The following is a 53268-nucleotide window of genomic DNA, read 5'->3' on the forward strand; positions in this document are numbered from 1 at the left end:
CGATCGCGGAGATCAGATCGGGCAGAGAGACCTGCACCGGGCGGGGCTCCATCCGCACCCAGTCGAGACCTGCGGCCGCTGTCAGCCCGGTGGGCGGGCTCGGCTGGACGGTCGCCTCAGCAGGCAGTTGCGCCATGTGCTGGTCGAAAGCCGCACGGGCACTGTCGCGGCCAAACGTCAGGTCGGCGAGGCTTTGGCTATTCTCATCGCCGACGGTGACGGTCCACATGGTCAACGTGATGTCCATCGATGCTCCTCAGACGGTGTGTCGGGTGGCGTGGATGTGACGGATGTACAGATCCCGCATCCGCTGGTCCGCGGCGGCCGTCATCCGCCAGGCGCTGGTATCGGCTGCGAGGAGGTGCCGGACCCGTGCGCGATGGGGCCAGGCGTAGCGGGTGAAGCAGAGGGCGCCGTGCCTGGTGCACACGCCGCGTGTAGCGCCGGGGTGGGGATGCGGGGCGTGTGCCACCAGGTCGTTGTGGCCGCCGGCGCCGTACTGCTGCTCGATGCATCCGTCAGGGCCGGTGAGTACGAACTGGCCGCCGTTGACGGAGTCGTCCGTGCTCATGGTGATGACGAGGTCGGTGGCCGGAGCCTGGGGTGCTTGGCGGACAGCCCACGCTGTGATGCGGGTGCTGGTGTGGTCAGGGTCGCTGTCGACTGCGTAGCCGGCGTCGATGAGGACGGTGCGCATGGCGTTTGCTGCCCATGGACTGTCGGTGACGAGGGCCATGGCGGTGTCGCTGACGCTGTCGATGGTCAGCTGCCCGGTGGTGAATGCGGTGTAGCCGGGGGATCGGTCGAGGCTGATGGCAGTCCGGGCGGTGTGGAGGGCGCGTTCCTGCCAGGGATCTGCTGTGGTGGCAGGGTCCCAGGATGGGAGCGCGAGTTGTTCGGGGACAGTCTCGATCACTTGCTGCTCCTGGTGGTTGGTGTGGGTGTGGTCACGGCCGGGCGGCTCAGCGGCAGCAGCCGTCGTCCTTGCGCTGGCCCGTGGTCGGCCGGGCGGCGGTGGGCACGGCGGCGGGGTCCTTGAAGCCGCCGCGGGTGACGGCTCGGCGGACGGCGCGGGCGTGGTGCTCCCAGTAGGCGCGGTCGTCGTCGCTGAGCTGCTCCCAGTCGGGGCCGCGGGGGTCGAACCGCTGGGACAGCCAGGCCGGCAGGGTGTCGGGGTTGTCGCTGTCGTCGGCGACGACGTGCGCCACCACGGCGGCGGACTGCGCGGCGGCGTCCTCGCGTGCCCATTGCTGCTGCCGGTCTTCGAGGCGCTGGAGGACGGTTGCCTCGCCCTCGTAGTCCCGGTCCTCGCGGCACTGGGCGGCCAACTCGCGGAACGACTGAACGACCTCCCCGCGCTGCTTCTCGACGGCCGGCCGCTCCATTCCGGCGACGCGGGCGCGGAGGGCGATGAGTTCGGACTCGCGGCGGGCGGCCAGTTCGCCGAGCGTCCGCTTTTCGGCGCGGAGGCGCTCGATCGCGCCGCGCATCTTCTTCATCGCGGTCTCGTCCTCGCCGTGCCAGCGGATCAGTTTCGCGATCTCGGCTTGCTGCTCGCTCGCGTCGGCGCGGAGGCGGCGGATTTCGTCGGCCATGGCCTTGACCGTCTCCGGGCTCATCGCGGCGATGAACCTGGCGTCGGCCTTTCCTCCGTCGCCCTCGTCGGCGCGGCAGGTCTCGCCGATCCAGGCGGACAGGCCGGGAAGGTATTCGCTGCCCTGGTAGATCTCTGCACCGTCGGTGCACCACGGTCCGGGCGTAGCGGCGGCAGCACGGGCTTCGATGGCGTCGAGGTCGAGGGGCTGGGTGGGCTCGGGCATGACGATCTCCTTCATCGTGATCAGGCGGACGGGCGGGTGTGGGTGCGGCGGTCGCTGTGCTGGCTGCCCCAGCGCATGCACTCGTGGGCGTGCAGTCCGTCGTGGTCGACGTCCAGTTCGCAGCGGAGCGGGCCCTCGCCGGGGACGGTGATGTGGTGGGGGCAGACCTTCGCGGAGTCGCGCAGGTGTCGCCGGGGCTGCGGGTCGTGTGGCATCAGGTCTCCAGGGGTGCGAGGCGGGCGGTCAGGCGGAGGGCTCGATCAGTGCTCGGGCGACGGCCAGGGCCCGCTGCGTGCGGCCCCGGAGTTCGGCGCCCGGCACCTGCTTGATGAGGTCGGCTTCGAAGTCGAGCCACTGGGCGAGCGGCTCCCTGGCCTTCAGCAGGGCGGCCACGGCCGGCGTGGCGGTCATCGCGGCGGGGAAGCGGGCCTGGCGCAGGGCGGAGGCGGCTGCGTGCAGTTCGTCGGGGGTGCTGTTCACGGTGCTCCTTGGTGGTTGGGGTTGCGGTGTGCGGTGGGTGCGGTGGCCGGGTGGTGCGCGGGGTTAGGCGGCGGGGTGGTGGGTGCAGGGCGGCGGTGTCGGCCCGGACGGGGCGGTACCGCACGGCCAGGCGCCCTTGCGGGGGATGTGGTAGAGCGGGGGCTCCGGCTCTGCAGCGGCCGGCTTCGGCTTGGCCGGGCGGCCCGTGAGCGCCCTGAGGTACGCCTCAAGGTCGCCTTGCTCTCGCATGGCGCCGATGTCCGCGGGCGTCGGATCGGCGTTCACGTCTGCGCCATGTCGACAAAACGGGAATAGTGGCCCTGGAAGGCGCACGTGATCGTGCCGGTCGGTCCGCCGCGATGCTTACCTACGATCAGGTCTGCCTCGCCGGCCCGCGGCGACTCCTTCTCGTAGGCGTCCTCCCGGTGCAGGAGGATCACGATGTCGGCGTCCTGCTCGATTGCACCCGACTCGCGCAGGTCCGACACCAGCGGCTTCTTCTCCGTGCGCTGCTCAGGCCCACGGTTGAGCTGGCAGAGGATCACCACGGTGATGCCGAACTCCTTGGCCAGCAGCTTTAAGCCGCGCGACAGTTCGGCAACGGCCTGCTGCCGGTTCTCCGCCTTCGGCGCCTGCATCAGCTGCAGGTAGTCGACCACCACGAGTCGAAGCCCTGCCGTGCGCACCAGGTGGCGGACCCGGCCACGCAGCACCGGCATCGACAGGATCGGCGAGTCACTGATGTACAGCGGGGCCGCGGCGATGGCCGGTGCCCGGCGCGCGGCCCGCGCCATGTCGTCGTCGGTAGCGATGCCCGCCTTCAAGTGGTGGTGGGCAATGCGCGCCTCGGCGGACAGGATCCGGTCCGACAGCTCGGGCTTGCCCATCTCCAGCGACTCGATAAGCGTCGGGATGCCGTGCTCGATAGCGGCAGCACGGACAAAGTCCTGCCCGATCGTGGTCTTGCCCATCGCCGGCCGGGCCCCGACGACGACAAGCTGACCGGGAGACCAGCCACCGCACAGCAACGAGTCGAGATCGAGGAAACCCGTCGGAATGCGGTCTTCCTTGGTCGGCTTGGTAACGGCGCGGACCAGGGAGTCGCCGAGCAGGTCGCCGATCGTGGACAGTTCGGCCTGCTCGCCGGAGCGGACGACGCCGTCGAGCTCGGCCTGGGCGGCGGGGATGTCTTCGTCGCGGTCGAAGGCAGCGGACCGGCCGCGGGCGACACAGTTGTGGCCGTGGGCGATGAGCCGGCTGGCCTCGGCCGCCTTGGTGACCTTGTCGGCGTGCCATCCGGTGGTTCCCGGTGTGGCGCACCGGTACAGATCGGCAAGCTGCGCCTCACTGGGGCACGGGATGGGCAGGTATCCGGACGCTTTCCAGGCGGCGAGCTGGCGGTGGACGGACTGCCAGCGGATGTCGCCGGTCGTGAGGGTCTGACGAATCTCGTCGACGGCGTGCCACACCCACCGGTACCAGTCGGTGGTGATGTCGGCCGGATCGAACTCAGCGGCGATCTCGTCGATGAGTTCGGGCCGGTCCATGACGTTGGCGGCGATGACGCGCTCGGAGTCGAGTTCGGCGGGTCGATCGGCCAGCGGCTGCGGCTCGTCGATGGGGGCGTCCCACAGGTCGCTGCTCACGCGGCGGCTCCCCGGCGGCGGTCGGCGCCCTGGAGGAGGACGACACCGCCGCGGCACATCTCGGCGAGGCGGGACCGGACGCGGTCACCGACGACCTCGGCAAGCTCGGCCGGCAGCACATCACAGGTGATGATCACTGGGCGGCGGTTGACGTACCGCTCGTCGAAAATCTCGTACAGCCGCTCCTGCGTCCACGCGGAGGGGCGGGCTGCGGCAAGGTCGTCGATGAACAGCAGGTCGACCCTCTGCAGTTGCTTGACAAGCGCGCGGCCCGAGCCGTGGTGGGCGTCCGGGCGAAGCGCGTCGAACAGTGCGGTGGAGCGGAAGATCTCGACGACGGGGGTGCCGCGGTAGTCGGCGCCGAACTGGGTGTGCACCCACTGGCGGGTGGCCTGCCAGGCGGAGTGCGTCTTACCGACCCCGATGGGCCCGGTCAGGAACAGGCTGGGGCAGTCGGCGTGGCCGGTGGCCCACTTGGCGACGGCCGGGTCGAGTTCGATGCGCGGCTGGTAGATGCCGGGGATCTTGGCGGTGAAGGTGGCAACGGCGGCGTCGCGGCGTTCGGCGATCCAGGACTGCCGGGCGGTCGGGTCAGAACTTGAGGGCATCGGGGATCTCCTCCTCGGGGATCTCGCGGGGTGCGGTGGTCGGGCCGGCCGGGCGGTTCTTGCGCTGCTGCACCAGGGCCTGCCGGCGGAGGGTTTCGTACTTGGCGCGGAGCTTTCCGGGGCTGAGGATGTGCGCCTGCCAGAAGTCGTCGGCGTGGGCCCAGTCGATGGCGGCGATGGCCTGGTCGGGGGTTACGCCGTCAACGTCGAGCAGCAGCCGGATGTCGTTGCGCCACGTCTTGGTGATGCGCGGCTTCTTGCCGCCGCCTTTCTCGATGACGGCGGCCAGGTGCTGGCAGACGCGTTCGACGTCGAGGCGGGGTGAGGTTTCGTCGGATGCCGGAGGCTCCGGATTTCCCTCTATTCCTTTTCCCTGCTCCCTGCTCCCTGCTCCCTGCTCAGGGGCGTCATCCTCCGGAGGACTCTGGAGGGTTTCCGGAGTCCTCCGGTAATCCTCCGGAGAGTCGGAAGTGTGCAGGTCAGAGGCTTGCCGTACCTCGCATGGCGTGGGGAATCGAGGCTTCCGCGGGTGGCTGACTTTTTGGTGCTCGGTCCAGCTGTTGACGTACACGAGAGGCCGTCCTGAAGCCTCGTACAGAGTGATGAGGCGGCCTTCCTGAAGGCTCTGGAGATCCTCGCGAGTCCTCTGGAGGATGTCCGGAGCCTCTTCGAGGGGCCAGATGGCGGCCCGGATGAGACGCGGGTCCGCCTGGCCGACGCCGTTGTCGTCGACGTAGGTCCACAGGCCGATGAAGGTGAGGCGCGCGGACAGCGGCTGCTCGGCGATCGTGAGGGAGGTGAAGAACTCCGGCTTGATCGAGCGGATCCGTGCCATGGGGTGGTCTTCTTTCAAACGCTCGGATGGCGGCTGGGGTGGGGTGTGCTGCTGGTTAGGGCCGGTCGCGTGGCCGGCGGCCCGCGGTCACGCGGCGGCCCGGAGGTCCCGCTCGCCGACGCCGGCAGCCGCGCGGATGACGGCGTCGGCGAGCGGGACCGGGACTGCGTTGCCGACGATCAAGTGCTGCTGGCCCTGGCGGCCGTGGAACTTCAGGCCGGGCCGGAAGCCTTGGAGCTTCGCGCACTCGGCGATTGTGGGGCGGAGGTGCGGCAGCTCCCGGTCCTTCCACAGCGGGCTGCCGATCGTCTTCCGCATCGCCTGCCGGGTGCCGTTGCCGAAGGGCTCCGCGCCGCCGGTTGCGGTGCCGCCGCCTGTGACGGTGGGCGCCGGCCGCTGGGTGTAGCCCCAGCCGATGACGTCCGTCATCGCGGTGAGCGGCGGCTGGCCAGGCCCGCCGTGCGTCGGCGCCGGCAGCGCCACCTCACGAACCCGGGACGCGATCAGCACGGCACGGGGGCGGCGCTGGCCGAGCCCGTAGTCGGCGGCGTCCAGCACGCCGGTGGCGGTGCTGTACCCCCACCGGGTGAGGATCTCCGCGTACTGCTCCCACACCGGGAGGACGGACGGCACCTGCTCCATCGCGATCCACTCGGGCCGCAGGTCGTAGTGCCAGCGCATCGGCTCCGCAGTGAGGATGGACCGGTCGTCGAGGCAGGCGGCGCCGATCCGGGCCCGGGTGTCGCGGCCGTGGGCGAGGTCGTCGATGGCCTGGTGGACGAGGGGCAGGTCGCGGAGGCCGAGCTTCTTCCCGGACTTGCCGAAGCCGGGGCAGGGCGGGCTGTCGATCTTCCCGGTGGTGCGGCCCTTGAACGGCGCCGTCGGGTACTGGGTGACGTCGCAGTGGATGGTGGTGTGCCCGGCGGCGATGCGGGTGAGGCAGGCAGCCCAGTCGAGCTCGAGGCCAATGTCGTGGAGGCCGAGATGGGCGAGGGCCTCCGTCCAGCCGATGCCGGCGAAGCCGTGGACGATCACGCTGCCACCGCCTCGTCTGCCGAGTGGCGGAGCATGGCCTGCTGCAGGTGGTTGCGGGTCACCCCGAGGCGTTCGGCGACCCGCTCGATGTCGACGCCGTGCCGCAGGAGTTCGCGCCCGTCGTGGGCCAGGTCGACTTCCCGGCTGCGGGCCTCGCCGCGGGCCTGTGCCAGCTCGCGCCACCGTTCGCTGTGCGTCAGGTGGGCGCGTTCGGCCTTCCACTGCCCGTGTGCCGCCTCGCACGGCTGGCAGACGGGGATACCTTCCAGGCGGTGCAGCCACCAGCCGCGGTCGGTGCCGCAGTGCCCGGTCCAGTCCGGCTTGGCGTCGGGGTCGTCGATGGTGTCGGGGTCCCACGCTTCGGGACCGGCCCAGCCGTACCGGGTGGCGTAGGTACGGCTGCGCGAGGCGATGGAGGGGTGTACGCCGTGTTCCTCCGCGGCCTTGGCGGAGAGGTCGTTGTAGACGTCGCGGATGGCGCGGGCGAGCTTGGCGGTGACCTTGGTCCGGTAGCGGAGCCGCTCGAGAGTCTGCACGCTTGAGCAGTCGATGCGCTGGTGGATGGCCTTGGAGGACCAACCCATCTTGGCGAGCGCCTGGAGCCGCCGACGGGTGCCGGTGGCGTCGATGTTGGCGCCGTCTTCGTAGTCGTCCAGGGCCGGCCAGTAGGCCAGCAGGGCTTGTGCGCTCTCGGTGCGGATGGCCGCGGCGGGCCCGTACTGGTCCTTGCGGTAGAGCAGGTACTCGAGGGTGCCGATGCCGACACTGGTGTGCTTGGCGATGCCGGCCAGGCCCATGCCGGTGGCCTGGATGGCGAGGACGTGCTCGCGGACGCGTGCGGCGTCGGTGAAGGGCTGCCACTGGCCGTAGCCGATGAGCCGACGGCGGCGCCGGGCCCAGCGGTTCTTGGCCTCCCGGATGGCCTGCTCGGTCGGCATCACGCGGCCTCCTTCCGGTATGCGGTGGTGCCGATCCACTGGCGGCACAGGGAGCGGTGGACGGTGGCGCGGCGGGAGGGGACGACGCCGGCGTGCTCGATGACGCCGGCCTTCGCGGCGGCCATGAAGGCGGCGCCCCAGCGGGCGGTGTGGTCGGGTTCGTCGACGAGGCCTTCGGCGATGAGGTCGGCGGCCTGGAACGGGGTGCCGCGGCGGGCCATGAGCTCTATGGCGGCCCGGCAGGCGGTCGCCCAGTCCGGCGGGGTGTTCGCGGCGACCCGGGCGATGCCGTCGGCTTTCGCGGTCTCGCCGGCGGCGGCGGAGACGGCGCCTTGCGGTGTGATCGGCAGCTGGAGCTGTGTCATCGTGGTCTCCTAGTTCTGAGGAGACCGGCCGCGATTCGGGCGCGGCCGGCGCCTCGGCGGTTACTCGGTGGGCTGCGGCTCGGCGAGCCAGGCGAGCAGCGGGCCGGCGATGTCGCGGGCCCCGTTGGGCCGCTTGATGACCTGCCGGTTGAGGGCGGGGCAGCGGGACTTGAGAACTTCAAGCGTGTTCTCCAAGTCCATCGCCACGGCGACGTCGAACTCGTACTCGATGCCCTTGCGCTGCTCGGGCCGCATGCCGACCCGCTCGGGCTTGCCGTTCACCAGCACCCACTCGGTGTAGGAGCGCATTGAGCAGACGACGTGGCCGGGGTAGTCGAGGATGGCGGCGACCATGTCGTTCTGGAGCGGGGTGCCGTCCTTCCAGCCGGCGAACTTGTTTCCGCCGTACTTGGCCTTGGCCTTCTCGACCTGTTCGAGGGTGCCGTCGGTGCCCTTCCAGAAATGGGAGAGGCTGTCGACGAAGACGGTCGGGTAGCCGGCCTGGGCGGCGGCGTCGAGGGCGCGGCCGAGGTCGCGGGGGTCGTAGCGCTCCATCGGCAAGGTGTCGAACTGGAGACCGCGGTGTCCGGCGTACAGGCTGGCGGCTCCCCGCTCGGTGTCGATGACGCCGAACTTCTGACCTTCGGACAGGCCGTGTGCGATGGACAGGCCGGTCCAGGTTTTGCCGGAGCCGGACATGCCCTGGATGGACAGGCGGGCCTTGCGGCCGGCCTTGCTCGCGGGCCGAAAGGTGAACTGCTGCGAGGAGCCGTTCTGTTCGGCGTCCGAGCGGCCGGTGCGGATGGGCGGCGGGAGCTGGGACATGCGGGTTACTCCTAGGCGTACTGGCGCTCGACCCAGGCGGGGAGCGAGATCATCGGGTTCGGCAAGTAGCCGGGCCATTCGTCGCGTTCGCGGCAGATGGCGTAGGTGTTGAGGGCGACCTCGTTGAGGTGGCGGCCGATGCCGCGGGCCATCGGGTCGCAGGTCGTGACGACCACCAGGTAGGGCGGGTCTTTCTCCTGCACCACGAACTGCATGGGCTGCTCGGGGTCGGCCAGGTCGAGGACTGCGCCGGCCTCCTCGTACCAGTCCTGCTGCTGGTGGTAGCCGTGCTCGGAGAACGCCTTCTCCAGGTCCTCCCGGCGGCAGGACCGGGCGGTCTTGTAGTCGACGATCTGGCCGTCGTTGCGGAGGAAGTCGAAGCGGGCCCGACGCCAGATGCCGTTGTCCTCCCAGAAGGCGGACATCTCGGCGAGCCCGGAGCCGGGCTCCAGCAGCTCGGCCGCTTCCTCGTTGGCGCGTAGCGCGGCGGCCATCGAGTGGACCTGCTCCAGCTCGTGGCGCTTGAGGGGGATGTCACCGGCGGCGCGTATGGCGGCGACCTCGGCCTTGATGCTGTCGGTGTCCCACCGTGGGGCGTCGACGAGGACGAGCTCGGGGCCGTCGTCGAGTACGAGCTTGTGGGCGGCGGTGCCGAGGTCGAGTGCCTTGGTGTGGGGCTGGGGGTGGTCGAGCTGCCACTTGAAGACGGCGGGACAGTGCTTCACGAGGGTGCGGGCGCCGGTTGAGGAGAGGCTGCCGCCGGAGATGGGGTCGGAGTGGTACTGCTCGGCGGGGATGTCGTACAGGCCGGGCTCGATGTCGACCGGCGCAGTTCCGGGCCCGCCCTCGCAGTCCTCGCAGAGGCCGGTGGCCGGCACGAACGGCCCGTCGGTGGAGCCGCACTGGCGGCAGGCGAGCGGGCTCACGCGGCGACCTGCCCGCCGGCGATGGCCTGGAGGACCGCGATGCCGTTCTCGTCGTACTTGGCGAGGAGGATGGCGTCGCCGTAGGCGGGGAACGTCGAGCAAAGCTTGGCTCGGTTCACGGCGTCGGCGCGGTCGATCAGGGTGATCAGGGCTTCGGTCCAGTCGCCGGCCGGGTAGCCGCCGCGACCGAAATGGGAGAGGACGTGGCAGGCGACCTCGCGCGGGATCCTGGGGCGCTTGGCGTTCATGGAGGCTCCTGTGGGTGTGCTGGGGGTGGCGGCTGGCCCCGGACTGGGGGTGTGGGGCCAGCCGCCTCGGAGGCCGCGGAGCGCGAGGGGGGCGCTCGACACGGCGGGCTGGGGGGGCTGCCGGTCAGGCGGTGGTCTCGGCAGGCTGCGGCTTGACGGCCTTCCACTCGTCGGACTCGGCGTCGTAGGTGACGAACGGGTTGTCTTCGACACGGAAGCCGATCCCGGCGCTCTTTGCGTGGTTCAAGGCGAGCGCCAGCTGGACGGCCCACTTGCGGGGCTCCTCAGCCGTCTGCTTTGCGAGGCGCTTCTCGTGCTCGTCGCTCCACTTCTGCGGGTCGAAGCCAGCCTTTTCGGCCATGTCCCATGCCCACTCGCCCAGTTCGCCAGAGTCCAGCTCCTCGGCGGTGTCGTTGACGACCTGCTGGGCGGCCCGCGGGTCGACCTGGTGCAGTGCGTCGAGGAACCGGTAGGCCATCCAGTCCGAGACGCCCCGGCTGATGTGCGCGAACCACGCGTCGCGGTCGCCGTCGAAGTCGCAGTTGTAGGCGTTCGTCGTGGAGTCCAGGACGCCGCGGAGCAGGTTGGCGGCGGTCTCACGGATGTCTCGGGTGGCTTCGTAGCGGGACGGTTCCGGCTGCGGCAGGCTCTCCATGTCGACGTCCGCTGCGCCCGCGGCGAGGGTCCACAGCCACAGGTCGTGTGCGGACTTGAAGGTCTGTCCCTTGGCCGGGCCGATGCTGCCACCGTTGGTGGGCATCTGGGCGCCGATGAAGTTTTCACCGAAGAACAGGACGGCCTTGCGGTCGGCGGTGACGCGGACACGGAGGCTCTGCTGGATGGCAGCCCACCGCGGCAGATAGCCGGTGTTGAGAGCCGGGAACGGCTCGCCTTCGACGGTCTGTGCGGCGATGGTACGGAGCAGGCCCCGCCAGTCGGGGAACTCCAGCGCGGTGTTGGTGGCCACGGTGAGGTCGGCGAGCGGCCCGTCGAAGACGACCCGGTCCTTGACGGTGTTGATGGTGATGTAGGCGGCGCCCTTCAGCGAGTCGATCCACTGGCGGAGAGAGGGGACGAAGTCGCCGGGGATGGTGCGCGCCCACGGCTCCTCGTTCTGGTCGCCGTCGGCGAGCCGGTAGCGGGCCGCGGCGAGGGTGAACCGGTCGGAGGCGACGGCATACAGGTACTGACTGTCGACGTCGAGCCGGATGCCGTGCAGCGGTTCGACGTCCTCGTGGCCCATGTGGTCGGCCGTCTGGTCGAGGAGCAGCTTCAGTTGGTGGGCGTTGATGGTGACGGACAAGGTGATCCCTCCGTGGGATGCTGGTGGTGGATCCCCGGGCGTCTGCCGCGCTCGGGGCTTCTGCTTGGGCGCCGGCCTGGCGGGGCGGGTGGTCACCGCCGGGCCGGCGGGTCAGTGGCCGGACGGCGGTTCGTCGCCGTAGAGGTCGGCGGGGATGTCGGCGTGGCCGGAGAGGATGTCGTCGATCAGACCCGGGTCGGTGATCCATGCGGGTGCCCGGCGCGGGGTGATGCCGAGGCCGGACAGCAGGCCGGGCAGTATCACCGGGTCCGCGTCGGCCGGCATCGACGGCAGATCCAGCGGCGCCGTCACCGGACAGGCTCCGAGTCAAGGACGTAGGTGACGGCGCGGGCCTGCCATCGGTGCATCGGCTCCCGGTAGTTGTCGCCGCGCGGGGTGATGGCGCCGGGGTCGTAGATGGCGAAGGCGATACGGCGCTGCAACGGCAGCTCCATCAGCGTCCTCGCCCCCATGCTGAGCTTGCGAGCGGCCTCCCGGCCTCGAAGCTCTCGCAGCCGCTCGGCGCGCTCGTCGGCGGTCAGCACTCGGTCGCTCACTTCGCCTCCTTCGGCATGCATGTGCAGCGGTCGGGATGGGCGCAGGCCATGGCGTCGAACACGGCCTCGTACCAGTCATCGGGCTGCGGGGTGGCGGTGTGGCCGGCGGGCGGCTCGGCGAGCAGGGCCTGCAGACGGGCAGCGGCGTCTCCGCTCGTAGCGGCAGCGATCCACTCCCGCATGGCGTCACGGAGGTCGGCGTTGAGGCGGGACAGGTCCGTGGTCATCGGGTCACGGCCTGTCCGGCTGCGGCGAGGCACGCGGCCACGATCACGGCGGCGGGGACGTCGCTGTCGAAGTGCACCGACCAGGACCAGGCGCCACCGGGCCCGTCCAAGCCTGAGTCGTACAGGTCGTCGACCTCGGACCACACCGTGCCGTTCGCCGCGGCCAGCCGGCCCCGGGAGTCCTCCCGCCAGCCCGCCCGGGCCAGGGCCTGGCGCACGTCGGTGCGGGGGTTGCCGAACTCGCTCATGCCAGGCTCCTCAGGTGGGAGCCCATGCGCTCCGGGTTGGACGAGACGGTCTTGTCGGCGCGGCGGTGCATCGCGAGGACGTCCTCGCGGTCGGCCACGTCCTCCACCGACAGCGGGTTGCAGGGGCGGTTCAGCTCCCGGTCGGCGGAGCGCATCTGCAGCTCGGCCGCGACCACGTGGGCCGGCATGTGGCGCTCGGCGAACGCGCGCACCCCGGACGGCAGCGGCTCGTACACGTGCGGCGACGTCTTCGGCATCAGGCTGTTCACGACGCCTCCCCGAGACCGAGCTGGGTGGGGAACGCCGCAGCGTAATAGCGGTCCCAGGTCTCCTCGAACACGGGCCGGTGCCGCACCGTCCACGCCTTCGTCTCGCGGACCGTGCCGTTCGGCAGCTCCGACTGGCGCTTCCCGATCTCCTCGCCAGTCCGCTCCTTGTGGATGGCGGCGGCCCGGCGGCCGAACCAGGACTGGACCGAGTCGATCTCGCGGCGCCGCAGGCCCTTGCCCTTCAGGAAGTCGGGGACGTACAGGGGCACGTCGAGCGGGTCGACCTCCGGCTCCTCGCCCAGCGCCCGGGCGGCGACCAGCCGGGCCTTCGTCTCCAGCCAGTCCGGCGCGACGATGCCGGAGAGGATGGACAGCACCTCGGCCTGCTGCTTCGCCCGGGAGATCAGCGAATCGAGCTGGTCCTCGGTGGCCCGCGGGTTGATCGCGCCGCCCTCGGTCCAGTACCCCTCGATCGCGTCGGCGGTCTCGTTCTGGAAGGCGACCAGCGTCGGGCGGAGTCCCTCGGCGACGCGGTTCTCGTTGACCGTGGCGAGCAGCATCAGGAAGGTGCGCACCGGCACGACGGCCATGGAGCGAGTCTTGCCGTCCTCCGCAACCATGGGGCTCTGCCCCACGGTTGCCCAGGAGCGTTGGCGCAGCTTGGCCAGCTGAGTCGAGTAGTCCAGCCCGAGTGCTTCGACGGCTGGCTTGAGGATGACGTGCGGCTGGCCGTCGACCAGCGTGGTGTGGATGGAGCCGGCCGACAGGTCGAGTTTCACGACCTTGGTCGACTCGTGAGGCAGAATGGACACAGGCGGTCCCTTTCGCTTCGTGCGTTCTGGTTGGGGATCGCGAGGTCGTCCCGGGGTCGCATTCGGGGCGGCCTCTTTGCGTGCCGCGTCAGGCGGCGGCGCGGGCCGGCTCAGGCGGCGGGCTGGAGGCGGGGCTCCGCCGGGCGAGACTCGTGCAGTCGGTCGGCGTCGGGCATGCGCGCCGCCTGGTACTGGCCTTCGAGGTAGGCGTCCAGCTCGGCGACCCGGTAGGCGATGTAGCCACCGATCTTGAAGCTGTGCATGCCGTTGTCGACGTCCTTGCCGATGAGGCGCCACTTGCGGAGCGTTCCGATGGTGAGGCCGAGGTGGATGGCTGCCTGTTCGATCCAGAGGCAGCCGGCGGGGGGACTGGGCTTGGGTCCCTTCCTGTACACGCTGGTTACTCCTTTGCGGTGGGGGTGCTTTCGGTAGACGTGTCGTCCAGTTCTGGAGACGCTGGGGGCATGAAGAGGACGAGTATGCCGACGCCGAGGGCCTCCACGAGGGAGTGGGCGTCGTTGATGTCGGCGGACTTCTGGGTCCCCTTGGCCAGCTTCTCGATGGTGTTGCGGTTCACGCCGCTGGTGTCGGCCAGGGCGCGTATCGAGTAGGGCTTTCCGCGACCGGGGTTCTCCATGATCCATTTGAAGATCTGGGCGTTGCGGAGCATGTAGCGACGACTCAATGGATCCCCCGAGGTGCGGAGTGCCTTGATGGGATGAGTTAAGCATGACAGAGACGAATCGTCTACTCATCTGGACGTTCGACTGGCGGGAACCGATAGAGATCATGGCGCGATAGAGTGCTTCTGTAGACGATCCGTCTCCAACGCGAGATGGTTGTACGGACTGAGCTGGTAATTTGCGCGCGCCCATCCGTATCCCCAGAGACAGCCGGTGTGACAGTGACGCGAGAGGACGAGGACATGACGGCAGCGGCCACCGCCCCTGACCAAGGCGCGGCCCAGCAGCCTGCGCCCATTGGTGCACTCTCTCAGCTCATCCAGGACGCACTCGACAAGGGCGACTCCTACGGGAAGCTCGCGGAACGCGCCATCGACCCAGAGACCGGCGAAACCGTCTCCAAGCCGTACCTGCAGCGCGTGGTGAAGAACCCGCCGGCCAACCCGCCCACCGTGCCGATGATGCGGGCTATTGCCGCCGCCCTGCGCAAACCGTTCCGGCACGTACAAGAGGCCACCGCCAGGCAGTGGCTGATGTACGAGTCGACCGATCTGGCCGGCTATGGCGACACGGTCCGCATCATCGTGAGCCACCTGGCGGGCATGCCTGACTCGGAGAAGCGCAAGTGGCAGGCGATGATTGAGGCGGCGGAGCGAACCCGGCGCGAGTCAGGCGAGTAGCGACAGCCGGGAGCCCGACACCAAGCGGATTGTCTGATCACTTCAGGCGACGTACCCTTCACCAACCGTGCATATTTGGCCGTTGTGGCTCCATGTGCACTGTTGCACCGCGGGGAGGGTTCATGCTGCACGTCACCTACGAAGCCACCAGTGACCTCGAACCAGGACGCATCGCCCGGATCGACGAGGAGCGGGGAGCCATCCACGTCACGGTGGACAGACGCGAACCGCTCAAAAACGTCATCGAGCAGCTCAACACCGAGATGGCACAGTTCCTGTCGCGCGCCGACTGGTATCAGCTGTGGGGCCACGAGATCGTATCCCGTCATACCCCCGACCGCCCGCTCCGGCTGGAGTTCACGCTGGTCCCCGGGTTCTCCGACGACATCGGCATAGCCGAGGACCGGGGAGTCGTGCGCATCTACGTGGCCGCCGCCATGACGACCGAACAGTTCGCCGCCGCCATGAACCCGGCGGTACGGGACTTCCTCGACCGAGGCTGCTGGTTCCAGATGTTCGCTGGTGAGATCATCGACCACAGCGCAGGGCCGATGAGCCAGGTCTGAACGAACGGGGGCAGCGGTGCCGGGATACATCGAAGACCGCTGGTACACCAGGAAGCCCGACCCGGCCACCGGCAGGAAACGCAAGACCGCGCGGTACGGCAAGGGCAAACGCTGGCGCGTCGCCGGCATCCCCGGTGTCCGGGACCGGTCATTCGAGCGCGAGGCCGACGCCAAGAAGTGGCTGGCCGGCTCCCAGACCGATTCCACCCGCGGCACGTTCTACGACCCACGCGACGGCGACATCACGCTGCGCGAGTACGTCGAGAAGCACTGGTGGCCGACCCTGCGCAAGGCGCCCGGCACCAAGCAGTCCATGCAGCCCCGGGTGTTCAAGCACATCCTGCCGCATGTCGGGCACCTCCCGCTGAACCGCATCGGCCACGACGAGGTGCTGGCCTGGCAGGCCGCGGCCGAGAAGAACATCGACGTGTCCACGCTGTCCACGACGTGGCGGCACTTCTCGTCCATCATGCAGGCCGCACACAAGGCGCGCCGCATCCCGGTGAACCCCTTCCGGGATGAGGACTTGAAGGCGCCGACAGTGCCCAAGTCGAAGGCGAAGGCCTGGAGACCGGAGACCGTCATCGCGGTCCGCAAGGCGCTGCCAGCCCGCTACCGGATCCTGTTGGACCTTGGGATCGCGGCAGGGTTGCGGCAGGGTGAGGCGTTCGGCTTCTCACCGGACGACATCGACGGCGACGAGATCAATGTGGTGCGGCAGGTGGTCCGCATCCACTCGCGGCTCGGGTTCGCCCCGCCGAAGGGCAACAAGGAGCGGACCGCGCCGTGCCCGCCCGCGTTGGCCCGGGCGGTGAAGGAGTACACGGACCTCTTTCCGACGGTCGAGGTGACGCTGCCGTGGGTGGACCCCGACCGCCCCAACCTGGCGTGGGAGGACCGGCCGACGCGAACGGTGCGGCTGCTGGTGACGACGATCCGCACGGCCGGCAAGAGCGGCGGGGCGATGAACCGCACGTACTTCGATGACCGGATCTGGAAGCCTGCGCTGCTGGAGGCCGGGCTGATCCCGCCGCCGGAGGTCGAGATCGTGGAACGTCCGGGCCGGGAGTCGCTGAAGCGGGTGCGGTGGGGTATGCCGCGCGAGGAGGGCTTCCACGTCACTCGGCACACGTTCGCGTCGATCGTGCTGCAGGCCGGCGAGACGGTCACGCAGCTGGCGGCGTGGCTGGGGCACTCGGATCCGGCGTTCACGCTGCGGACCTACGTGCACTTCATGCCGAGGTCCGGGAGCAAGGGGATGGAGGCGCTCGGCGAGTGGGTGACGCCGGGGGCTGTCGAAGTCTCTGCGGCTAGTGGATCTCCCCAGATTCTCCCCAGCGCAAGATCATCCGAGGATTCTGAGAGCGCCCACGCAGGTCAGTGACCTAAGCGACAGACGAGTCGGGCTGTACGCCGGGTTCTGTTCCCCGGTTGCCTCGCGGCGGCCGGGGCGACGGCCATCCATCTAGGGCCGGCGTTGCCGCCGGCCTCGTGCGGTCTACCCGCGGACTCGGGCGGGCAGCCCTCGATCGTCCGCGCAGGGACACCGGGGTGTCCCCTCTTGACCTTGCTCCGGGTGGGGTTTACCTAGCTGCCCAGGTCACCCTGGGCACTGGTGGTCTCTTACACCACCGTTTCACCCTTACCAGGGACCGGAGTCCTTGGCGGTTTGCTTTCTGTGGCACTGTCCCGCGGGTCACCCCGGGTGGCCGTTAGCCACCACCCTGCCCTGTGGAGCCCGGACGTTCCTCGGGAAGCCCCCTAGGGGACTCCACGCGGCCGTCCGCCCGGCTCGTCTGCCGTGAGGACCATGGTACCGGGCGGCCGCCCCGGCACGGACCGCGCCCGCTCCCCCTACGTTCCCAACGCCCCGAGCCCCCGCTTCCACGCCGCCTCCAGGTCCGCGTCGGCCGGGAAGCGGCCGTGGATCTCCAGGATGACCATGCCGTGGGCGAAGGCCCAGAAGGCGCGGGCCAGGTCCAGGTCGCCGGCGCAGGCGCGCAGCAGGGGCAGGGCGGCCCGGTCCTCCAGGCCGGCGGGCAGCTCGGCGCGTGGCAGGGGCCGCTCGGTGCCCAGGCGGTACAGGTGGGGGTGGGCGAGGGCGTAAGCGCGGTACGCCCCGGCGAGCGCGTCCAGCGAGCCGGGGGCGCGGGCCCCGGCGGCCTCCAGGACCTCCGCCGTCTCGGTCAGCAGCTGTGCCACCAGTTCGACCTCCACGGCGTGCTTGTCGGGGAAGTGCTTGTACAGCGACGGGGCCTTGATGCCGAGGCGGTCGGCGAGGGTGCGCATGGTCAGCTGCGCGGGTCCGGACTCCTCCAGGAGGTCCCGGGCCGCCGTCACGATCTCCCGTGCCCGGGGGGTGAGCCGGTCAGCCACGCTGGAAGCCCTCCTTGGTGCGCAGTCCGTAGCCGAAGACGCGATCGTACGAGATGTGGGCGAGCCAGCCGGACAGTGCCGCGAAGACGGGCGGCCAGTGCAGCGGGAGCGCGGCGCAGGCGACGGCGAGCGCGAGCGGGACCGACGCGCGGTGCATGGCGTTGTAGTACGGCACCGCGCGCGGCGGCAGCTGGCCCCTGGCCATGCGGGGTGCCTCGTCGAGCGCGACCAGGAAGGTCAGATCCGGCAGCACGAGGAAGGCCAGCGCGAGCACCGTGGCCGGCCAGCCGTGCCGCACGCATTCCACCACCGCGAAGGCCGACCAGAACAGGGCGAACGCCAGCCACGCCCCGCGTCGTAGGGCTGAGTCCCCGATGCGCCGGGTGACGGTCGTCGTCATATCGGCTGTCGTGGTCATGGCTGCCTTTCGGTCGTCGTCACGGCGCGCCGGGACAATGGCTAACACCGTTAGCCACGACCATAAGGCTAACAGCGTTAGCCGTCAAGAGCCGTTCGCTCCAGCGCGTCGAACGCCGACTCCAGCCGGTCCCTGTGCTCCCGGGCCACCTCCGCCACCGGGTCTCCGGCGAGCAGCCGGCGCACGGAGGCGACGAACACCGTCCGGTACGCGGCCATGATCAGCGCGGCCGACAGCTCCGGGTCCGCCACGCCCGCCTCGCCGAACGCGCCGGCCAGCGCCGCCTCTACTTCCTCCACGCCCTCCCGGGCCCGGGCGCGCAGCGCGGGCGAATCGGCGACGATCCGCCAGAAGTCGGCGAAGGTGTCCCCGACCCCGCCCAGCGGATGCCGCTCTTCGAGGAGCCGGAGCGCGAGGCGGCGCAGGGCGGCGAGCGGGGACTCGCCGGGGGTGCGGTCGCGTACGGCCGACGCGAAGAGGCCGGCCGCCTCCGGGATGCGGTCCAGGAAGAGGTCTTCCTTGCGCGGGAAGTAGTTGAAGACCGTCATCGGGGAGACGCCCGCCGCGCGGGCGATCTCGGCGACCGTCACCGCGTCGAAGCCGCGCTTCCCGATCAGGTCCGTCGCGATGTCCGAGATCCGCTGCCGGGTCTCGCGCTTCTTCCGCTCCCGCAAGGGGAGTTCCCGGTCCTGCCTGGAATCCATGGGGAGACCCTATCCCATGAATCTATAGCCACTCAAAAATTTTAGTGACTATAGTCAGCGTCCATGACGACGACCGAGTACGACTACGACGTGGTGGTGGCCGGTGCCGGCCCCGTGGGCCTCTTCCTCGCCTGTGAGCTGCGGCTGGGCGGGGCGAGGGCGCTGGTCGTGGAGCGGCGCACCGAGGTGGACGAGACGGTCAGGGCGGGCTCCGTCAACATCGCGACCGCGATCGCCCTGTACCGGCGGGGCCTGCTGCCCGAGCTGGCGGTGGCCGGGGAGGCGTCCCGGGCCCGACTGCGCGCCTTCCCCGGGACCGGCCGGCCCCGGCCCAAGTTCCTCGGGCACTTCGCGGGGATCATGCTGGACCCGGACCTGTTCGACGGCTCCGATCCCGCCTGGGCGGACGCGGGCCCCGCCGCCGGTGTCGGTCTCGCCGTGCCCCAGGCCGAGCTGGAGCGGATCCTCGGCCGGTGGGCCGCGCGGCTGGGCGTCGAGATACGCCGGGGCGTCGAACTGACCGGCTTCGACGCCGACGCCGACGGGGTGACCGTGCACATCGACGCCGGCACCGGCGGAGTGAACGCGCACACCGGCGCGGGGCGTCTCCGGGCCGGCCGGCTGGTCGGGTGCGACGGCGGGCGCAGCACGGTCCGCAAACTAGCCGGGTTCGACTTCCCGGGCACGGCACCGGAGATCACCGGCTACCAGGCGGTCGTACGGCTGGCCGGGGCCGAACGGCTGGGCACGGGCTGGCAGACCACCGACGCGGGGACGTACGTCCACGGGCCGTTCCCGGGTCGCGTGCTCACCGTGGAGTTCGACGGTCCGCCGGCCGACCGGTCCGCGCCGGTCACCGCCGGAGAACTGGAGGCGAGTCTGCGCCGGGTCTCGGGCGTGCCCGAGGTGAGCGTCACGGAGGTGATCACGGCGACCCGGTTCACGGACAACGCCCGCCAGGTGACCGACTACCGCAAGGGCCGGGTGCTGCTCGCGGGCGACGCGGCGCACGTGCACGCGCCGTTCGGCGGCCAGGGCCTCAACCTCGGCCTCGGGGACGCGCTGAACCTGGGCTGGAAACTGGCCGCCGTCGCACGCGGCCGGGCCCCCGAGTCGCTGCTGGACACCTACACCGCCGAACGGCATCCGGACGGCGCCCGGGTGCTGGACTGGACCCGCGCCCAGATCGCGCTGATGCGCCCCGACCGGCATGCCCGCGCCCTGCGCCGGGTGGTCACCGACCTGGCGCTGACCACCGCCGGTACGACCTACCTGGCCACGCAGATCTCCGGCGTCCGGCAGCGCTACGACCTGCCCGGCGACCACCCGCTGACCGGCGTCTGCGCGCCCGACCTGCGGCTTGCCGACGGCACCCGGCTCGGCGAGCGGCTGTACACCGGCCGCGCCCTGCTCCTGGACCCGGCCGGCGACGCCGCGCTGCGGGCGCGGACCGGGGGCTACGGCGACCGGCTGGACGTGGTCACGGCCGCCTGCCCGGACCGGCCCGGCCTGCGGGGGCTGTTCGTGCGGCCGGACGGGTTCGTGGCGTGGGCCTCCGACCGGGCGGGCGGCGAGGGGCTGACCGAGGCGCTGGAACGCTGGCTCGGCTCGCCCCTGGCCGCCGCATGACCGACGTCGACACCGCCGCCCCCGAACCGCCGCTTGACCCCGCCGCGACGTCAACGTCTGTACTGATCGCATGCGGATCGGAGAACTCGCCGCCGCCGTCGGCGTCACGACGCGCACCGTGCGGCACTACCACCATCTGGGCCTGCTGCCCGAGCCGGCGCGGCGCGCCAACGGCTACCGGCACTACGCCCTCCGCCACGCCGTCGCCCTCGCCCGGATCCGGCGGCTGACCGAACTGGGGCTGGGCCTGACCGAGGTACGGGACGTGCTCGCCGACGACGCGGGTAAGGACCTCGCCGAGGTGCTGACCGAACTCGACGAGGACCTGGCCCGGCAGGAGGGGGCGATCCGGGAGCGCCGGCGGCGGCTGCGGGCGCTGCTCGACGCCGGGGAGCCTTCCGCCGAGGGGCCCGTCTCACCCGAACTGGCCGCCGTACTGCATGCGTTGCCCGCCGACGGCTCCCCCATGGCCGCCAAGGACCGGGAGATGCTGGTCCTGGTCGACACGGGGGCGGCGGCGGAGGACCGGGAGCGGATGTCGGCGGTGCTGCGCGGCTTCCTGGACGACCCGGACACGGTGGCCCGCACCCGAGAGGCGTACGCGCTGCTCGACGCGCTGGCCGACGCGGATCCGGACGACCCGCGCGTGGAGCGGACGGCACGCGCGCTCGCCGCCTGCGTACCGGACGGACTGCTGACGGAGGATCAACCCGACTGGGACAACGCGGTGTTGCGGGCTCTGTACGCCGACTTCGCGCCCGCCCAGGCGGAGGCCGTGCGCCGTATGCTGGAGATCGTTCTGGGGGTGGAGCGATGACGACGGTGTACCGGGTGGCCCGGCACGAGCTGCGGCTTTTCGTCAGCCTGGCGCTGTGGCTGGCCCGGCGGACGCAGGGAACGGCCGGCGGGCGGGCGTTCGGGTACGCGCGCGGACAGGGCTCGACGCTGCTGGGGCTGGCCTTCGTCTGCGTCGTCGAGACGGTCGGCGTGTCCTTCATGCTGCGGGACATGCGGCCGGCGCACGACGTAATGCTCGTGGTGGACGTCTACACCGTGCTGCTGGTGATCGGCCTGCACGCGGCCGGGGTGGTCCGCCCGCACGTGCTGACCTCCGACGCGCTGCGGGTACGCCACGGCGCCCATGCCGACCTGCGGATCCCGCTGGCCTCGATCGCCGCCGTACGCCGGGAGACCCGGACCACGCACCGGCCCGAGCCGGATGCCCTGGACCTGATCGTCGGCTCGCAGACCACGGTGACCGTCGAGCTCGCGGAGCCTGTCGTGCACACGACCCTGCTGGGCCGGCGCAGGCGGGTGCGGGTGGTGCGGCTGTACGCCGACGACCCGGGAGCCCTGGTCCAGGCCCTCACCGCGCGCTGAACCCCGCGGTCGGAACCGGCCCCGGGACCGCCGTACCCTGGCGCGGAGGTCTACGTAAGGAGTACGTGTTGCTGGTCCTGCTGCCGCCCTCCGAAGGCAAGGCGCCGTCGGGCGAGGGCGCCCCGCTGGAGCTCGGGTCGCTGTCCCTGCCGGGACTGACGGCCGCGCGGGAGGCCGTGCTCGGCGAGCTGGCCGAGCTGTGCTCCGGTGACCCTGAGAAGGCCCGTGAGGTGCTCGGGCTGAGCGAGGGGCTGCGCGGCGAGGTCGCGAAGAACGCCGGGCTGCGCACGGCCGGCGCCCGCCCCGCCGGGGAGATCTACACCGGTGTCCTCTACGACGCCCTCGGCCTGGCCACGCTGGACGCGGACGCCCGGCGGCGCGCCGCCGGCTCGCTGCTGGTGTTCTCCGGGCTGTGGGGCGCGGTGCGGGTGACGGACCGGATCCCCTCCTACCGCTGCTCGATGGGCGTGAAGCTGCCGGGACTCGGCGCGCTGGCCGGACACTGGCGGGCCCCGATGGCCGAGGTGCTGCCGGAGGCGGCCGGCGAGGGGCTGGTGCTGGACCTGCGCTCCTCCGCCTACGCGACCGCCTGGAAGCCGAAGGGCGAGGTGGCCGGGCGCACGGCGACGGTGCGGGTGCTGCACGCGCCCACCCGGAAGGTCGTCAGCCACTTCAACAAGGCGACGAAGGGCCGGATCGTGCGCGCCCTCATGACGTCCGGCGCCGCGCCGGAGCACCCCGCCGAGCTGGTGGAGGCGCTGCGGGAGCTGGGCTACACCGTGGAGGCGGAGGCGCCCGGCAAGGCGGGCAAGGCGTGGGCGCTGGACGTACTGGTGGACGAGATCCACTGACGCATTGCAGCATGCGCAACGCTCATTGCGTGCCATGCAGTCCCTGGGCACGATAAGGGCATGACCTCGCCGCTGCCCTCCTCCGCCGACCCCTCCGTCCTGGATCTCGCGCCCGTCCTGCCCGTGGTGGTGCTCGGCGACGCCGCCGACGCCGTACCGCTGGCGCGGGCGCTGGTGGCCGGCGGGCTGCCCGCCATCGAGGTGACCCTCAGGACCCCGGCGGCGCTGGAAGCCCTCCGCGCCATCGCCGTCGAGGTGCCCGAGGCGGTGGTCGGCGCGGGCACGGTGGTCACCCCGGACCAGGTGGACGCGGTGACGGCGGCGGGGGCGCGGTTCCTGGTCAGCCCCGGCTGGACGGAGTCGCTGCTGACGGCGATGCGCGCGTCCGGGGTGCCGTTCCTGCCCGGGGTGTCGACCGCCTCGGAGGTGGTCGCGCTGCTGGAGCGCGGGGTGCGGGAGATGAAGTTCTTCCCGGCGCAGGCGGCCGGCGGTACGGCGTATCTGCGCTCGCTGGCCGGTCCGTTGCCGCAGGCCCGGTTCTGTCCGACCGGCGGCATCGGACCGACGACCGCGCCGGAGTACCTGTCCCTGCCCAACGTCGGCTGCGTCGGCGGCAGCTGGATGGTCCCGGCCCAGGCGGTGGCCGCCCGCGACTGGGGCCGGATCGAGGAGCTGGCGCGGACCGCGGCCGGGCTCAGGGACGCAGGTGGGACGTGTCGTTGAACAGCCGTACGCTCGCGTTGCCGTCCGCGTAGTACGCCACCGCCGACAGCGACGCCGCCGACAGCTCCATCCGGAACAGGGACTCGGGCGGGGCGCCGAGGGCCAGGCGGATCAGCGTCTTGATCGGGGTGACGTGGGTGACCAGCAGGACCGTACGGCCCTGGTGGGCGGCGACCAGCCGCTCCCGGGCGGCGGCGATCCGGGTGGCCGTCTCGGCGAAGCTCTCGCCGCCGCCGGTGGGATGGGCCTCCGGGTCGGCGAGCCAGGCGTTCAGGTCGTCCGGGTAGCGCTCGCGGACCTCGCCGAAGGTCAGGCCCTCCCAGGCGCCGAAGTCCGTCTCGCGCAGCCCGTCCTCGACCGCGACGTCCAGGTTCAGCCGGGCGGCGACGATGCCGGCGGTCTCGCGGGTACGGGCCAGTGGCGAGGCCACGACGGCCTGGACGGTGCCGCGCCTGGCCAGCGCCTCGGCGACGCGGTACGCCTGCTCACGGCCGGCCGCGGAGAGGGAGGGGTCGGAGCCGCCACTGCCGGAGAACCGTTTCTGGGGCGTCAGCGGGGTCTCGCCGTGGCGCAGCAGCACGAGGGTGGCCGGGGCGCCGAGGTCGGGGGCGGCGCTCCAGCCGGGCGCCGAGGGCTGCGCCTGACCGCCGGCCACCGGAGACCGCCCACCGGTCCCCGCCGCAGCCGCAGCCGCAGCCGCCGGGTCGGCTCCTGCCCCGGTCGTACGACCGCCCTCGGCCACGGCGGATTCCGACCCCGCCCCGGCCGTGCCACCGCGTGCGGCCACGGCGGATCCGGGGGCCGTCCCGGCCGTACCACTGCCCGCGGCCACGACCGATTCGACACCCGCCCCGGCCGTCCCACTGCCCGCAGCGGATGCGGACGCCGTCTCGGCCGTGGGGCCGACCGTCGGTTCGCAGGACGGCTGCCCGTCGGCAGGTGCCGCCTTGGCCGTGCGGTCAGCCCCGGCTCCGGCGGCGGTCGGTGCCGGTTCGGCGGTCGGTGCCGGTTCGGCGGTGGTCGCCCCGGCCTTCGTCGCCAGGTCGGCGCGGGAGCGGGACGGGGACCACTGCTCGCCCTTCGCCCCCGCGTCCATCGCCTCGTTGGCCAGGCGGTCCGCCTGCTTGTTCCGCTCGCGCGGGATCCACTCGTACGTCACCCGGTCCGGCGGGAAGACCGAGCGCGCCTCCATGGCCAGGGGCTTCATGTCAGGGTGCTTGATCTTCCAGCGGCCCGACATCTGCTCGACGACGAGCTTGGAGTCCATGCGGACGTGCACCCGCGCGGCGGGGTCGAGGGCGTACGCGGCGCGCAGGCCGGCCAGGAGGCCGCGGTACTCGGCGACGTTGTTCGTGACGGTGCCGAGGTACTCCGCCGCCTCGGTCAGCGTCTCCCCCGTCACCGCGTCGCGCACCACGGCCCCGTAGCCCGCGGGCCCGGGGTTGCCCCGTGACCCGCCGTCGGCCTCCACGATCAACTCCCGCACGCCGGCGCTCCCGGGTTCCTCAGAGACCCGACTCGGCCGTGCGCACCAGGATGCGCCGGCAGTTCTCGCAGCGGACCACCGTGTCCGGGGCCGCCGAGCGGATCTCGTTCAGCTCGGTGATGGCCAGCTCCTGCCGGCAGCCCTGGCAGGTCCGGGCGTACAGCTTGGCCGCTCCGATGCCGCCCTGCTGCGTGCGCAGCTTGTCGTACAGCTTCAGCAGGTCGGCGGGGACGGACGCGGCGACGACCTCCCGCTCCTTCGTCACCGAGGCGGCCTCGCCGTCGATCTCCTCGAACGCGGCGTCCCGGCGCCCGGTGGCGTCGTCGATCTTCGCCTGCACCGAGGCGACCCGCTCGGTCAGCTCGCCCACCCGCTGCTGGGCGGCCTCGCGGCGCTCCATGACCTCCAGGACGACGTCCTCCAGGTCGCCCTGGCGCTTGGCGAGGGAGGCGATCTCGTGCTGGAGGTTGGAGAGGTCCTTCGGCGAGGAGACCGCGCCGGAGTCCAGCCGCTGCTGGTCGCGGGCGGCGCGCCGGCGCACCTGGTCGACGTCCTGCTCGGCCTTGGTCTGCTCGCGGGCGCAGTCGCTCTCCTCGGTCTGCGCGGCCACGAGCAGGTCGCGCAGCTGCGTGAGGTCCTTCGTCAGCGAGTCGATCTCGCCGTGCTCGGGCAGCGACTTCCGCTTGTGGGCGAGCTGCTGGAGTCGGACGTCGAGTGCCTGGACGTCGAGGAGTCGGATCTGGTCGGCGGGCGCGGCGTTCAGTTGGGGGCTCCCGTGGGCTAGAGGGTTGTCGTGGACGCCGCGTGGGCGGTCCAGGGGTCGGTGACCGTCCTGGAGACATGGACCCGCAGGTCCCAGCCGTTGCGGTCGGAGATCTCGTCGAGCTGGCTCGCGGCCAGCTCGCACCAGGGCCACTCGGTGGCCCAGTGCGCCGCGTCGAGCAGCGCGAGGGGGCTCGTGGCCACCGCCTCGGAGGCCGGGTGGTGGCGCAGGTCGGCGGTCAGGAAGGCGTCGACGCCGGCCGCGCGGACCTGGTCGAAGAGGCTGTCGCCGGAGCCGCCGCTGACGGCGACCGTGCGGACGACGGCCTCGGGGTCGCCGGCCACCCGGATGCCCTGCGCGGTGGCGGGCAGCCGCCCGGCGGCGCGGGCGGCCAGTTCCCGGACGGTGAGCGGGTGGTCCAGCTCGCACACCCGGCCGAGGCCCCGGCGCCCGTGCGGGTCGGTGGGGTCCGGCACGAGGGGGCGTACGACCCTCAGGTCCAGGGCGCCGGCGAGGGCGTCGGAGACACCCGGGTCGGCGGTGTCCGCGTTGGTGTGGGCGACGTGCAGCGCGATGTCGTTCTTGATCAGCGTGTGCACGACCCGGCCCTTGAAGTGCGTGGCCGCGACCGTGGTCGTACCGCGCAGATAGAGCGGGTGGTGGGTGACCAGCAGGTCGGCGCCGAGCTGCACCGCCTCGTCGACGATCTCCTGTACGGGGTCGACGGCGAACAGCACCCGGGTGACCTCCTGGCCGGGGTCGCCCACCACCGTGCCGACCGCGTCCCAGGACTCGGCCCGCTCGGCGGGCCACAGGTTCTCCAGCGCGGCGATGACTTCAGACAGACGGGGCACGGGCCAAGGCTACCTGGCTGTTCGGCGGGGGTGTACCGCATGCGTCCGGTCTGACCCGGCTCAGCACACCCGTCCCGGTTTCCTCGGGTGAATCGCTTCTGCGCCACCCGTATGTGTGAAGCGGTCCTGGGCGCCTCGCCCGCCTGTGCGTGCCAAAACTAGCGTCGTCGCCGGAGGTGACCGAACGATGACGGCCTGTGCTATCGAACCCCCGTCCACGAGCGGGGCCGACGGCGTGCCGGAGGCGGGGTGCGTGATCACGGCGGACGGCGCGTACGCGGCCCGGCTCGCACCCGCCGGTGACTGCTGGTTCCCCGAGCGGTGGACCCTGGACGGCCCGGAGCCCTACGCGGTGCCGCTGCCCGGCAACCAGCCCGAGGAGCCCGGCACCGGGGTGCAGCCGATGGGCGACGGCCGGGTGCTGATCCACCGGCTCGCGGCCGGGCGGCACACGTTCTCGCTGCTGTACCCGACCGGGCCCGGCACCGGCGAGCTGCCGCTGGGCGCGGTGGACTGCCCCGAGCCCGGCACCCGGCTCACCCTGCTGCCGCCGGCGCCGGGGGGCGCCCGGGCGTACGCCCTGGCCAGCGGTGTGCGCTCCAGCGTGGTCTGGCTGGTGACGGGCGGGGCGTCCGGCCCCGAGCGGCTGGCGGAAGTGCCGGGGCGCTGCTCGGGCGGGGTCTGGCTGGACGGCACCGGACGGCTGCTGGCGCTCGACCGGGAGCTGGGCGGGCGCACCAAGACGGTCGTGGTGGACCTGGAGCGGGCCGCTGTCTCGCCGCTGCTGCAGATCGCGGACGGCAGCAATGACCGGCTGCTGCTCGCCGACCCCGACAGCGGGCTGCTGCTGATCTCCTCCGACGCGCCCTCACCCGGGCAGGAACGATTGGGCTGGGGCGTGCTGGGCAGCACCCTGCCGGTGCGGTTCCCCCGGTGCCTGCTGCTGCCGGACTGCGTGGTGACGCCGTTCGCGATCCAGCCCGGGCAGGTGCTGATGCCGGAGAACTGCGCGGTGGGCCTGCGCATCGACGGCGCGTTCGGCACGTGGGTGGGCACCTGGCGGCCCGCCGAACGCCGGGTCCGGCACCTCCCGGCACCCGAGGGCTGGCTGGCCGGGACCGGCGTGTGGACGGCAGAAGGGGTGCTACGACTGCCGTACGCGACCCCGGCAACGCCCTGCGGCCTGACGGAACTGGCGGCCCCACGGGAGAACGCGGGCGCGGCGGAGCAGGGCCGGACAGACGCCGGCCCACGGCCGTCGACGGAGTCCACGGAACCGGGGCCCCCCACCCGGCCCGGCACACGGCCGGAGGCGAGCCCCGGGGCACAGCCGGAGGCGAGACCCGGGGCAGGTCTGGGGGCACGGTCGGGGGCAGAGCTGGGGGCACGGTCGGGGGCAGGTCTGGGGGCGGGGCCGGGGGCAGAGCTGGGGGCGCGGCCCGAGCCGCCCATGGCCGGGACCGCCGCCGCGCCGGAAACGGGGGCCCCCGCCGCGCCGGAAACCCGAGGCCCCGCCGCGCCGGAAACCAGGGGGCCCGCGCCCTCGGTGACCCGTACCGCCGTTCCCGTTCCGGCGCGGCCGGTGCCCCTGCAACAGGCCCCTCTGGGACGTCTTGTAACGAACTAGTCCCGGTCGGCGTGTGCGCCTGGATTCGGCCCGTGGTGTGCCGGTTACACTCCCCGGCTGTACCGAAGATCATGTTGACGGGGTGAATACGTCCGATGAGCGACACCAGCACGACCGAGCAGCTGTCTGCCGGCTCTTCCCAGACCACGGGCCACGGCCGGCACCGGGGCCCGGTGGCGGCCCAGGAGCGGGAGACCGCTCCGCACGGCCGGCACCGCAAGCCGGTCCAGGAAACGGCCGAGGCGGCTGCTGCCTGACGGCAGTGAAGAGGAGGGGGCGTCCGACCGGGCGCCCCCTTTTTCTCCGCCCGGCCGCAGGGATTTCCTCGCCCGCCCGCACGGACCACGGTTTCCGACGGCGCCCCGGGAGCGGCGCTGTTCAGGAGTGCTCCACGACGGTGTCGGCGAGCACCGGCGCGTCGCCCCGGTCCACGGCACCGGCCTCCACCCGCACCCGTCCCTCCTCCCGCCACATCCGGATGCGCAGCGTCTCGCCCGGGAACACGACCCCGGCGAACCGAGCGCTGTAGCCGCGCACGCGGGTCACGTCCCCGTCGAGCAGCGTGTCCACGACCGCCTTGAGCGTCATGCCGTAAGTGCACAGCCCGTGCAGGACGGGGCGGTCGAAGCCGGCGCGCCTGGCGAAGCCGGGGTCGGCGTGCAGCGGGTTCCAGTCGCCGCTGAGGCGGTAGAGCAGGGCCTGGTCCTCGCGGATCGGGCACTCGACGGTCCGGTGGGGGTCGCCGGCGGGCGGGTCGAGCCGGCCGGCGGGACCCCGGTCGCCGCCCCAGCCGCCCTCCCCCCGGACGAAGATCCGGGCTTCGCTGGTCCACAGCGGGCCGTCGGCGTCGACGGCCTCGGTGCGCATGACCAGGACGGCCGCGGTGCCCTTGTCGTACACGGCGACGATCCGGCCGGCGACGGTGGCGGTGCCCCTGACCGGGAGGGGGCGGTGGAGCTCGATGCTCTGCCCGCCGTGCAGTACGCGGGCCAGGTCGACGTCGATCCCCTGCATGGACAGCCCGCCTATCACCTCGGGGGCGCCGTCGCCCGCGACGGTGGCGAAGCTCGGCAGCACGTGCAGCCGGGACTCCAGCGTGTAGCGAAGCTCGTCGGGGTCGGTGGCGGGACGCCCGGCGCCGATGCCGAGGTGGTAGAGCTGTACGTCCTTGTGGTCCCAGGTGATCACACCGGTCCGGGGTGCGGCCGCGAGGGCCTGCGCTGCGTCGATGGGCATGGGGCTCCTGCGGCAGTGGGGCGGCGGCACGTGCCGGCACCGGGTGGGGACGGTGTCGGCAGGGGCGGTGACCGTGGTGGCGAAAGACCCCGGCGCGGACGTCCGCACCGTCGGCCGCACCGGGGTCGCCGCGAGCCGATCTAGAACGCGTTCCAGTCCGGCGCCCCCTGTATAGCCGAGCACCCCGCGCTTGTGAAGGCTCCTGGCACCACGCCAGGAACGCGGAGCGGACCGTGACATCTGTACTGCCCTTCTCCGTACATCCGCATCTGCCGCGGACGGTGTCCGGTTCCTTACGTTCGCTACGTACGCTGTGCGTCCTCACGCCGTACGGCGAGGACCATTCGACCGGGGGGACATGGAGATGACGGGGTGGCGCGGGCCGTGGGACCGGCGGGCGGAGCGGCAGGAGGCGAGGGCGCGGTGGCGGGCGCGGCGCGCGCGCTTCCGCACCGCGCGTCGGGCCCGGCACGAGGGCGGGAAGTCCGGTGCCGGTCATCCGGGCCCGGCGCCCACCGGCTTCACCCTGCTGCCCTGGCTGCTGCTGGGCATGGGCTCCTTCTCCAATGTGATCCACGGCGACACGCCGAACCCGTGGATCGGCGCCCTGGGTCTGCTGGCCTTCAACTCCCTCTACATCCATGTCACGTTCCGCGCCTTCGACCGGACCGCGCGGGAGTCGGTGTCCACCCGGGTGGCCCTGGGCCTGCTCGGCCTGGTCACCACGGGGCTCGCCCTCGGCTACGGCGGCAACTGGCTGATGTTCTTCCCGCTGCTGGGCCTGGCCACGGGCGCCGTCCTGCGCGGACCGTGGCTGGGCCGGGCCGGGCTGCTGCTCACCCTGTACGCGGGGGCGGTCTCCTGGCTGCGGGCCGACTGGAACGAGGCCACCGGCATCGCCTACGGCACGTTCCTGTCCAGCATGGTGACCGCCGCGATCCTCGGCCTGTCCGAGGCGGTACGTGAACTGCGGGCCGCCCGCGAGGAGCTGGCCCGGCGCGCGGTGGAGAAGGAGCGGCTGCGTTTCTCCCGTGATCTGCATGATCTGCTCGGGCACACCCTTTCCGTGGTCGTGGTGAAGTCGGAGGCGGCCCGCCGGCTGGCCGCCCGCGATCTGGACGCGGCGCTGGCGCAGATCTCCGACATCGAGTCGGTGGGCCGGCAGGCGCTCACCGAGATCCGGGAGGCGGTGACCGGCTACCGGGAGGGCAGCCTGGCCACCGAGCTGACCCGGGCCCGCTCCGCGCTGTCGGCGGCGAGCGTACGGCCGGTGGTCCGCCAGTCCGGCACGCCGCTCGCCCCGCAGACCGAGGCACTGCTCGGCTGGGTGGTCCGCGAGGCGGTCACCAACGTCGTCCGCCACAGTGACGCCACCCGCTGCGAGATCACCGTGGAGTCGGCCGCCGAGCGGGTACGGCTGACGGTGACGGACAACGGCACGGGCGCCTCCGGCGGTGCGTTCGGGGGCGCGTTCGGGGGCGCGTTCGGAAGAGGGAGCGCGGGCACCCCGGGCGGGGAAGGCGAGGGCGCGGGCAGCGCCGGGGGTGAGAGCGCGGGCACCCCCGGAAGCAAGGGCGCGGACACCCCCGGCGTTGAGAGGACGGCTGTGTTCGGCAGCGAGGGCATGGGCTCCTTCACAGGGGAGAGTGGGGACTCCTTCGAAGGCATGGACACCTTCCAGGGCGTGAACAGGGGCACCACCGGAGGCAGGGACACGGCCTCAACCGGAGGCAGAGTGACGACCCCCACCGGAGACAGAGAGTCGGCCCCCACCGGTGGCAGGGCGACGGGCGCCGTCGGCGGCAAGGGCACGGACCTCACCCGCGGTCGGGGTCCTCTCGGCCCCCGGGGCGTGGGGGGTACCGGGCTGAAGGGGCTGACCGAGCGCCTCGCGGCGGCGGGCGGTTCGCTGACGGCCGGCCCCTCGCCCCGCGGCGGCTTCACGGTCACGGCCGTCCTTCCCGTCGGCGCCGACGAGTTGGCGCTGACGAAGTGACGCGGTGGGCCGGGGCCAGGCGTGCCGGGGCCAGGCGGCCGGCACCCCCATCGGCACCCCGCGCCCCCGTACCCTGACCCCATGACTGACACGCCCGGGAAGCAGCGTTCGGCCGCCCGTGTCCGGGTGCTGCTCGCCGAGGACCAGGGGATGATGCGCGGCGCCCTGGCCCTGCTGCTCGGGCTGGAGGAGGACATCGAGGTCGTGGCCCAGCTGGGCTCGGGGGACGGGATCGTGGACGCCGTGCTCGCGCGGCGCGCGGACGTGGCCCTGCTGGACATCGAGCTGCCGGGGACGAGCGGGCTGGACGCGGCGGCCGAGCTGCGCGTCCGGGCGCCCGGATGCCGGGTGCTGATCCTGACCACCTTCGGCTGGCCCGGCTATCTGCGCCGGGCCATGGAGGCGGGTGCGGCCGGCTTCCTCGTCAAGGACGGGCCGGTGGAGGAGCTGGCCGCGGCGATCCGACGGGTGCTCGCCGGAGAGACCGTGGTCGATCCCGCACTGGCCGCCGCCGCGCTCAGCGCCGGGCCCAACCCGCTGACCCCGCGTGAGTGCGAGGTGCTGAAGGCGTCGGTGGACGGGGCGACCGTCGCCGACATCGCCGCCCGGCTGCGTCTGTCGGAGTCCACCGTCCGCAACTACCTCTCCGCCGCGATCGGCAAGACCGGCACCCGCAACCGGGCCGAGGCGGTGCGCGAGGCCCGGCAGCAGGGGTGGCTGTGAGCCCTGGGCGCGCTCCTGGCCGTACCGGCAGTCCCTACTGGATCACCTCCGCCGCCTTGATGCTCTCCCCCTCCGGGGCCAGGCACAGAAACCACTTGTCCGGAGACCCTGCTGCCTTGTCCGGCAGGGCCACGGTGCTCTCGTCCTTTCTCCACGTGCACTTGACCTGCTGTGCGGTCCCGGCCACCCGGCCCACCGCGAGACGCTCGGAGTCCGTGGAGTCCTCCCTCCCCAGCGGCACCGCGCCGAACGCGACGTCCCGGTCCGACAAGCGGTCCCACTTCTCGAAGGTGTCGAAGAGCATCACCCTGGGGCGGCGGTCGTCGCCGAGGTACAGGCTCGTGTAGTACGAGGTGCGATGGACGAGGCCGTCGGGTCCGGGCGGCAGCACCGTCTCGGTGAAGCCGAACTTCCGCATCGCCGTCAGCTGTCCGGCCGCCTCCGCCCGGTCGCGCGGCGCTCCCCATACGGTCAGCTCCACGCGCCAGTCCCTGCCCCGGTCCGTGCCGCTTCCCAGGAGGGTGTGCTGGGGGCGGTACACATGGCGCGCCTGCGGTGTGGACGGTCCGGCGGCCACGCTCGTGTGCCGGTCGCCGCCTCCGGGCAGCCCGGTCAGGGCCAGCGTCGCTCCCGTCGAGCCCGCCAGCACCGCGGCCGTGGCCGCCGCCACGGCCCACCGCCGTGCCGTGCGGCGTCGCCGGCCGCCGCGGATGACCGCCTGGACCGGGGCTATACCGATCTCCACCTCGTCCGCCGCGTCGGCGAGCAGGAGGGCGATGTCCGTCTGCGTCATGTCGTGCTTCTCCCGCTTCCCGCTCATCACTTCCGCTTCCCGTGCGTCACCGTCTCGGCCAGTGCCGGTATGGCGCGGAGTTTCGCGATCCCCTTGGCCGCGTTGCTCTTCACCGTGCCGACGGAACAGCCCATGGCCTCCGCCGCCTGGGTCTCCGTCAGGTCCTCCCAGTAGCGCAGGACCACCGCCTCCCGCTGTCGCGGGGGCAGTTGGGCGAGCGCCGTGAGCAGGGCGCTCCGGTCGTCGGCCTGGGCGATCCGGTCCCCCGTGTCGGCCACCTCGCGCACCAGGCCGGTGTCGTCCTTCGGCGCCAGGAACTCCCTGAGCCTTCTGCGGTGCTTGCGCGCGTGTGCGTTGATCATCACGCGCCGTACATACGCCTCCGGGTCGTCGGCCGCGCCGACCCGGCGCCACGCCGTATAGACCTGCTCGAGAGTCGACTGGACCAGGTCCTCGGCGGCGTGCTGCTCCCCCGTGAGGAGAAATGCCGTACGCATCAACCGCGGCCAGCGGCCGATCATGAAGCTCTGGAACTCCTCGTCCCGAGCCTGCTTCCCGTCCCCCATGGGCACCTCCTAGATGTCTAAAGGAGTCCATGGGCCGTCCGGACCGTTGCCCCGGTCCGCGGAACTCGCAGAATTTTCCCGGACCCGCCGCACCCGCCGCACCCGCTTCACCGGCCGCACCCGCCGCACCCGCTTCACCGTCCAGGCCAAACATGACGGACGGTCAGTAACCCATGAAACGGTCAAGATTTCATTAGGGGCTCGAAGCAACGGAATAGTTGCCTGTGCATACGAGGTTTACCCGGCACTTATGACACGTGGAAGGCCTCACTCCATGACAGACACGACGACCGACCAGCCCACCCGGAGAGCGGGTGGCGCGGTGGTCCCGGTGCTCGCGTTCGCGGGCATCGTCGTCGCGGTGATGCAGACGCTGCTCGTGCCGGTCATCAAGGACCTGCCGCAGCTGCTGGACACCGCGCCCAGCAACGCGACCTGGGTCCTCACCTCCACCCTGCTGTCCGGCGCCGTGGCCACCCCGATCATGGGCCGGCTCGGCGACCTGTACGGCAAGCGCCGGATGCTCGTCCTCAGCCTCGCCGTGATGGTGGTCGGCGCCCTGGTCAGCGCGTTCACCAGCGAGCTGATCACCATGATCGTCGGCCGGACCCTCCAGGGCTTCGCCATGGGCGCGATACCGCTGGGCATCGGCCTGATGCGGGACATGCTGCCGCGCGAGCGGCTGGGCTCGGCGATGGCGCTGATGAGTTCCTCGATCGGCGTCGGCGGCGGCCTCGCGCTGCCCGCCGCGGCCCTGGTCGCCCAGCACACGAACTGGCACGCGCTGTTCTACGGCGCCGCCGGCCTCGGCGCGCTCGCCATTCTTCTCACCCTCCTGGTCGTCCCCGAGTCCCCGATGCGCGCGGAGGGCTCCTTCGACCTGGCCGGCGCGCTGGGTCTGTCCACCGGTCTGGTGCTGCTCCTGCTGCCCATCACCAAGGGCAGCGACTGGGGCTGGTCCTCGGGCACCACGCTGGGCCTGTTCGCCGCGGCCGTCGTCGTCCTCGTCCTGTGGGGCGTGTACGAGCTGCGCGTCCAGGCGCCGCTGGTCGACCTGCGCACCACCGCCCGTCCGGCCGTCCTGTTCACCAACCTCGCGTCGATCATGGTCGGCGTGGCGTTCTACGTCGTCTCGCTCGTCCTGCCCCAGCTCCTCCAGCTGCCCACCGCGACCGGGTACGGGCTCGGCCAGTCGATGGTCGTCGCGGGTCTGTGCGTGGCCCCGCTGGGCCTGACCATGATGTTCACCGCGCCGGTGTACGCGCGGCTGTCCGCCCGCTACGGCCCCAAGGTCACCCTGATCATCGGACTGCTGATCATCGCGATCGGCTACGGCGGCGGGCTCGGCCTGATGGACGCGGCCTGGCAGACGGTCGTCACCTCCGTGATCCTCGGCGCGGGCATCGGCCTCGCCTACTCCTCGCTGCCCGCGCTGATCGTGGGCGCGGTCCCGGCGTCCGAGACCGGTGCGGCCAACGGGCTGAACACGCTGATGCGGTCCATCGGTACGTCGGTGTCGAGCGCCGTCGTCGGAATGGTGCTGGCCAACACCGCGAACAATGTGGGCGGGGTCGCGATCCCGACCATGCACGGTTTCCGGGTGTCGTTCCTGATCGCCACGGCGGCGGTGGCCGTCGGTCTGCTGCTGGCCCTCTTCCTGCCGAGGAGCCCCCGGCCGGCGCAGCGGCACACGCAGCTGCGGGCCAGCAGCGAGGAGGACGCTTCGCTGGAGCGGGCCGGGGAGGTGCTGCGGGGCTTCCGGGGGCGGGTGCTGGGCGCCGACGGCACGCCGGTGGCCCGGGCGAAGGTCACGCTGATCGACCGGCGGGGACGGCAGGCGGGGGCGACCGTCTCCGACGTGGACGGGCGGTACGCGCTGGCCGTGCCGGCGCAGGGGGCGTACGTCCTCGCCGCGAAGGCCTCCGGCCACGGGCCGCTCGCCTCTTCCGCGACGCATTCCGGGGAGGAGCGGGCTGTCGACCTGGATCTCTCGCTGCCGGGGGAGGCCGTGAGCGCCTGAGGCCCCGGGGGGCGGGGGCGCACGGCCGGTGGTGGCCGCGGGTGCGTGCTGACCGGTCGAGCGGTCCCCGCGTTCCCCTGCGGGGGTGCGCGCATGACGCCCAGGAGCGCGACGGGTCCGGCCGATCCCCGGCCACCGGCCACCGGTCCCTGGCCACCGGCCACCGGCCATCACGGCTCGTCGCGAGTTCCCCGCGCCCCTGCGAACGTGAGCACGCGCTTCCCCGCGCCCCTCACGGGGCGTCCGTCGCACCCCCTGTCACTCATGTGGCCGGGGGTGCGGCAGCATAAGGGGGGTTCGGACTGCCGCACGGTCGAGAGGAACCCATGGCCACCGCCACCCCCAAGCCCGAGATCCTGGCCGCGTTCGAGGCGGCCAGGGGGTTCATGCCCGTGGACGAGGGACTGGCCCTGTACGCGGCGGCGGCGGAGGCGGGACGGCTCGGGCTGCCGTTGCTGGAGGTCGGGACCTACTGCGGGCGCTCCACGATCCTGCTGGCCGACGCGGCCCGCCAGGCCGGGGTCACCGCGCTGACCGTCGATCACCACCGGGGCAGCGAGGAGCAGCAGCCCGGCTGGGACTACCACGACCCGGAGACGGTGGACCCCGAGACCGGGCTGATGGACACGCTGCCGCTGTTCCGCCGTACCCTGCACCGCGCGGGACTGGAGGAGCACGTCGTCGCCCTCGTCGGCCGCTCCCCGCAGATCGCGGCGCTCTGGAACTCCCCGCTCGGCTTCGTGTTCGTCGACGGCGGCCATACGGACGAACACGCCGGGGCCGACTACGAGGGCTGGGCCCCGCACGTCGCCGAGGGCGGCCTGCTGGTCATCCACGACGTCTTCCCGCACCCCGAGGACGAGTTCACGGGCCAGGCACCCTACCGGGTGTATCTGCGGGCGCTGGACTCCGGCGCGTTCACCGAGGTCTCCGCCACCGGCTCACTGCGCGTACTGCGGCGCGCGGGGGCGGGAACCTGAGGCCCCGGTTAGAGTCGCAGACGTGTCGTACACAGGCCCGGAATTCGAATCCCCGCAGCCCCGCCGGCCCCGGCGCGGCCCGCTGACCGTGGCGCTCGCCGCGCTGGTGCCCGGTGCCCTGCTCGGCTGGGTGGCGTACGAGGCGCTGGGCGACGGGGGTTCGGACGGTGAGGTCCGTACGGCCGCCGCCACGTCCGTCCCGTCCGCCTCCCGGACGGCCTCCTCCCGTCCCCCGGCCGCCTCCCGGGGTGACGACGGCAAGGTGTCCGGCTCGCCCTCCGCGCCCGCGGACGGCTCCGGTGGGCTGCGCGGGAAGGTGGTCGTCATCGACCCGGGGCACAACCCGGGCAACTTCCGGCACACGGCGGAGATCAACCGCCAGGTGGACATCGGCACCAACTCCAAGGAGTGCGACACCACCGGGACGTCCACCAACGACGGGTACACGGAGGCGCGTTTCTCGCTGGACCTGGCGCACCGGCTGCGGGAGCTGCTGGAGCGGGAGGGCGTCACGGTGCGGCTGACCCACGACGGCGACACCCCGCCCTGGGGGCCGTGCGTGGACGAGCGGGCCCGGATCGGGAACGCCGCGCACGCGGACGCGGCGATCTCGCTGCACGCCGACGGATCCGCCGAGGGCGACCGGGGCTTCCACGTCATCCTGCCGGGGTCCGTGCACGCCGGTGCGGCGGACACCCGGCCCATCGTCGGCCCCTCGCACGAGCTGGGGACGCGGGTCGCGGGCGACTACCTCCGGGAGACCGGCGAGCCGCCCGCCAACTACATCGGCGGCGGTACCGGTCTCGTCACGCGCACGGACCTGGGTGGTCTCAATCTGTCAACGGTTCCCAAGGTCTTCATCGAGTGCGGCAACATGCGCGATAGCAAGGACGCGGCCCTGCTGACCAGTGGAACCTGGCGGCAACGGGCTGCGCAGGGGATCTCTGAGGGAATCGTGAGTTTCCTGCGCGATTCATGACCGGCGGCCGTAACCGGCCGGACAGCCCGATCTTGCGGACTGTAGTGTCTACCGACGACGAGACGACCTACGAAGGACCTGAAGTGAATATCCGCTCCCTCACTAGAGGCGACGGCGTGGTGATCGGAGCAGCGGTGGTGCTGTTCATCGCGTCGTTCCTCGACAACTACTCGTACGACGGGCTGCCGGACAGCGTCGACCTGCCGAACCTCTGGGAGAGCGGACCGGTCCTGCTGAGCGTCGTACTGGCGGGCATCATCGGCGCGGCGCTCATCGTCGTGAGCCGCGGCCTGCCGCAGCCCCGCAAGATCGCGGGGCTGGAACTCGGCGCGTTCGGCGTGGCGTTCGCGGTCTTCGCCGCGTGGAGCTCGCTGGGCAACGTCATCGACCCGGTGGGCGGTCTCGACAACGTCGGCGGCGGCAGCGACGGCCAGGCCCCCGACGCCGGCATGGGGCTGATCCTGGCCCTGATCGCCACCCTGCTGATGGCCGCCGCCGCCATCGCCACCCCGCTCGTCCCCGCCCTCCAGGCCTCCCTGATCCCGGCCCCGAAGCCGCCGGCCCCGCAGCCCTACGGCGCCCAGCCGCCCGGTGGTTACGGCTACCCGGGCGCCCAGCCGCAGCAGCCGTACGGTGCTCAGCCGCAGCCGGGTCAGCCGTACGCGCAGCAGCCGCAGCCGGCCGCCCAGGCCGCCCCGGCCGCGCAGCCGCCGGCGGCGGACTTCTCGCCGTTCTGGTTCGCCGTGCCGGTGACCCGTCCGCTGTTCGCGGAGGACGGTTCGGCCGGCCAGATCGCCGAACTGGCGCCGGGCACCTGGTACCTGGCGGTCGAGCAGCGCGGTGCCGCGCTCGTCGCGCAGACCCAGGACGGCCGTCGTGGCGTGCTCCAGGACACCTCCGGGATCCAGCGCGGCTGAGCCGGACTCCCGTGGCACAGCGGCCCCCCGCCCTTCCGGGCGGGGGGCCGCTGCCGTACGGTCACCTCGCGGCCGGTGGCCGGCCTCGCGGCTAACCCTTCGTCAGCTCGGCAGCTGTAGGCACCTGTTCCTTGACCGGGGCACCCGCGCTCCGGCCGGCGTCCTTGATCTGGCCGATGAGGTCGCCGAACGGACCGGCCGCGCTGTCGTCGCCCTTGCGGAGCTTGCCCGACAGTCCCTTCAGTGCCTCGATTCCGGCGCCGAGCGGGGCGATGGCCTTGGAGAGCGTCGGGTCGCCCTGGGCGTTGCGCTGGGCGGCCTTGAGGCGGTTGTAGGCGAAGAGGCCGGCGGCGCCCGCCTTGACCAGGGCCAGCCTACGGCCGTGGGCGCCCTTCTTGAACTTGCCGGCCTTCCAGGGCTTCACGATCCACTGGTAGGTCGCGCCGGCGGCGAGGCTCGCGTTCGCCACGAACCGGGTCTTGGCGAGCTTCTGGTGTTCGGCGGACGGGCTGGGGCTGTCGGCGGCGGGTACGGCCTTGGCCGCCGCCGCGGTGTCCTTCGTACTGCTCTGCTGGCTGCTCCCGCAGGCGGTGGCGCCGGCCACCAGGGCGCAGCACAGGGTGAGCGCCACGAACAGGCGTCGTATCGGTACGGGCACGGGGTCCTCCCGACGTGTCCTCCCCGAGCGGTCTGGTTCCTCCGGCAGGTTCGCCCGCGGATGCCGGATCCGCCACTCGGGGGACGCCGTCCGGGTCGGGTCGGGGGTGCCTCCGGGGCCCGTCGGGGTCCTCTCAGGGGTTACAGGAGCCGCCCTGCGGCAATCCGGAGAGTATGTCCACTCGATATCGCAACGGTGCGAACCAGGCCGGGACGGTCATCGCGATCGTCGCCGACGTCGCGGCGCTGATCCTCGGCCTGTGGATCCTGATGTACCTGCTGGACGCGAACCGGGCCAACAGCCTGGTCCAGTTCGTGCATGACGCGGCCGCCTGGCTGGCGGGGTGGTCGCACGACCTGTTCACCTTCGACGAGGCCTGGGCGCGCGTGGTCGCCGGGTACGGCCTGGCCGCCGTGGTCTATCTGTTCGTCGGCCACGCGATAGCCCGCCGGATGCACCGGTACTGAGCGGTGTGCCCGGCGCCGGTGCGGCCGCCGGCGTCCGTAGCGGCCTTGCCGCCGGTACGGGCCCGGGTACCGGTACGGGCCCCGGGCCCGTACCGGTCAGGCGCAGCAGTCCGGGTCCAGGCCGGACGGCAGGCGCTCGCCGCCGAAGACCGCGCAGGTGGCCTCGTGGCCGCCCAGCGCGGCCACGGCCAGCAGCAGCGAGCCCGCCGTCCAGGTGGTCAGCTCGCGGGGCCAGATCGCGTCGTCCGCGAAGACGTAGCCCGTCCAGTAGAGGCCGGTCGCGGGGTCACGCAGGTGCTGGATGGACTGGAGGATCTCCAGCGCCCGGTCGGACTCGCCCATCGCCCACAGGGCCAGCGCGAGTTCGCTGGACTCGCCGCCGGTCACCCAGGGGTTGGGGACGACGCAGCGCACGCCGAGCCCGGGTACGACGAACCGGTCCCAGCCCGCCTCGATCCGGGCCTTGGCCTCGGCTCCGGTCAGGGCGCCGCCCAGGACCGGGTAGTACCAGTCCATCGAGTAGCGGTCCTTGTCCAGGAAGCGCTCGGGGTGCCGGCGGATCGCGTGCCGCAGCGCTCCGGCGGCCAGCTCCCAGTCCGGCTGCGGCTCCTCGCGCTGCTCGGCGATGGCGAGCGCGCAGCGCAGGGCGTGGTGGACGGAGGAGCTGCCGGTCAGCAGGGCGTCCGTGGTGGGCGTGCCGTCGTCCGCACGGCGCCAGCCGATCTGCCCGCCGGGCTGCTGGAGCCGCAGTACCCACTCGACGGCGGCGTAGACGGCCGGCCACATCCGGTCGAGGAAGGTGTCGTCGCCCGTGGAGAGGTAGTGGTGCCAGACGCCGACGGCTATGTAGGCGACGAAGTTGGACTCGCGGGCACGGTCGGTGACGTCGTCATGGGCGCCGTCGGCGTAGGCGGCGTACCAGGATCCGTCCTCGTTCTGGTGCCGGGCCAGCCAGGTGTAGGCGCGTTCGGCGGCCTCGTGCTCGCCGGCCGCGTCCAGGGCCATGGCGGCCTCGGTGTGGTCCCAGGGGTCGAGGTGGTGTCCGCGGAACCACGGGATGGCTCCGTCCTCCCGCTGTCCGGCGAGGAGGCCGGCGACGGTCTCGGCGGCCTGCCCGGCGGTGAGGACCCCGGGCAGGACGAGGTGTTCTGTCCGGGGGGTGGTCACCTGGCGTCCGCCTTGGCGGCGAGCGAGGGGAGGTGCGGCTTGGTCGCGTAGACCACGAAGCTCTTGCCGATCAGCGGGTTGAGTGCCTGTTCGGCGAGCCGGGTGGCGAGCGGCTTCTTCATGATGTCCCAGACCAGCAGCTTGTGGTACGCGCGCACCGGCAGCGCCTTGTCGTTGTCGACGCCGAAGGCGCACTTCAGCCACCAGTAGGGGGCGTGCAGGGCGTGGGCGTGGTGGCTGCCGTAGGGCTTCAGGCCCGCCTCGCGGATCTTGCGGGTCAGCTCGTCGGCCTTGTAGATGCGGATGTGGCCGCCCTCGACCTCGTGGTAGGCGTCGGACAGGGCCCAGCAGACCTTCTCGGGGCCGTAGCGGGGCACGGTGACGGCGATCCGTCCGCCGGGCCGGAGCACGCGGACCATCTCGGCCAGCACGCCCTTGTCGTCGGGGATGTGCTCCATCACCTCGGAGATGATGACCACGTCGAAGGACTCGTCGGGGAACGGCAGGGCGAGGGCGTCGCCCTCCATGGCGGTGGCGGTGGCGCCCTCGGGGGCCTCGCCGGCCTCCTTCATCGCCGCGAACCACTTGGCGACCTCGCGGATCTCCTCGCCGTTGCGGTCCACGGCCACGACCTGGGCGCCGCGCCGGTAGCACTCGAAGGCGTGCCGGCCGGCCCCGCAGCCGAGGTCCAGGACGCGGTCGCCCGGGGCGAGCGGGAACCGGGAGAAGTCGACGGTCAGCACGTGGCCCTGCTTTCGGAGGAGACGCTGGTGTCACTCGCCGAGGTCGCGGGCGCGGCGCTGGGCGGGGCCGCGACGCTCGCCGGGGCCGCGGAGCGGCCGGGAACGGGGGCCGCGGTGGGGGGCGCCCCGCGCGAGCCGGTCCGTGCGTGGAGGTGGCCGTCGCGGGCGGAACCCGTCGAGGGCGCGGTGCGGGCGGCGCGGGCGATGGCCTCGCGGTAGTGGGCCACGGTGCCCTCGGCGGCGCGGGCCCAGGTGAAGTTCGCCAGCACCCGCTTGCGGCCCGCCTCGCCGAGCCGGGCCCGCAGCTCGCGGTCCCCGAGCAGCCGGTTCAGCGCGGCGGCCAGCGCGTCCGCGTCGCCGGGCGGTGCGGCCAGGCAGGTCTCGCCGTCGCGGCCGGCGACCTCGGGGATGGCGCCGCCGGTGGTGGCGACCAGCGGGGTGCCGGTGGCCATGGCCTCGGCGGCGGGCAGCGAGAAGCCTTCGTAGAGCGAGGGCACGCAGGCCGCCTCGGCGGAGCGGATCAGGTCGACCAGCTCGGCGTCGGAGATGCCCTTGACGAAGTCGACGGCGCCCTCGAGGCCGTACCGCTCGATCGCCTGGGCGACCGGGCCCTCGGCGGGGCGCTTGCCGACGACGACGAGGTGGGCGGCGGGGTGTTCGGCGCGCACCTTGGCGAGCGCCTCCACGAGGAACACCAGCCCCTTGAGCGGCACGTCCGCGCTGGAGGTGGTGACGATCCGCCCCGGCACCTCGGCGACGGCCGGATCCGGCGCGAACAGGTCGGTGTCGGCGCCGATGTGGACGACGTGGACCCGGTCGTCGCGGACCCCGAGGTGGTCCACGATCTCCTGGCGGGAGCTGCCGGAGACGGTGAGGACGGAGGGCAGCCGGCGGGCGACGCGCTTCTGCATCCGGGTGAAGGCGTACCAGCGGCGCACCGAGTAGCGGCGCTGCCAGGTCTGGGCCGCGTCCAGTTCCAACTGCCGGTCCACGGTGATGGGGTGGTGGACGGTGGTGACGAGGGGGGCGCCGATGTCGCCGAGCAGGCCGTAGCCGAGGGTCTGGTTGTCGTGGACGACGTCGAACTCACCGCGCCGGGCGCGCAGGTGCCGGCGGGCGCGCAGCGAGAAGGTCAGCGGCTCGGGGAAGCCGCCGGTCCACATGGTGGCGACTTCGAGGGCGTCGACCCAGTCCCGGTACTCGTCCCGCTTCGGGGTGCGGAAGGGGTCGGGCTGGCGGTAGAGGTCGAGGCTGGGCAGCTCGGTGAGGGTGAGGTTCGGACAGCCCTCGTCCAGCACGGGGTAGGGCTGGGAGCCGATGACCTCCACGTGGTGCCCGAGGCGGGCCAGTTCGCGCGAGAGGTGCCGTACGTAGACGCCCTGCCCGCCGCAGAACGGGTTGCCCTTGTAGGTGAGGAGCGCGATGCGGAGCGGGCGCCCGTCCCCGCCCCCGGCTGCGCTGGAGCGGGCGGGACCCCCACCGGCAGCGGGTTCCTGGCCGGCACCCGCTTCCCGGGCCTCAGCGGTCACTCCGTGCCCCCTTCTGCCTGCACTGTCCCGCGAGACTACGACGGGACGCTAATCTAGAACAAGTTTCAGACTTGACCGTTCAAGAGCCTCCGAATCTACCGGCAGGTAGGGGCGCTGTGAGCGGCGGATCGGGTGATTCGCGCCACGGCGCGCGGCCCTGCCGTGCCGATTGATCACGAGCCCTGCAGCCCACCCTCACCGACTGTCACGGAACGGGACCCATGCCTGCGGAAGCCAGCACCTCGCGCCCGGCCGCGCCGCCCCTCACCGAGCGGCAGGAGGCCCGTCGGCGCAGGATTCTGCACGCCAGCGCGCAGCTCGCCGGCCGGGGCGGGTTCGACGCCGTGCAGATGCGCGAGGTGGCCGAGTCCTCGCGGGTGGCGCTGGGCACGCTGTACCGCTACTTCCCGTCCAAGGTGCATCTGCTGGTGGCCACCATGCAGGACCAGTTGGAGCAGATGCACGGCACCCTGCGCAAGAGGCCCCCGGTGGGCGCGACGGCGGCCGAGCGGGTCGCGGAGACCCTGATGCGCGCCTTCCGTTCGCTCCAGCGGGAGCCGCACCTGGCGGACGCGATGGTGCGCGCGCTCACCTTCGCCGACCGCAGCGTCTCGCCCGAGGTCGACCGGGTCTCCCGGCAGACGACCGCGATCATCCTGGACGCGATGGGGCTGGCGGACCCGACTCCGGAGCAGTTGTCCGCGGTCCGGGTCATCGAGCACACCTGGCACTCGGCGCTGATCACCTGGCTGTCCGGCCGCGCCTCGATCGCCCAGGTGAGGGTCGACATCGAGACGGTGTGCCGCCTGATCGACCTGACGGACCCGGCCGCCGCGCACCCCTGAGACCCGCGGGGAACGGGGGCACGGAAAGCATGGAAAGACCTACGAGACGGGTTCCCTTCGCCGGTATGGTCCGGATCAGGTGATGGGGGTCGCCGTCCGGCATCGCTGCCTTCCGGCCTCTCAGCCCTACCGTCGCTGTCGGCCCGGGCGGATGCTCGTCGCGTCTCGCCTGAGTCGGCTACTCCGGTCGGACTCCCTCACTCGCCTCGTAGGCTGATTTCAGGATATACCTCCTCCCCTTGACGGAACCCCTCAATTCCGACCATTTGCCAACGCGGCCGGTGGGTCCACTTCCCGTGTACGGATGGGTCCACTTCCCCGTGTGCGGGTGGGTCCGCCTCCGCTGTGTGCAAGAGGAGCGGTTCGGTTCGTCGAAGACCGGGTACGCGCGCCCGTCCGCCCCCACCGGCCCTTCCGCCATCCGTCGGCCCACCGGCCCTTCCGTCGTCCGCCGGATCGGCCCTTTCGGTTCGCCGCCGTGGAGGACGACCCCGCCGGACCGGACCGGTGGCCCCGGCTCCCCGGTACGCCCACGCCCCGGCCGCGCGCCGGGCAGAGCGGTCGGTCCGGACGGCCTCCCGGCTCCCCAGGCCCCGCCGGCCTCCCGAACCGCGCACGCGCCCCGGCTCCGGCCACCGACCGCCACGCGAACCGGCCCCGCACACCCGCACCGGCCACCGCACGGACGCACACCACGGCCACCAGCCACCCGCCACTGACCCCGCCGCCCGGACCCGCACCCCCCGTCCCGCGCACCGGCCACCGCCCGGACACGCGCGCCAGCCACAGCCACAGCCACCGGGCCACCGACCCCGCCACCCGGCCCCGCGCCCCCACCGCCACGGCGCGAACGCGCGCCCCGGCCCGAGCCCGGGCCCCGGCCGCCCCGCCGGCCGGCCCCGCACGCCCGCCTCAGGCGCTGACCGCCTTGCGGGTTATGTAGCGGGTGCCGGTGTACACCATCCGCTTGAACGCCACCGCGGTCATCCCCTTGAGGTGGCTGTCCTTGAGGCTGTCGTCGGGGTGGGTGAACTGGGCCACCGCGTCCTTGTTCCCGAGGCTGACGCACCGGGCTGCGTAGCGCAGGTCGTACGGCTCGGGCTCGCGGCCCTCGACGAGGCGGGCCAGGGCGTCGACGGCGGCCTGGGCCTGCGGGGCGGCGGTCTGGCAGCCGAACCGGGCGCCCACCACGCCCGCGCAGTCGCCGACGGCGAAGATCCGCGGGTCGGTGACGCTGCGCAGGCAGGCGTCCACCACGACCCGGCCGTCCGCGTCGACCTCCAGGCCGCTGCGCGCGGCGAGGTCGGGCACGCCCGACACGATCCCCCACAGGGTCAGGTCGGAGTCCAGTTCCCGCCCAGACCGCAGCCGCACCAGCCCCTCGGCGGCCTCCGTGACACCGTCGGCCACGGTCTCCACCCGGAGCCGCTCCAGCGCGGTGAGCGCCCGCTGCCGCGCCGCGCCCGACAGGCAGTCGGCGACCTCCGGCGCGACGAGCCGTACCCGCAGGTCGGGCCGGGCCTCGGCCACCTCGGTCGCGGTCTCGACGCCCGTGGCCCCGCCGCCGACGACCGTCACGGTGCCGCCGGCGGGCAGGGCGGCCAGGCCGGCCCGCGCCTGCCGCGCGCCCTCCCAGGTGCCGACCGGGACCGTGCCCGGCAGGGGCCGGACCGTGCTGCCGACGGCCAGGAAGAGGTGGTCGAACGCGAGGCTCTCGCCGTCGTCCAGGACCACCGTGCCGTCGCCGATCTTCTCCACGCTGCCGATCCGCACGGCGATGCCGGGCCGCAGCATCGCGGTGAGCGGCCTCGCCGCCGTGGCCGTCCCGGCGACCTGCTGGTGCAGCCGGATGCGCTCCACGAACTCGGGGCGCGCGTTGACCACCGTGACCTCGGCGCCCTTCACCTTCTTGGCCACCCGGTTCGCCGCGAACGTGCCCGCGTACCCGGCACCCACCACCACAACCTTCATCTCGGCCTCCCATCGGAGCAGTTGGTCACTCCCGAGACGAGGCGGGCCGGTCTCCCCGTGACATGACCGCCGTGTGAGCCGCGCCACAGGGCAAGGTGAGCCCGTCCCTCCGGCGTTGTGTCAGGTTGCGTCCGAGGACGACACCCGCGCGGCGGCCCCCGCGCTCTCCACGTCCAGGGCGACCACGACCTCCTCGCCGTCCGGACGTCCGCGCTCGGCGACCGCCGCGCCGATCAGCGCGAGTTCGGCCGCCCGGTCGCGCAGGACGTACTGCTCGCGGTTCTCCTCGCGCCCGTCGCCGGGGCCGCCGCACTCGTCGCGCCGCCAGGCGGCCACCGCCGCGTCGGCCACGGTCTTCGGCAGCCGTACCTCGACGCGCCCGGTCTGCGCCCGTACGCACGCGCCGACCGCCGCGAGCACCTTCGCGTCCTCGCGGTACCTCGCGTATTCCTCTTCCGTACCCATGGCGCGAGGCTAGTCAGGCCCACTCCAGCGGAACAATGTCCTCACGGGTGCCGTGCGCCGGCGCTCTGTGCGGCGAGGGCCTGCCGGTGGAACCTCTCGATCGCCGCCTCGTGGTGGCGCAGGGCGTGCGAGACGTTCTGCAGTTCGCTGTCGGGGACGCAGGGGAAGCCGGCGATCCCGGTCTCGGACCGGGGGGAGTCCGGGTCGTCGGGCGCGTGCAGCGCCACCGCGGCGAACCGCAGGTCCACCGCCCCCGCGATGCCCCGCGCGACGGACTCCGGGTAGCCGGCCTCCGCCGCCGCGCGCCGGATCCGCTCCCGCCGGGACTCGCTCAGGTAGGGGCCCAGCTTGAGGAGGGCGTCGTTGATGGTGGCCCGGCGCAGTTCCAGCCGCAGGGCGGCGCCGCTGACCCGGCCGGTGGCGGGCGCGGCGGGCGGGGTGATGGCCAGCATGGTCTGCCACAGCGGCTTCAGGCGCCGGTGGTCGCGGACCAGGCGCCGCCGCTCCGCCAGCAGGGGACCGGCCTGGCCGACGATGAAGGCGACGGCCACCAGGCCGGCCTCGGCGATGGCGAACGGCGGCGCCGCGTGGGTCGACAGCCAGTCCCAGTCCCGGCCGCTCCACCGGCCGGCGATGGCCGTGAACTTGGCGACGTCGAAGAACAGCCCGAGGGCGTAGGCCTCCTGGAGGAAGATCACCGCCCGGCGCAGCCAGGTGTCCTCGACCTCCCGGTACCAGGCCCGCAGCAGGCCGGCGGCGACCAGCGCGGACGCCGTGTGGGCGATGACGTAGAGCAGGATGAACTCGCGCATCCACGGGGTGTCCGCGTAATAGGTGTCCAGGTCGCGCAGGCGCTCCACGTCGTGGTCGCCGAGCAGGAAGGTCACGCACAGTCCGACGATGACGGCGGCGTACGCCAGCCCGACCTGGCGGGTGCGCCGGCGGCGCGCGGCCGACGGCGGTTCCCGCCAGGTGATGATGAGCCACAGGCAGGCGCCGCAGTAGGCGGAGGCCAGCGAGTACACCCAGACGGCGGCGAAGTTGGGGATGCCGGTGAGGACGTTGATGCGGTGCAGGTTGGCCGGCGGCAGGGAGACGAAGACGAGCGTGCCGATGCCGAGCAGCACGGCGGTGGCCCGCAGGATCGGGTCCTGCCAGGCGCGCCGCAGCAGCGGCAGCTTGATCGCGAAGGCGACGGCGAACAGCACGGCCGGGACGGCGTACGCGACCCAGGAACCGGAGATGTCCCAGCGCATCAGGGGCCGCCGATGTTGCCCAGCGAGGAGGACAGCCGGTCGGTGAGGGTGTCCTGGGTCATCCGGCCGGCCGCGCCCGGCCCGACGACCTTGGAGAACTTCGCCGCGAGGCGCAGCCCCCACTCCTCGGCCTCCCACTCGGCCTCGGCGGCCTCGGCGGCGGGGGACCGGGTGGCCATGGCGGCCACCTGGTCCCACGGGATGTCGTCCTCGGCGCGGGTCAGCAGGCGGCGGGCGGCGGCGGGCAGTCCGGGGGCGTAGTGCACGTCCAGGGTGCCGTGGTGGATGTGGCCGATCTCGTGCCCGGCGATGACGAACTTGTGCGGGTCCGGGGCGCGTTCCTCGACCACGACGATGTAGTCCTCCTCGCGGGCCAGGGTGATCCCGGAGATGTCCAGGCCCTGCGGGAAGGCGACGAACCGCAGCTTGACCGGGCGGTCCAGCCGGGGGCTGAGGGTGGCGCACAGCGCGTGCAGGAACGCCTCGGGGGTGGTCGGCGGGGTGAGGGTGCGGACCGTCTCGCGCACGAGCCGGTCGAGGAAGCGTTTCGGGGAGCCGAAGGGCCGCAGGGACGCCGCCGACCTCAGGGTCCGCGCCGTCCACGGGGTCTTGGCGGACTGTTCAGGCACGCCCGGTGTCCCCCGCCCGCTCCGAGGCGATGATCATCTCGGCCAGATCGGCCAGGGTGGCGAGTTGCCGGGCGTTCATCTGCGGGGCCCGGGCGGCGAGCCGGACCAGGCCGCTCTCCCGCAGCCGCAGCAGCGGGTCGGCCTCGGCCTCCAGGCTCTGCAGCACCGGTTGCAGCGCCTCGCACAGCGCCTCGGGTTCGTCGGCGGTGAAGAACCCGGCGGGCAGGCCGAAGAAGCGGCGCAGCCGGTCGGCGTGTTCCAGGCTGGGCATGCCGCTCTTGCGCCATTCGCTCAGCCACTGCCTGCTGGTTCCGGCGATCCGGGCCAGTTCGTCCAGGGAGTACCGCTTGCCGTCCGGGCGGCGCCGGGTCTCCCGGATGAAGTCGAGCCGCTGGCGCACCCGGTGGGCGAGGCAGGGCTCACCGGCCCGGCCGCCGGAGAGGAGTTCCACGACGACGCCCACGGGGATGCCGGTGCGGTAGGAGAGGCCGGCCACGTCGAGGGCCTCCGGCAGCCGGCCGGGCCTGCCGGTCAGCTCACCGAGCCGGTCCAGCACTTCGGCCAGCGCGGCGTAGGCGTCACTCACCGAGTCCCCCCTGGGCGTGTCTTTCCGATCGCTGGCTGGGCGCGAGGCTACTAGCTTGCCCCCGCCGCGACCAGGCCCGACCTGACCTGACAAGACTTCCTGCCTAATTACGCAGCTATCGTTGACAGTTCAGGGCGCGGTGGGTGAGGATCACTGCACGGAGAGCAAGATCCGACCCGCCTCGGGTGCCGCCTATGGGGGAGCGGCACCCGGGGCGCTCCCGATCGCCTCCCCCCGAGGAAGGTCCAGGCCCATGGCCCAGCCCGTCGTGCTCCTCGGGGCCGGCCGGGGGGACGTCTGCGGCGAGTTCCCGCTGGCGCGGATCGCGGCGGCCCACCCCGTCCTCCTGGTCGGCCCGTCCCCGCCCGCCCCTTGGGCCCGCCCGCACCTGACGGCCCATCTGGCGGCGGACCCGGCCGACGCGGAACGGACGGCGGAGGCGTTACGGGGTCACTCCCCCGGCGGGATACTGGCCTGGTCCCGGGCGCACCTGCCCCCGGCCGTCCGTCTGGCCGCCCGGCTCGGCTTACCGGGCCTGCCGTACGAGGCGGCCGTGACCTGCGCCGACCCGTCGGCGTTACGGGCACTGCTGGACCGGCACCGGGTGCCGACGGCGGACCCGGCGGACACCGAGGGGGAACCGGTGTCCGCCGAGGCCGTCGTCCTGGACGACGAGGTACGCATCGTCGCGCTCACCCGTACGACCCCGGGCCCCGCGCCCGCCCGCCGCCCGCTGCGGCACAGCGTCCACGCCCACGACGTCCTGTTGCACAACCGCTTCCTGCGCCAGAGCGTGGAACGCGCCGTGCGCGCCGTGCGGCTCACCCACACCGTCGCCCACATCGCGCTGCGGCTGACCGCCCGCGGCCCCCGCGTCCTGGACGTCGTCCCGCACCCGCCCGGCGACCTGATCCCCCTGCTCGTGGAACGGGCCACCGGCGTCGACCTGTCCCGGGCCGCCGCGGCCCTGGCCACCGGCGGGCTCCCGGACCTCACCCCGACCCGGCAGCGCGCCGCCGCCGTCCAGTTCGCCTACCCGGCCGTGACCGGCCGCCTCGCCCACCTCCGCCTGGACCCCGCCGCCGCGCAGGAGCCGTCCGCCGAACGCATGGTCCTCACCCGCCGCCCCGGCGACCCGGTGACGGCGGCCTCCCACGCCGAGGTCACCGACCGCCTCGCCCACTGGGTGACCACGGCCGACACCCCGGCCCAGTGCGAGAAGGCCCTGCGCCGCATGTCCCGCCACCTCACCGCCATGGTCCACCCGGCGGCCCGTGTCCACGCGGCCTAGGTCCGACAGGACCCGGCGCCCCCGGCGAAGGAGGCGGTCGCGCGCCCCGGTGTCGCCGTCGGGGTCCGCCTCCACCGTGTGGGTCCGTGCGTCGCCGTCCCGGCCGCCCGCTCGCGCTCAGCGGTAGTCGTCGGGATGGCCCTGCATCCAGCTGTTGATCCGGTCGCGGACGCCGAGCAGCTCGGTGCGGTGGGCCTCCAGGTTCTGCGTGGAGGTGTCGTCGCCGAGTGCGGTGCGGAGTTCCCCGATCCATGTGAGGGGCTCCCGGAAGTGGCCCGGCCCCTCGGGGTCCGCCTTCATCGCCGCGTCGAGGCCCGTCAGTTCCTCGTGGACCCTGCCCAGGAAGTACGCGCAGTCCCCCGCCCCTGGGGTACACGTGTCGTTGAGGGTGGCCTGGAGGCCGGCGAAGGCGTCGCGGACCAGTTCCGGACCCGGGGACGCGGCAGGGGCCGGTGTGGCGGGGGGCTCCTGCTTCCCGGTGTCCGCCGGGGCCGGGGCGGACGCGGAACGGGAGGCGTCCCGCGTCCCGGCCCCTTGCGGGGCGTCGTCCGCGTCGGTGGAACAGGACAGCAGACAGGCCGCGAACACCGTGGCGACGATCGCCGCCCGTCGGACACGCCGGATCCGCATGAGGCCCCCCGTAATGATCCGCCGACCTTACTGCACGGCTCGTCGGCCAACTCCCTTGCGGGGCGCGGGGCGGGACGCGGGGCCGTACGGCCGTCCTCAGGCGCGCGTGATCAGGATGCGGCAGGCGCTCGGCGCGCCGAGGAGGGTCAGGGGCTGCTGGCCGGTCTCGTTGGGCTTGTAGACCCCGATCGCCTTGTCCGGGCCGTGCAGGATCTCGTACGTGTCCTCCTCGCCGGCGACCGGCACGAACCGGAAGTCCGACAGCTCGGGCGCGGCGGGCGGCAGGAGCAGGACCGGCACGGGGGTCGTGTCCCCCACGGCGGTCCAGGCGACGGACGGGTCCTCGAAGCTGTGGATCCTGAACGTGTCCGGCTCGGGTCCCGGCTCCATCAGCCAGCGGCTCGGCTTCCCGCCCACGGCGACCTTGCCGCCGTCGGAGCCGATCGCGAGGTTGTCGAGCTTGGTGTGCAGGTGGAAGGGGCTCCGGCGCAGCTCGGACAGGTCCATGGCTCCTCCGTGGTGTCCGCCCTCGTGCGGTCGTGCCGAGGGTCGCAGGGATCACTGCGCCGGGCCGGAGCCGCCCAATCGCCCGGTCTCGGACATCCTCCCGGTCCTGCCTCCACCGCCCGCCCGGCCCGTTCACGGTCATCCGCGATGCAGGAACGAGCATCAGAGGGCCGATACAGCGGCCAGCCGGAGACATAGCGACACCACGCGCATGCCGCACCCCTCCCGCGCGCGTTCCCCGATGGCGCGATCCGCGCGGGCCCGTTCCGCCCGCCGCCTGCCCGCCGCCTGCCCGCCGCCTGCCCGCAGCCACCGCCGGGCCCGCCCGGGGCGGCCGGTAAAGTGGCGGGGTCGTCACACCCGTACGGGGGAAAGCCGGTGCATTTCCGGCGGTGTCTTCGCCGCGTCACCGGCTTGGCCGGAGCGAACGGGAGCGCCTCCGCCGGGTCGCTGACGGCTCGCGTGCGCCGGTGGTCCGCCGCGCACGGCACCGTCGAGGTTGACGGAGCCGAGCCGCCCGGGTGTCGCCCGCGTGCTGCCCGGCTCCCCGCAGGAGAGGCAGTCGCCGACCATGAACGTCCGCCGCAGTGCCGCGGCTCTCGCCGCCGTAGGCGTGGTGCTGGCCGCAGCCGCGCCCGCCACGGCCGCCGACCCGTCCCCGTCGCCGAAGGCGACGGTCCCCTCCGGGCTGTACGGCAAGGGTGACCCGACGTACGACGGCGTGTGGCGGCAGTCGCTGACGCTGGTCGCGCAGCGGACGCTCGGCTACCGGCCCGCCCCGGCCGCCGTGGACTGGCTCACCGGCCAGCAGTGCGCGAACGGCGCCTTCGCCGCCTTCCGGGCCGCTCCCGGCAAGCCCTGCGACGACAAGCTGAAGCCGGACACCAACAGCACGGCCGCCGCCGTCCAGGCCCTCGCCGCGACCGGCGGGCACGGCGGTGCCGTGGAGAAGGCCCTGAACTGGCTGAAGTCCGTCCAGAACAAGGACGGCGGCTGGAGCTACTACCCGGGCGACCCCAGCGACACCAACTCCACCTCCGTGGTCATCGGCGCCCTCGCCGCCGCCGGCACCGACCCGGCGTCCGTCCGCGAGTCCGGCAAGTCCCCGTACGACGCCCTGCCCGCCTGGTCCATCCCCTGCGACCAGGACGGCGGCGGCGCCCTCGCCTTCCAGCCGGACAAGAAGGGCGCGCTGCTGCCCAACGCCGACGCCACCGCGGCCGGTCTGCTGGGCGCGCTCGGCAAGGGCTTCGTGGCCCGCGCCGGAAAGGCCCCGGCCGGGGACGCCTGTGTCAGGGCCGGCTCCCGCACCCAGGTCGCCGACAACGCCGGCGTCTACCTCGCGGCGGCCGTCGCCAAGACCGGCCACCTCCAGTCCACGCTGCCCGGTGCCAAGGCCCAGCCCGACTTCGGCAACACCGCGGACGCCGTCGTGGCGCTCGCCGCGGACGGCCGTACCGGACCGGCCCGCAAGGCCTACGCCTGGCTGGAGAAGCACGCCAGCCCGTGGGCGGAGCAGAGCGGTCCCGCCGCCTACGCCCAGCTGATCCTGGCCGCCCACGCCCTCGGCGAGCAGCCGGGCGACTTCAACGGCACCAGCCTGGTCAGCGCGCTCAACTCACAGGGCCCGGCCCCGCGGATGGACGCCTCCGGTCAGCAGCCGGAGGGCGAGAAGAAGAAGGACTCCGGGAACCAGGGCTGGTGGATCTTCGGTGTCTGCCTGGTCGCCAGCATCGGTGTCGGTTTCCTGATCAGCGGCCGGAAGAAGCGGCAGCCGTGACCGCCGTCCGCCGTGCCGTGCCGGTGCTCGTCGCCGCGCTGCTGCTCCTCGCCTGCGCCGGGCGGGCCGGTGCGACCGGCTACCGCTACTGGTCCTTCTGGGAACGTACCGGCGACCACTGGACGTACGCGACCCAGGGCCCGGCCTCCGTCCGCCCCGACGACGGTACGGTGCAGGGGTTCCGGTTCGCCGTGAGCGCGGACTCGGCGGACGCGAGCCGGCCGCGCGGCACGGCGGACTTCTCCGCGATCTGCGCGGACACACCGGCGAAGGCCGGCGCCAAGCGGGTGGCCCTGGTCCTCGACTTCGGCACACCGGCGGACGCGCCGTCCGGCGAGATGCCGCCGGGGCGCCGGGCGGTGTGCGCGCGGGTGCCGTCCGACGCGTCCACGGCGGACGCCCTCGCCGCGGTGGCGAAGCCGCTGCGCTACGACACCAACGCCCTGCTGTGCGCCATCGCGGGCTACCCGCGCCAGGGCTGCGGCGAGCAGGTCTCCGGCGGCGGCAAGCCCACCGCCGCGGCCGGGTCCGGCTCCTCCGGGTCCGGCTCCGGCCCCTCCCTCGGCCTGCCCATCGGCGTCGGCGTGGTCGCCCTGCTGGCAGGCGCGGCGATATGGCAGTCCCGACGGCGGCGCGATGCGTCCGGGTGAGT

65 protein-coding genes and 1 other RNA gene (1 of these 66 only partly in view) are annotated in these 53268 nt (G+C 72.8%); 22 read left to right on the top strand and 44 right to left on the bottom strand.

Going from position 1 to position 53268, the window contains the following annotated elements:
- From AB0E62_RS35890 to AB0E62_RS36000, 23 genes are all read right to left on the bottom strand, one after another.
- The coding region (locus tag AB0E62_RS35890; protein WP_362203867.1) for a hypothetical protein at positions 1-247 on the bottom strand (247 nt) is incomplete at its 3' end.
- A gap of 9 nt (positions 248-256) precedes the next feature.
- Complete coding sequence (locus AB0E62_RS35895; RefSeq protein ID WP_362203870.1) at positions 257-916, bottom strand: hypothetical protein; 660 nt, start codon at positions 914-916, stop codon at positions 257-259.
- 46 nt (positions 917-962) lie between these two features.
- A complete protein-coding gene (locus AB0E62_RS35900; protein ID WP_362203873.1) occupies positions 963-1820 on the bottom strand; it encodes a hypothetical protein in 858 nt (285 codons plus the stop codon).
- Between the two features lie 20 nt (positions 1821-1840).
- Positions 1841-2035, bottom strand: coding sequence for a hypothetical protein (locus tag AB0E62_RS35905; RefSeq protein WP_362203876.1), 195 nt, complete (start codon positions 2033-2035; stop codon positions 1841-1843).
- 28 nt (positions 2036-2063) lie between these two features.
- Complete coding sequence (locus AB0E62_RS35910) at positions 2064-2300, bottom strand: hypothetical protein (protein ID WP_362203879.1); 237 nt, start codon at positions 2298-2300, stop codon at positions 2064-2066.
- A gap of 281 nt (positions 2301-2581) precedes the next feature.
- The gene (locus AB0E62_RS35915; protein ID WP_362203881.1) at positions 2582-3946 is read right to left on the bottom strand and encodes a replicative DNA helicase; all 1365 of its coding nucleotides are present in this window, start codon (positions 3944-3946) and stop codon (positions 2582-2584) included.
- The gene (locus AB0E62_RS35920) at positions 3943-4554 is read right to left on the bottom strand and encodes a DnaA/Hda family protein (protein WP_362203884.1); all 612 of its coding nucleotides are present in this window, start codon (positions 4552-4554) and stop codon (positions 3943-3945) included. Before AB0E62_RS35920 ends, AB0E62_RS35915 begins: the two co-directional genes overlap by 4 nt.
- Positions 4538-5389: a hypothetical protein gene (locus tag AB0E62_RS35925; protein WP_362203887.1), complete on the bottom strand. Its 852-nt coding sequence runs from the start codon at positions 5387-5389 to the stop codon at positions 4538-4540. The genes AB0E62_RS35920 and AB0E62_RS35925 overlap by 17 nt, the downstream gene beginning before the upstream one ends.
- A gap of 87 nt (positions 5390-5476) precedes the next feature.
- Positions 5477-6424: a DNA cytosine methyltransferase gene (locus AB0E62_RS35930; protein WP_362203890.1), complete on the bottom strand. Its 948-nt coding sequence runs from the start codon at positions 6422-6424 to the stop codon at positions 5477-5479.
- Positions 6421-7362: a hypothetical protein gene (locus AB0E62_RS35935; protein WP_362203893.1), complete on the bottom strand. Its 942-nt coding sequence runs from the start codon at positions 7360-7362 to the stop codon at positions 6421-6423. Before AB0E62_RS35935 ends, AB0E62_RS35930 begins: the two co-directional genes overlap by 4 nt.
- Complete coding sequence (locus AB0E62_RS35940; protein WP_362203896.1) at positions 7362-7727, bottom strand: hypothetical protein; 366 nt, start codon at positions 7725-7727, stop codon at positions 7362-7364. Before AB0E62_RS35940 ends, AB0E62_RS35935 begins: the two co-directional genes overlap by 1 nt.
- Positions 7728-7787: 60 nt before the next feature.
- Positions 7788-8552, bottom strand: a complete 765-nt coding sequence (locus tag AB0E62_RS35945; RefSeq protein WP_362203899.1) for an ATP-binding protein — start codon at positions 8550-8552, stop codon at positions 7788-7790.
- Between the two features lie 11 nt (positions 8553-8563).
- On the bottom strand, positions 8564-9478 hold the full coding sequence (locus AB0E62_RS35950) for a PD-(D/E)XK nuclease-like domain-containing protein (RefSeq protein WP_362203902.1): 915 nt from the start codon (positions 9476-9478) through the stop codon (positions 8564-8566).
- The gene (locus AB0E62_RS35955; protein ID WP_362203905.1) at positions 9475-9726 is read right to left on the bottom strand and encodes a hypothetical protein; all 252 of its coding nucleotides are present in this window, start codon (positions 9724-9726) and stop codon (positions 9475-9477) included. The genes AB0E62_RS35950 and AB0E62_RS35955 overlap by 4 nt, the downstream gene beginning before the upstream one ends.
- A gap of 124 nt (positions 9727-9850) precedes the next feature.
- A complete protein-coding gene (locus tag AB0E62_RS35960) occupies positions 9851-11029 on the bottom strand; it encodes a hypothetical protein (protein WP_362203908.1) in 1179 nt (392 codons plus the stop codon).
- Positions 11030-11140: 111 nt separating this feature from the next.
- Complete coding sequence (locus tag AB0E62_RS35965) at positions 11141-11341, bottom strand: hypothetical protein (RefSeq protein WP_362203911.1); 201 nt, start codon at positions 11339-11341, stop codon at positions 11141-11143.
- Complete coding sequence (locus tag AB0E62_RS35970; protein WP_362203914.1) at positions 11338-11586, bottom strand: hypothetical protein; 249 nt, start codon at positions 11584-11586, stop codon at positions 11338-11340. Before AB0E62_RS35970 ends, AB0E62_RS35965 begins: the two co-directional genes overlap by 4 nt.
- Positions 11583-11813, bottom strand: coding sequence for a hypothetical protein (locus AB0E62_RS35975; RefSeq protein ID WP_362203917.1), 231 nt, complete (start codon positions 11811-11813; stop codon positions 11583-11585). Before AB0E62_RS35975 ends, AB0E62_RS35970 begins: the two co-directional genes overlap by 4 nt.
- Positions 11810-12061, bottom strand: coding sequence for a hypothetical protein (locus tag AB0E62_RS35980; RefSeq protein ID WP_362203920.1), 252 nt, complete (start codon positions 12059-12061; stop codon positions 11810-11812). The genes AB0E62_RS35975 and AB0E62_RS35980 overlap by 4 nt, the downstream gene beginning before the upstream one ends.
- Positions 12058-12330 (bottom strand): hypothetical protein, encoded by a 273-nt coding sequence (locus tag AB0E62_RS35985; protein WP_362203923.1) that lies wholly within the window; start codon positions 12328-12330, stop codon positions 12058-12060. The genes AB0E62_RS35980 and AB0E62_RS35985 overlap by 4 nt, the downstream gene beginning before the upstream one ends.
- Complete coding sequence (locus tag AB0E62_RS35990; RefSeq protein WP_362203926.1) at positions 12327-13142, bottom strand: phage antirepressor N-terminal domain-containing protein; 816 nt, start codon at positions 13140-13142, stop codon at positions 12327-12329. The genes AB0E62_RS35985 and AB0E62_RS35990 overlap by 4 nt, the downstream gene beginning before the upstream one ends.
- A gap of 110 nt (positions 13143-13252) precedes the next feature.
- On the bottom strand, positions 13253-13537 hold the full coding sequence (locus tag AB0E62_RS35995; protein ID WP_362203929.1) for a helix-turn-helix domain-containing protein: 285 nt from the start codon (positions 13535-13537) through the stop codon (positions 13253-13255).
- A gap of 5 nt (positions 13538-13542) precedes the next feature.
- Entirely contained in the window at positions 13543-13827 is a 285-nt protein-coding gene (locus tag AB0E62_RS36000) for a helix-turn-helix domain-containing protein (RefSeq protein WP_362203932.1), read from the bottom strand.
- Positions 13828-14067: 240 nt separating this feature from the next.
- On the opposite strand from AB0E62_RS36000, the gene AB0E62_RS36005 reads away from it, so the two are divergent.
- From AB0E62_RS36005 to AB0E62_RS36015, 3 genes are all read left to right on the top strand, one after another.
- The gene (locus AB0E62_RS36005; RefSeq protein ID WP_362203935.1) at positions 14068-14505 is read left to right on the top strand and encodes a hypothetical protein; all 438 of its coding nucleotides are present in this window, start codon (positions 14068-14070) and stop codon (positions 14503-14505) included.
- 122 nt (positions 14506-14627) lie between these two features.
- Positions 14628-15071 carry a hypothetical protein gene (locus AB0E62_RS36010; RefSeq protein WP_362203938.1) on the top strand — a complete coding sequence of 148 codons (444 nt, stop codon included), beginning with the start codon at positions 14628-14630 and terminating at the stop codon, positions 15069-15071.
- 16 nt (positions 15072-15087) lie between these two features.
- Positions 15088-16455, top strand: a complete 1368-nt coding sequence (locus AB0E62_RS36015; protein WP_362203941.1) for a site-specific integrase — start codon at positions 15088-15090, stop codon at positions 16453-16455.
- 9 nt (positions 16456-16464) lie between these two features.
- Here the strand turns inward: AB0E62_RS36015 and rnpB are convergent.
- The 4 genes from rnpB to AB0E62_RS36035 form a co-directional block, all read right to left on the bottom strand.
- Positions 16465-16866: RNase P RNA component class A (gene rnpB, locus AB0E62_RS36020), an RNA gene on the bottom strand.
- A 59-nt stretch (positions 16867-16925) separates the two neighbouring features.
- Positions 16926-17447, bottom strand: coding sequence for a TetR/AcrR family transcriptional regulator (locus tag AB0E62_RS36025; RefSeq protein WP_362203944.1), 522 nt, complete (start codon positions 17445-17447; stop codon positions 16926-16928).
- Complete coding sequence (locus tag AB0E62_RS36030) at positions 17440-17847, bottom strand: DUF4260 family protein (protein WP_362203947.1); 408 nt, start codon at positions 17845-17847, stop codon at positions 17440-17442. The genes AB0E62_RS36025 and AB0E62_RS36030 overlap by 8 nt, the downstream gene beginning before the upstream one ends.
- A gap of 95 nt (positions 17848-17942) precedes the next feature.
- Positions 17943-18569, bottom strand: a complete 627-nt coding sequence (locus AB0E62_RS36035) for a TetR/AcrR family transcriptional regulator (protein ID WP_362203950.1) — start codon at positions 18567-18569, stop codon at positions 17943-17945.
- Between the two features lie 63 nt (positions 18570-18632).
- Between AB0E62_RS36035 and AB0E62_RS36040 the strand changes: the two genes are divergently transcribed.
- The 5 genes from AB0E62_RS36040 (at position 18633) to AB0E62_RS36060 (ending at position 23152) form a co-directional block, all read left to right on the top strand.
- Positions 18633-20198, top strand: a complete 1566-nt coding sequence (locus tag AB0E62_RS36040) for an FAD-dependent monooxygenase (RefSeq protein WP_362203953.1) — start codon at positions 18633-18635, stop codon at positions 20196-20198.
- Positions 20199-20268: 70 nt separating this feature from the next.
- The gene (locus tag AB0E62_RS36045; protein WP_362203956.1) at positions 20269-21015 is read left to right on the top strand and encodes a MerR family transcriptional regulator; all 747 of its coding nucleotides are present in this window, start codon (positions 20269-20271) and stop codon (positions 21013-21015) included.
- On the top strand, positions 21012-21578 hold the full coding sequence (locus AB0E62_RS36050) for a hypothetical protein (RefSeq protein ID WP_362203959.1): 567 nt from the start codon (positions 21012-21014) through the stop codon (positions 21576-21578). Before AB0E62_RS36045 ends, AB0E62_RS36050 begins: the two co-directional genes overlap by 4 nt.
- A gap of 68 nt (positions 21579-21646) precedes the next feature.
- Positions 21647-22429, top strand: a complete 783-nt coding sequence (gene yaaA / locus AB0E62_RS36055; RefSeq protein WP_362203962.1) for a peroxide stress protein YaaA — start codon at positions 21647-21649, stop codon at positions 22427-22429.
- Positions 22430-22489: 60 nt separating this feature from the next.
- Positions 22490-23152: a bifunctional 4-hydroxy-2-oxoglutarate aldolase/2-dehydro-3-deoxy-phosphogluconate aldolase gene (locus AB0E62_RS36060; RefSeq protein WP_362203965.1), complete on the top strand. Its 663-nt coding sequence runs from the start codon at positions 22490-22492 to the stop codon at positions 23150-23152.
- On the opposite strand, the gene AB0E62_RS36065 is transcribed toward AB0E62_RS36060, so the two are convergent.
- The 3 genes from AB0E62_RS36065 to AB0E62_RS36075 are packed head-to-tail and all read right to left on the bottom strand — an operon-like array spanning position 23124 to position 26255.
- Complete coding sequence (locus tag AB0E62_RS36065; protein WP_362203968.1) at positions 23124-24638, bottom strand: bifunctional RNase H/acid phosphatase; 1515 nt, start codon at positions 24636-24638, stop codon at positions 23124-23126. The two genes, AB0E62_RS36060 and AB0E62_RS36065, sit on opposite strands and share 29 nt — an antisense overlap.
- A 19-nt stretch (positions 24639-24657) precedes the next feature.
- Entirely contained in the window at positions 24658-25401 is a 744-nt protein-coding gene (locus AB0E62_RS36070; RefSeq protein ID WP_362204059.1) for a C4-type zinc ribbon domain-containing protein, read from the bottom strand.
- 17 nt (positions 25402-25418) lie between these two features.
- Entirely contained in the window at positions 25419-26255 is an 837-nt protein-coding gene (locus AB0E62_RS36075; RefSeq protein ID WP_362203971.1) for a Nif3-like dinuclear metal center hexameric protein, read from the bottom strand.
- A 187-nt stretch (positions 26256-26442) separates the two neighbouring features.
- On the opposite strand from AB0E62_RS36075, the gene AB0E62_RS36080 reads away from it, so the two are divergent.
- Entirely contained in the window at positions 26443-27882 is a 1440-nt protein-coding gene (locus tag AB0E62_RS36080) for a hypothetical protein (RefSeq protein ID WP_362203974.1), read from the top strand.
- Between the two features lie 95 nt (positions 27883-27977).
- The gene (locus AB0E62_RS36085) at positions 27978-28139 is read left to right on the top strand and encodes a hypothetical protein (RefSeq protein ID WP_362203977.1); all 162 of its coding nucleotides are present in this window, start codon (positions 27978-27980) and stop codon (positions 28137-28139) included.
- 121 nt (positions 28140-28260) lie between these two features.
- Here the strand turns inward: AB0E62_RS36085 and AB0E62_RS36090 are convergent, their stop codons facing one another.
- Positions 28261-29118, bottom strand: coding sequence for a MaoC/PaaZ C-terminal domain-containing protein (locus AB0E62_RS36090; RefSeq protein ID WP_362203980.1), 858 nt, complete (start codon positions 29116-29118; stop codon positions 28261-28263).
- Positions 29119-29476: 358 nt separating this feature from the next.
- Here AB0E62_RS36090 and AB0E62_RS36095 point away from each other — a divergent pair, with 358 nt between their 5' ends.
- Entirely contained in the window at positions 29477-31114 is a 1638-nt protein-coding gene (locus AB0E62_RS36095) for a histidine kinase (RefSeq protein ID WP_362203983.1), read from the top strand.
- A gap of 81 nt (positions 31115-31195) precedes the next feature.
- Positions 31196-31837 (top strand): response regulator transcription factor, encoded by a 642-nt coding sequence (locus AB0E62_RS36100; protein ID WP_362203986.1) that lies wholly within the window; start codon positions 31196-31198, stop codon positions 31835-31837.
- A 34-nt stretch (positions 31838-31871) separates the two neighbouring features.
- Here the strand turns inward: AB0E62_RS36100 and AB0E62_RS36105 are convergent, their stop codons facing one another.
- Both AB0E62_RS36105 and AB0E62_RS36110 read right to left on the bottom strand, forming a co-directional pair.
- Complete coding sequence (locus AB0E62_RS36105; RefSeq protein ID WP_362203989.1) at positions 31872-32630, bottom strand: hypothetical protein; 759 nt, start codon at positions 32628-32630, stop codon at positions 31872-31874.
- Positions 32631-32656: 26 nt separating this feature from the next.
- A complete protein-coding gene (locus AB0E62_RS36110) occupies positions 32657-33196 on the bottom strand; it encodes a SigE family RNA polymerase sigma factor (protein WP_362203991.1) in 540 nt (179 codons plus the stop codon).
- Between the two features lie 274 nt (positions 33197-33470).
- On the opposite strand from AB0E62_RS36110, the gene AB0E62_RS36115 reads away from it, so the two are divergent.
- The 4 genes from AB0E62_RS36115 to AB0E62_RS36130 all read left to right on the top strand — a co-directional run bounded on the left by AB0E62_RS36115 (position 33471) and on the right by AB0E62_RS36130 (position 38092).
- Entirely contained in the window at positions 33471-35216 is a 1746-nt protein-coding gene (locus tag AB0E62_RS36115; RefSeq protein WP_362203994.1) for an MFS transporter, read from the top strand.
- Between the two features lie 326 nt (positions 35217-35542).
- Positions 35543-36196 carry a class I SAM-dependent methyltransferase gene (locus AB0E62_RS36120; protein WP_362203997.1) on the top strand — a complete coding sequence of 218 codons (654 nt, stop codon included), beginning with the start codon at positions 35543-35545 and terminating at the stop codon, positions 36194-36196.
- 22 nt (positions 36197-36218) lie between these two features.
- The gene (locus tag AB0E62_RS36125; protein ID WP_362204000.1) at positions 36219-37175 is read left to right on the top strand and encodes an N-acetylmuramoyl-L-alanine amidase; all 957 of its coding nucleotides are present in this window, start codon (positions 36219-36221) and stop codon (positions 37173-37175) included.
- Positions 37176-37258: 83 nt separating this feature from the next.
- Positions 37259-38092, top strand: coding sequence for a hypothetical protein (locus AB0E62_RS36130; RefSeq protein WP_362204003.1), 834 nt, complete (start codon positions 37259-37261; stop codon positions 38090-38092).
- Between the two features lie 91 nt (positions 38093-38183).
- Here the strand turns inward: AB0E62_RS36130 and AB0E62_RS36135 are convergent, their stop codons facing one another.
- Positions 38184-38750, bottom strand: coding sequence for a hypothetical protein (locus AB0E62_RS36135; protein ID WP_362204006.1), 567 nt, complete (start codon positions 38748-38750; stop codon positions 38184-38186).
- 173 nt (positions 38751-38923) lie between these two features.
- Here AB0E62_RS36135 and AB0E62_RS36140 point away from each other — a divergent pair, with 173 nt between their 5' ends.
- Positions 38924-39217 (top strand): hypothetical protein, encoded by a 294-nt coding sequence (locus AB0E62_RS36140; RefSeq protein ID WP_362204009.1) that lies wholly within the window; start codon positions 38924-38926, stop codon positions 39215-39217.
- Between the two features lie 96 nt (positions 39218-39313).
- Here AB0E62_RS36140 and AB0E62_RS36145 read toward each other — a convergent pair whose 3' ends face one another.
- The 3 genes from AB0E62_RS36145 to AB0E62_RS36155 are packed head-to-tail and all read right to left on the bottom strand — an operon-like array spanning position 39314 to position 42656.
- On the bottom strand, positions 39314-40384 hold the full coding sequence (locus AB0E62_RS36145) for a prenyltransferase (protein WP_362204012.1): 1071 nt from the start codon (positions 40382-40384) through the stop codon (positions 39314-39316).
- Positions 40381-41127, bottom strand: coding sequence for a class I SAM-dependent methyltransferase (locus tag AB0E62_RS36150; protein ID WP_362204015.1), 747 nt, complete (start codon positions 41125-41127; stop codon positions 40381-40383). The genes AB0E62_RS36145 and AB0E62_RS36150 overlap by 4 nt, the downstream gene beginning before the upstream one ends.
- Entirely contained in the window at positions 41121-42656 is a 1536-nt protein-coding gene (locus AB0E62_RS36155) for a glycosyltransferase family 4 protein (RefSeq protein ID WP_362204018.1), read from the bottom strand. The genes AB0E62_RS36150 and AB0E62_RS36155 overlap by 7 nt, the downstream gene beginning before the upstream one ends.
- A 221-nt stretch (positions 42657-42877) precedes the next feature.
- Here AB0E62_RS36155 and AB0E62_RS36160 point away from each other — a divergent pair, with 221 nt between their 5' ends.
- Entirely contained in the window at positions 42878-43501 is a 624-nt protein-coding gene (locus AB0E62_RS36160; RefSeq protein WP_362204021.1) for a TetR family transcriptional regulator, read from the top strand.
- Positions 43502-44413: 912 nt separating this feature from the next.
- On the opposite strand, the gene AB0E62_RS36165 is transcribed toward AB0E62_RS36160, so the two are convergent.
- The 5 genes from AB0E62_RS36165 to AB0E62_RS36185 all read right to left on the bottom strand — a co-directional run bounded on the left by AB0E62_RS36165 (position 44414) and on the right by AB0E62_RS36185 (position 48408).
- Positions 44414-45472, bottom strand: coding sequence for an FAD-dependent oxidoreductase (locus AB0E62_RS36165; protein WP_362204023.1), 1059 nt, complete (start codon positions 45470-45472; stop codon positions 44414-44416).
- 120 nt (positions 45473-45592) lie between these two features.
- Positions 45593-45937 carry a hypothetical protein gene (locus tag AB0E62_RS36170; protein ID WP_362204026.1) on the bottom strand — a complete coding sequence of 115 codons (345 nt, stop codon included), beginning with the start codon at positions 45935-45937 and terminating at the stop codon, positions 45593-45595.
- Positions 45938-45978: 41 nt separating this feature from the next.
- Complete coding sequence (locus tag AB0E62_RS36175) at positions 45979-47193, bottom strand: MAB_1171c family putative transporter (protein WP_362204029.1); 1215 nt, start codon at positions 47191-47193, stop codon at positions 45979-45981.
- On the bottom strand, positions 47193-47822 hold the full coding sequence (locus AB0E62_RS36180; RefSeq protein WP_362204032.1) for a hypothetical protein: 630 nt from the start codon (positions 47820-47822) through the stop codon (positions 47193-47195). The genes AB0E62_RS36175 and AB0E62_RS36180 overlap by 1 nt, the downstream gene beginning before the upstream one ends.
- Positions 47815-48408, bottom strand: a complete 594-nt coding sequence (locus tag AB0E62_RS36185; protein WP_362204035.1) for an XRE family transcriptional regulator — start codon at positions 48406-48408, stop codon at positions 47815-47817. The genes AB0E62_RS36180 and AB0E62_RS36185 overlap by 8 nt, the downstream gene beginning before the upstream one ends.
- 253 nt (positions 48409-48661) lie before the next feature.
- On the opposite strand from AB0E62_RS36185, the gene AB0E62_RS36190 reads away from it, so the two are divergent.
- Complete coding sequence (locus AB0E62_RS36190; protein WP_362204038.1) at positions 48662-49699, top strand: hypothetical protein; 1038 nt, start codon at positions 48662-48664, stop codon at positions 49697-49699.
- Positions 49700-49816: 117 nt separating this feature from the next.
- Here the strand turns inward: AB0E62_RS36190 and AB0E62_RS36195 are convergent, their stop codons facing one another.
- Both AB0E62_RS36195 and AB0E62_RS36200 read right to left on the bottom strand, forming a co-directional pair.
- Positions 49817-50329, bottom strand: a complete 513-nt coding sequence (locus AB0E62_RS36195) for a hypothetical protein (protein ID WP_362204041.1) — start codon at positions 50327-50329, stop codon at positions 49817-49819.
- A gap of 96 nt (positions 50330-50425) precedes the next feature.
- Positions 50426-50836 carry a hypothetical protein gene (locus AB0E62_RS36200; protein ID WP_362204044.1) on the bottom strand — a complete coding sequence of 137 codons (411 nt, stop codon included), beginning with the start codon at positions 50834-50836 and terminating at the stop codon, positions 50426-50428.
- Positions 50837-51407: 571 nt separating this feature from the next.
- On the opposite strand from AB0E62_RS36200, the gene AB0E62_RS36205 reads away from it, so the two are divergent.
- The 3 genes in view from AB0E62_RS36205 to AB0E62_RS36215 are tightly spaced (each overlapping or abutting the next) and all read left to right on the top strand, a layout consistent with a single transcriptional unit that may run on beyond the window.
- On the top strand, positions 51408-52616 hold the full coding sequence (locus tag AB0E62_RS36205; protein WP_362204062.1) for a prenyltransferase/squalene oxidase repeat-containing protein: 1209 nt from the start codon (positions 51408-51410) through the stop codon (positions 52614-52616).
- Entirely contained in the window at positions 52613-53266 is a 654-nt protein-coding gene (locus AB0E62_RS36210) for an SCO2322 family protein (RefSeq protein WP_362204047.1), read from the top strand. The genes AB0E62_RS36205 and AB0E62_RS36210 overlap by 4 nt, the downstream gene beginning before the upstream one ends.
- Positions 53253-53268, top strand: partial view of an energy-coupling factor transporter transmembrane component T gene (locus tag AB0E62_RS36215; protein WP_362204050.1) — the beginning only. 1085 nt of this gene lie beyond the right edge of the window; 16 of the gene's 1101 nt are visible here — the first part of the coding sequence; its start codon is at positions 53253-53255; the stop codon falls past the right edge of the window. Before AB0E62_RS36210 ends, AB0E62_RS36215 begins: the two co-directional genes overlap by 14 nt.

The sequence above is a fragment of the Streptomyces sp. NPDC038707 genome (assembly GCF_040636485.1).
GTDB lineage: Bacteria > Actinomycetota > Actinomycetes > Streptomycetales > Streptomycetaceae > Streptomyces.

What these genes read in the sequence shown, in the direction of transcription:
- AB0E62_RS35900 (WP_362203873.1), bottom strand. Translation starts at nt 1,820, where the DNA reads ATGCCCGAGCCCACCCAGCCCCTCGACCTCGACGCCATCGAAGCCCGT.
- AB0E62_RS35905 (WP_362203876.1), bottom strand. Translation starts at nt 2,035, where the DNA reads ATGCCACACGACCCGCAGCCCCGGCGACACCTGCGCGACTCCGCGAAG.
- AB0E62_RS35920 (WP_362203884.1), bottom strand. Translation starts at nt 4,554, where the DNA reads ATGCCCTCAAGTTCTGACCCGACCGCCCGGCAGTCCTGGATCGCCGAA.
- AB0E62_RS35925 (WP_362203887.1), bottom strand. Translation starts at nt 5,389, where the DNA reads ATGGCACGGATCCGCTCGATCAAGCCGGAGTTCTTCACCTCCCTCACG.
- AB0E62_RS35935 (WP_362203893.1), bottom strand. Translation starts at nt 7,362, where the DNA reads ATGCCGACCGAGCAGGCCATCCGGGAGGCCAAGAACCGCTGGGCCCGG.
- AB0E62_RS35940 (WP_362203896.1), bottom strand. Translation starts at nt 7,727, where the DNA reads ATGACACAGCTCCAGCTGCCGATCACACCGCAAGGCGCCGTCTCCGCC.
- AB0E62_RS35945 (WP_362203899.1), bottom strand. Translation starts at nt 8,552, where the DNA reads ATGTCCCAGCTCCCGCCGCCCATCCGCACCGGCCGCTCGGACGCCGAA.
- AB0E62_RS35955 (WP_362203905.1), bottom strand. Translation starts at nt 9,726, where the DNA reads ATGAACGCCAAGCGCCCCAGGATCCCGCGCGAGGTCGCCTGCCACGTC.
- AB0E62_RS35975 (WP_362203917.1), bottom strand. Translation starts at nt 11,813, where the DNA reads ATGACCACGGACCTGTCCCGCCTCAACGCCGACCTCCGTGACGCCATG.
- AB0E62_RS35980 (WP_362203920.1), bottom strand. Translation starts at nt 12,061, where the DNA reads ATGAGCGAGTTCGGCAACCCCCGCACCGACGTGCGCCAGGCCCTGGCC.
- AB0E62_RS36005 (WP_362203935.1), top strand. Translation starts at nt 14,068, where the DNA reads ATGACGGCAGCGGCCACCGCCCCTGACCAAGGCGCGGCCCAGCAGCCT.
- AB0E62_RS36010 (WP_362203938.1), top strand. Translation starts at nt 14,628, where the DNA reads ATGCTGCACGTCACCTACGAAGCCACCAGTGACCTCGAACCAGGACGC.
- AB0E62_RS36030 (WP_362203947.1), bottom strand. Translation starts at nt 17,847, where the DNA reads ATGACGACGACCGTCACCCGGCGCATCGGGGACTCAGCCCTACGACGC.
- AB0E62_RS36035 (WP_362203950.1), bottom strand. Translation starts at nt 18,569, where the DNA reads ATGGATTCCAGGCAGGACCGGGAACTCCCCTTGCGGGAGCGGAAGAAG.
- AB0E62_RS36040 (WP_362203953.1), top strand. Translation starts at nt 18,633, where the DNA reads ATGACGACGACCGAGTACGACTACGACGTGGTGGTGGCCGGTGCCGGC.
- AB0E62_RS36045 (WP_362203956.1), top strand. Translation starts at nt 20,269, where the DNA reads ATGCGGATCGGAGAACTCGCCGCCGCCGTCGGCGTCACGACGCGCACC.
- AB0E62_RS36050 (WP_362203959.1), top strand. Translation starts at nt 21,012, where the DNA reads ATGACGACGGTGTACCGGGTGGCCCGGCACGAGCTGCGGCTTTTCGTC.
- AB0E62_RS36060 (WP_362203965.1), top strand. Translation starts at nt 22,490, where the DNA reads ATGACCTCGCCGCTGCCCTCCTCCGCCGACCCCTCCGTCCTGGATCTC.
- AB0E62_RS36080 (WP_362203974.1), top strand. Translation starts at nt 26,443, where the DNA reads ATGACGGCCTGTGCTATCGAACCCCCGTCCACGAGCGGGGCCGACGGC.
- AB0E62_RS36085 (WP_362203977.1), top strand. Translation starts at nt 27,978, where the DNA reads ATGAGCGACACCAGCACGACCGAGCAGCTGTCTGCCGGCTCTTCCCAG.
- AB0E62_RS36090 (WP_362203980.1), bottom strand. Translation starts at nt 29,118, where the DNA reads ATGCCCATCGACGCAGCGCAGGCCCTCGCGGCCGCACCCCGGACCGGT.
- AB0E62_RS36095 (WP_362203983.1), top strand. Translation starts at nt 29,477, where the DNA reads ATGGAGATGACGGGGTGGCGCGGGCCGTGGGACCGGCGGGCGGAGCGG.
- AB0E62_RS36100 (WP_362203986.1), top strand. Translation starts at nt 31,196, where the DNA reads ATGACTGACACGCCCGGGAAGCAGCGTTCGGCCGCCCGTGTCCGGGTG.
- AB0E62_RS36105 (WP_362203989.1), bottom strand. Translation starts at nt 32,630, where the DNA reads ATGACGCAGACGGACATCGCCCTCCTGCTCGCCGACGCGGCGGACGAG.
- AB0E62_RS36110 (WP_362203991.1), bottom strand. Translation starts at nt 33,196, where the DNA reads ATGGGGGACGGGAAGCAGGCTCGGGACGAGGAGTTCCAGAGCTTCATG.
- AB0E62_RS36115 (WP_362203994.1), top strand. Translation starts at nt 33,471, where the DNA reads ATGACAGACACGACGACCGACCAGCCCACCCGGAGAGCGGGTGGCGCG.
- AB0E62_RS36120 (WP_362203997.1), top strand. Translation starts at nt 35,543, where the DNA reads ATGGCCACCGCCACCCCCAAGCCCGAGATCCTGGCCGCGTTCGAGGCG.
- AB0E62_RS36140 (WP_362204009.1), top strand. Translation starts at nt 38,924, where the DNA reads ATGTCCACTCGATATCGCAACGGTGCGAACCAGGCCGGGACGGTCATC.
- AB0E62_RS36160 (WP_362204021.1), top strand. Translation starts at nt 42,878, where the DNA reads ATGCCTGCGGAAGCCAGCACCTCGCGCCCGGCCGCGCCGCCCCTCACC.
- AB0E62_RS36165 (WP_362204023.1), bottom strand. Translation starts at nt 45,472, where the DNA reads ATGAAGGTTGTGGTGGTGGGTGCCGGGTACGCGGGCACGTTCGCGGCG.
- AB0E62_RS36170 (WP_362204026.1), bottom strand. Translation starts at nt 45,937, where the DNA reads ATGGGTACGGAAGAGGAATACGCGAGGTACCGCGAGGACGCGAAGGTG.
- AB0E62_RS36175 (WP_362204029.1), bottom strand. Translation starts at nt 47,193, where the DNA reads ATGCGCTGGGACATCTCCGGTTCCTGGGTCGCGTACGCCGTCCCGGCC.
- AB0E62_RS36190 (WP_362204038.1), top strand. Translation starts at nt 48,662, where the DNA reads ATGGCCCAGCCCGTCGTGCTCCTCGGGGCCGGCCGGGGGGACGTCTGC.
- AB0E62_RS36195 (WP_362204041.1), bottom strand. Translation starts at nt 50,329, where the DNA reads ATGCGGATCCGGCGTGTCCGACGGGCGGCGATCGTCGCCACGGTGTTC.
- AB0E62_RS36200 (WP_362204044.1), bottom strand. Translation starts at nt 50,836, where the DNA reads ATGGACCTGTCCGAGCTGCGCCGGAGCCCCTTCCACCTGCACACCAAG.
- AB0E62_RS36205 (WP_362204062.1), top strand. Translation starts at nt 51,408, where the DNA reads ATGAACGTCCGCCGCAGTGCCGCGGCTCTCGCCGCCGTAGGCGTGGTG.